The sequence below is a fragment of the Enterobacter sp. UPMP701 genome (genome assembly GCF_053709515.1).
The window spans coordinates 1-57,671 of the sequence record NZ_JBSKJN010000014.1 but is presented as its reverse complement, the minus strand read 5'-3'; the positions used below and the strand labels follow the sequence as shown (position 1 = coordinate 57,671).

Genomic DNA, 57,671 nt, shown 5'->3' with positions numbered 1-57,671 from the left:
GCTCAGTTGGTAGAGCCCTGGATTGTGATTCCAGTTGTCGTGGGTTCGAATCCCATTAGCCACCCCATTATTGAAAGAGTTGTGAATTGCGAAGGTGGCGGAATTGGTAGACGCGCTAGCTTCAGGTGTTAGTGTCCTTAGGATGTGGGGGTTCGAGTCCCCCCCCTCGCACCACGACTTTTTAAATGAATTGAACTAAAAATTCAAAAAGCAGTACATCGGCGAGTAGCGCAGCTTGGTAGCGCAACTGGTTTGGGACCAGTGGGTCGGAGGTTCGAATCCTCTCTCGCCGACCAATTTTGAACCCCGCTTCGGCGGGGTTTTTTGTTTTCTGCACTTTTTATCTCCGTAGTGATCCCCCGACAGCGCTATTTCTCATTGTTGCGATTCAGCGACATGTAATCATCTGAAAACAAACAACTTTCCGTTTATTTGCTTTTTAGCGTCTCCTCCAGGCAACATATTACTGCCTCGGGCAATACGTTATAGGGCTTCAGACCATTCTTAACAGAATAATTTCCTTTTATCTTAAAATGTTGCGCCACGTAAAAGTTCTGCGTGTAAATCTGGCACGTTACGTGCAATAATATACGCGTAGATGCTCATTCCATCTCTTATGTTCGCCTTAGTGCCTCATAAACTCCGGAATGACGCAGAGCCATTTACGGTGCTTATCGTCCACTGACAGATGTCGCTTCGGCCTCATCAGACACCATGGACATAACGTTGAGTGAAGCACCAAATATGTTGTCTTACAGACCTGTTTTAACGCCTGCTTTTATAGCAGGCGTTTTTTTATGCCTTATTCCCTATACCTGCGCATGATCAGGGCGACCAACAGTAGGGCGGCTGACGAGACCGTATAGAGCGCCTGCACTGAGCCAAACTCAACTGCCACCATTGCTGCAATGCCGGTGAAAAGCGAGGCGCTGAGCGTTTGCCAGCGCCAGGCTTTACCGCTGGCTGAAGCGGTTTGCGTGAAATGAAAACTACTGAGTACGCCAAACGTGCCCGCTGCGAAGAGAACATTCGAGGCCAGATGCGCGATAAAGATCATGCCCAGCGCACATGCCGTCCACCCGGACAAAAACGGCAGCACACCATAACCGGTCAGAAAGATGCCGAGACAAAAGATGATTCGCGGCGTATGAGCGGCAAAGCGCGTCAGGCTCTCTTTTTTTAGCAGCATGGGGCCGCAAAGTTGTCCCATGCTCCTCGCGAAAAGCAGAGGCAAAGCAAGGCCCGCCGCATCCTGAGGATGGAGTTGCTGCGCCAGTGCCGGAAGAAGTGCCATGGCAGGTGAGCCGACGGCTGCCAGCGCCGGTAAAATGAGCAAGCTGCGTTTTTGCCGAACGGTCAACGTCCGCCAGCGTAGTGGCGCGGGGGCTTCCTCTTCACCGGGGAGCGGTAGCAATGGCGCAGAAAACCGGCGTCCAGCCAGCCATAGCAGTAACAGTGACCCGAAAAAGCTCGCTGCATCAATAGTCAGCAAGGTAAACACGGAGGTCTGCTGGAACAGCACCACGCCGAGTCCGGTACCTAATAACACCTGAGAAGCAAAAATTACATTTTCCAGACAGGTCGCAGCAGGCAGCTCTGCTTCGCTAAGTCCGCGCTTAAAGAGCAATGTCAGCGCGGGCCAACTCATCCCGCTGAGCAGCGCTTCGATGGATTGCACAGCGAGTAATGCGGCAACGCTGTGGTAACCCACGCCAAGCAGGGGAAAGAGCAGGGCGAGCAGGCCTAGTCCCTCGGTCAGTATCAGCAGTGATATCGGAGAACAGCGTGAGCACAGCTTTTCACCGATCGTGCTGCCGATGAATCCGGGTACCGTAGCGAAAAGAAAAGCGAGAGTGAGCAGAGCGGGCGGGGTTGACCATGCTAACAGCAAACCGAAGACCACAACCTGGGTTAGACCATTCCCCAGTGAAGAAAAGATAAAAGCACAGGCAAGCAGGCGTAGCCAGCGGTGGCAGCGCAGCGCCTGGATAAGCGCATACAAAAGCGAGTTCATTGAGATTTCCTTTCAAAAACGATTTAGTCCACGCTGCAAAATGTGCGCGTGTGTGAAAAAAGGTTAATGAAAAGACATCGTTACATTGGCGGATTCGTTTGCGGATGTAGGTGTAAAGAATGTAGCAGCAGAAAGACGATAAAAAAAGGAGGCCATCTGGCCTCCTTTTTAATTACTGCTGCGTTCCGTTATTTTGCAGCGTCAATAGCAGCCCATCACGCCGCATTGCGGCGGCTTCTTCTGGCTTATGCTGCTTGTCCAGCGCATCGGCAAGCCACGCGTAATCAAACGCGTCAGGACGCTGTTTCAGCGCCGCACGGAAGGCGAGGCTCGCCTCCTGCCACTCGCCGTGCTTCATCAGCGATTGACCCAGCGTGCTCCACAGCAGCGGACGGTCACCCACGGTTTTAATCTGCTGGCGCAGCACTTTTTCGACCTGCTCAGGATTATTGGTTTTCAGGCGTGGGATCACCATCACCAGCCGATCGTCATACTGGCGCTTGAGCCCGTCCAGGAGAATCTCCTGCGCGGTGTCATGATCGTCACATTCAATCAGATGTTCCGCCATCGCCACCTGCAGTGGGATCTGCTGACGCGTTTTACGGCTCTGATTCTTCCACCAGGTTTTCAGACCGTCGCTGCCCAGGTCGGCGCGCGCCTGATCCATCAGCCCAATCCACGCCAGACGCTGAAGCTCATCACGATGCTCATCATCACCCACATCGGCTTTGGCCATCGATGGAATAATGTCCAGCAGCGAGCCCCACGCGCCGGTACGAATATAAGCCTGTTCAGCAAGACGCAGCACTTCCGGGTGACGTGGCGCAATCTCCAGCAGACGGTCAATGCCGTGGCGCGCCGCGTGGTTCTCATTGCGTGCCAGCTGCAGGCGGACGCGGGTAATTTCCACCGGGATCGGGTCGCCAGACGCCAGTTCTGATGCACGTTCCAGATGCTGGTTAGCGCGGGCTTCATCACCGCGCAGCTGGGCCGCTTCGGCAGCCAGAAGATAGTTCACTACCGGCTGTTCTGCGTGGTCGGCATTTTTCGACATCAGCTTTTCAACCTGCTGATAATCGCCTTCGGCCAGCTTCAGCAGCGCTTGTTCCGTTTGCTTACGGGCGCGGCGACGCTTTCGGCCAACGAACCAGCCGCGCGTATGGGCACCGGTGCGGAAAATACGGCGCAGGATCCATTCAACAGCAAGCAGGACCACGACGCCGAGGATCAGAACGATCGCCAGCCCCGTTACGCTGGTTTCAATGTTGTAATTGTCGGTCTGGATCAGGACGTATCCCTGATGGCCGGCAAGCATCGGCCCCAGGACGATCCCGGCGATCAGCAGGATGAAGAGTAAAAGGACTTTTAGCATCATTACTCTCCCTGTGGCGCGCTTTCAGGCGCTGGTGCTGCCGCCGCTGTGCCTGCCTGCTCGGCTGGAACGCCCGGCTGTGCCAGCAGATTACGCACGCGCGTTTGCATCAGCTTCTCCAGAATCGGCTGGCTTGCCAGCTTATCCGGCACGTTCATGGTGATGTTCTGCTGGCTCAGCTTGTCGATATCTTCGAGGAACGCAATTGTCGTCGCGTCATCGGTATTGTAATACGCACGTACCCACGTCGAGACGTTATCCAGCGCCTGTTTGTAGGTCTCTTCCTGATGACGCGGCACGGCCTGCGCCGCCACCAGCAGGCGGGAACGGATGTTTTCGCGCAGGTAGATATCCTGGTTCGGCGCCAGCAGCGGCACGGCGGTTTCATCGCGGCGACGGATGGTAATGAAGCTGTCCATAAAGTTCTGCCAGCTTTTCTGCAGGTTTATGCGCCATTCACTCAGGGAGCTGGACAGCTCGGTACCGTCGGAATCCATCGGGGAATCGTCGTCGTTGTTATCCGCCAGTTGCAGGTTATCAATTTGATTCGAAAGCTGGTTCACCTTGAGGATGATGCCGTCGTAATCCACCTGCGAAACGGCGGAGAGGCTGGCGATATCTTCGGTAATCGCGCGGCGTGCGGTTATGAGGCTCGGGTCGTTCATGTCGGCCAGGCTCGCATCGGCGCTTTTCAGCAGCGCGGCGGCGGTGGTCACGTCCTGATCGCTCCACAGCTTACGCCCGGCGAGTTTGACGAGGAAATCGGCCTGCGAGAGCAGCCAGGTTTTGGCATCGGTACCGGATATCGTGGCGACTTTCTGCTGTACTTCGCCCAGCTGTTTGGTCAGCTCTTCCTGTTTGCTGTTCGCCTCGGCAAGCGCGTCAGCCTGCTGCTTAATCACCGCTTCCAGCTCGGTTTTCTGCGTTTCCTGGGCTTTTTGCAGGGCGGTGAGCTGATTCACCAGCGCATCGCTGGTGGCCGTCTGGTTAGAGCCCTGTTGCTTCACCAGACCATACAGGCCAACGCCTGCGGCCAGCGCAATGGCGATGGCAATCGCGCTCAGCGCGAGGCTGGTTTTGTTGCTGCCGTTTTTCTTCTCAGCGGTTTTCTCAGTCGTCTCTGGCTGTGGCGTCGTGTCCACAGTCTCCCTGGTCTCTTCAACCACGGCGGAGGATTTTTCGTGTTCCGTCATTATGGCTTCCCATTTGAGAGTTATTGTAATGCGCGCAGCAGCGCATCGTTGTCGGCGTTATCAGCGATCCGAATATCCTGCCAGCCCAGTTCCCGGGCGAGGTTCGCCAGACGCTCACTGACGACCAGAAGCCGACAGCGGAGTAACCAGTTTTCGCGATACCAACGCGGTATCAGCGACCAAAGCTGTTGTAACATTTCACCGCTGGTAACCACCAGCGTATTAATGCCGCGCGCGTGCCAGCGCATCGCCTCTTCTGCGCCGTCGTAGTGTTTCGCACAGCGCTGGTAGCACTCAACAAACGTGACGTTAGCCCCGCGTTCGCGCAGCGTTTCGCCCAGCAGTTCGCGGCCACCGTTGCCGCGCAAAATAAGCGCGCGCTTTCCGGCAATGGTTTGTAATTCAGGTAATTGTAGCAAGACTTCGCTGATTTCCCGATCCAACGGGTAGCGAACGTCTGTTCCACTCACGGTATGTAAGGCCAGCGCGGTGGTTCTGCCGATAGCGAAATAGCGCGGAGCGGTCGGCCAGGTCAAACCCTGTTGTTGCAGCTGCGCGTGGGCAAATTCCACGGCATGCTGCGACAGCGCAAACAGCAGGTCGCCGTCCTGCAGGGTATTCATCTGGTCGGCGAGCACAGAGAGCTCCCGACCGGGGGAGAATTCAATCAGCGGAAAACCCCAGGCCACCTGCCCCAGTGCGCGCAGACGGCTCACTAACTGCTCTCCTGCGGGAGAAGGGCGGGTGACAAGAATACTCATGCAGGGGGTTCTCCGTTATAGACCTCGGCCAGAATTTCACGCGCGCCGTTATTCAGCAGCTCTTCCGCCAGCGATACGCCAAGCTGCTCGGCATCCTGCGGCTTGCCGCGACGTTCGCCGCGCACCATCTGCGAACCGTCCGGCGCGCCAACCAGCGCACGCAGCCACAATTCACCGTTTGTTAATTCAGCATAGCTGCCAATCGGCACCTGACAGCCTCCTTCGAGGCGGGTGTTCATCGCACGCTCGGCTTTTACGCGGGTCGCGGTCTCGTCATGGTTCAGCGGGGCGAGCAGCTCGCGGGTGCGCGTATCGTCCAGACGGCATTCAATGCCGACGGCGCCCTGGCCGACGGCCGGCAGCGACAGCTCTGGCGGCAACGCCACGCGAATGCGTTCCTCAAGCCCCAGGCGTTTCAGGCCCGCAACCGCAAGAATAATGGCATCGTAATCGCCGTTATCCAGCTTGCCCAGACGCGTGCCGACGTTACCGCGCAGCGAGCGAATGATCAGGTCAGGACGACACTCCGCCAGCTGACACTGACGGCGTAAACTGGACGTGCCAACCACGCTACCCTGCGGCAGCGCATCGAGCGAGTCATAGTGGTTGGAGACAAACGCGTCACGCGGATCTTCGCGCTCGCAGATGGTCACCAGCCCCAGCCCTCCCGGGAACTCGACGGGCACGTCCTTCATCGAATGAACGGCGATATCGGCGCGGTTCTCAAGCAATGCCAGTTCCAGCTCTTTGACAAACAGGCCCTTGCCGCCCACTTTCGCCAGTGGCGTATCCAGGATCACGTCACCGCGCGTGACCATCGGCACCAGCTCGACGCGCAATCCACTGTGGCAGGCTTCAAGGCGCTGCTTAACATAATGTGCCTGCCAGAGCGCGAGAGGGCTTTGGCGTGTGGCAATTCTCAAAACATTGTCTAACATGCTTGTTACCGTCATTATCAATCGCTAACCATCCTAACATTGTTGACTCTGGGATGGCAGTTTTACGGTTGATGAAGCGTGAGAGGGACAAGGCGGCGTATTCGTCAGCCGTAGCCGTATTCAGGAATTTACACGTACAGAACGGTGCTACACTTGTATGTAGCGCATCTTTCTTTACGGTCAACCGGCAAGGTGTTAAATTGATCACGTTTTAGACCATTTTTTCGTCGGTACCACCATAATGATAAGGGCGAAAAAAGGGTAACGGTTATCTTTTTGAAATACTGCGGGCTCGCAGTTGTTCGTATTTTGAATAGCTTGCAACGCCCGGAAACATCAGGCGATACGTCTTGTACCTCTATATTGAGACTCTTAAACAGAGACTGGATGCCATAAATCAACTGCGTGTGGATCGCGCGCTTGCTGCCATGGGCCCTGCTTTCCAGCAGGTATACAGTCTGCTGCCGACATTATTGCACTATCACCATCCGCTAATGCCGGGCTACCTCGATGGTAACGTTCCCCAGGGCATTTGCCTCTTCACGCCTGATGAAACCCAACAGCATTATCTGAACGAACTGGAACTCTACCGCGGCATGCCGCCGCAGGAATCCCCGAAAGGTGAGCTGCCGATTACCGGCGTTTACTCGATGGGGAGCACCTCATCGGTAGGGCAGAGCTGTTCTTCGGACCTGGATATCTGGGTCTGTCACCAGTCCTGGCTCGATAACGAAGAGCGCCAGCTGCTGCAGCGTAAATGTAGCCTGCTGGAGAGCTGGGCGGCGTCGCTCGGCGTGGAAGTGAGTTTCTTCCTGATTGATGAAAACCGCTTCCGCCACAACGAAAGCGGCAGTCTGGGTGGTGAAGACTGCGGCTCAACTCAGCACATTTTATTGCTGGATGAATTCTACCGCACGGCCGTTCGCCTCGCCGGGAAGCGTATTCTGTGGAATATGGTGCCGTGCGACGAAGAAGAGAATTATGACGACTACGTCATGTCACTTTACTCGCAGGGTGTTCTGACGCCAAACGAGTGGCTGGACCTGGGCGGCCTCAGCTCCCTGTCTGCCGAAGAGTACTTTGGCGCAAGCCTCTGGCAGCTCTATAAGAGCATCGACTCACCGTATAAAGCGGTGCTGAAAACGTTGCTGCTGGAAGCCTACTCCTGGGAATACCCTACGCCGCGTCTGCTGGCGAAAGATATCAAGCAGCGTCTGCACGACGGGGAAATTGTCTCCTACGGGCTCGACGCCTACTGCATGATGCTGGAGCGCGTTACTGAATACCTGAAAGCCATTGATGATTCCACGCGTCTTGACCTGGTGCGTCGATGTTTCTATCTCAAAGTCTGTGAAAAGCTGAGCCGCGAGCGCGCCTGCGTGGGCTGGCGCCGTGAAGTGGTCAGTCAGTTAGTGAAAGAGTGGGGATGGGACGAAGCGCGTCTGTCCATGCTCGATAACCGCGCCAACTGGAAAATCGATCAGGTGCGTGAAGCGCACAACGAACTGCTCGACGCGATGATGCAGAGCTACCGTAACCTGATCCGCTTTGCGCGCCGCAACAACCTCAGCGTGTCCGCCAGCCCGCAGGATATCGGTGTATTGACCCGTAAGCTGTACGCCGCGTTTGAAGCGCTGCCGGGTAAAGTCACTCTGGTTAACCCGCAGATTTCGCCTGACCTGTCAGAGCCGAACCTGACCTTTATCTACGTACCGCCGGGCCGCGCAAACCGCACCGGGTGGTATCTGTACAACCGTGCGCCAAGCATGGATTCGATCATCAGCCATCAGCCGCTGGAATATAACCGCTACCTGAACAAGCTGGTGGCGTGGGCCTGGTTTAACGGCCTGCTGACCTCGCGCACGCGCCTGTTTATCAAGGGCAACGAGGTCGTCGATTTAGCTAAGCTGCAGGAGATGGTTGCCGATGTTTCGCACCACTTCCCGCTGCGTCTGCCTGCGCCGACGCCAAAAGCGCTCTACAGCCCGTGCGAGATCCGCCATCTGGCGATTATCGTCAACCTGGAATACGACCCGACGGCGGCCTTCCGCAATCAGGTGGTTCACTTTGACTTCCGCAAGCTGGACGTCTTCAGCTTTGGTGAGCAGCAAAACTGCCTGGTGGGCAGCGTAGACCTGCTGTACCGCAACTCGTGGAACGAAGTGCGTACCCTGCACTTTAACGGCGAGCAGGCAATGATCGAAGCGCTGAAAACCATCCTCGGCAAGATGCACCAGGACGCCGCGCCGCCTGACAGCGTCGACGTGTTCTGCTACAGCCAGCACCTGCGCGGCCTGATTCGTACCCGCGTGCAGCAGCTGGTCTCCGAGTGTATTGAGCTGCGTCTCTCCAGTACCCGTCAGGAAACCGGGCGCTTTAAAGCGCTGCGCGTCTCCGGTCAGACCTGGGGCCTGTTCTTCGAGCGTCTGAACGTGTCGGTCCAGAAGCTGGAAAACGCCATTGAGTTCTACGGCGCGATTTCGCACAACAAGCTGCACGGCCTCTCAGTCCAGGTGGAAACTAACCACGTCAAGCTGCCGCAGGTGGTTGATGGTTTTGCGAGCGAAGGGATTATTCAGTTCTTCTTTGAAGAGTCGGGCGACGATGCCGGGTTCAACATCTATATTCTGGATGAAACCAACCGCGCCGAGGTGTATCACCACTGTGAAGGCAGCAAAGAGGAGCTGGTGCGCGACGTCAGCCGCTTCTACTCTTCCTCGCACGATCGCTTCACCTACGGGTCCAGCTTTATCAACTTCAACCTGCCGCAGTTCTACCAGATTGTGAACGTGGATGGGCGAGCGCAGGTGATCCCGTTCCGTACGCAGGCAATTACCCCGGCAGTGCCCGCGAACCAGGATACCGCGCCGCTGTTGCAGCAGTATTTCTCCTGAGGCTTTTCGCCCGGTGGCAGCTACGCCTTACCGGGCAACAAAACTACCTGAAACTCACATCCTCACCCGCCTGCGCCGTCGCCGCCTGCTCCAGCAGATCCCAGAACGTTTCGCCGCTGCGGTCACACACCCATTCGTCACCTTTCAGATCGAAGTGATAGCCGCCCTGTTTAGCTGCCAGCCACACCTGGTGAAGCGGCTCCTGGCGGTTAATAATAATTTTGCTGCCGTTTTCGAAGCTCAGGGTCAGAATGCCGCCGTTGATTTCACAATCGATATCACTGTCGCCGTCCCAGTCGTCGATACGCTCTTCGATGGTCATCCACAGGGTGTCGGCAAGGCGATGGAATTCACTGTCGTTCATGGTTTTGTTCCTGTTTTTCGTGATGGCGGCAGTATAACGCTAAATAATTCCCGTTGCAGGAAAGCGGCAAACTCTTGCTTTTGTGTCTTCTCCTGCGATGATAGAAACAGATTTGAACTTACGAGCAACTTTATAATGAAAAACGTCTTCCGAACGCTTGCCGTTCTCATCACGCTGTTTAGCCTGACTGGCTGTGGACTTAAGGGACCCCTGTACTTCCCGCCAGCGGATAAAACCGCACCGCCGCCGACAAAACCGGTGAATAGCGGCATTGAGTCTTCCACGCCAAAGACTAACGATCGTGGCGACAACGGTGGCCCGACTCAGGTAAATCTCTGACGACAACGTTCTGTACCCGCGCAATGGAGCAAATGATGCAGTTCTCTAAAATGCATGGCCTTGGCAACGATTTTATGGTCGTCGACGCGGTAACGCAGAATGTGTTTTTCTCCCCGGAACTGATCCGTCGCCTGGCGGATCGGCACGTGGGCGTGGGGTTCGATCAGCTGCTGGTGGTAGAGCCGCCTTACGATCCCGACCTTGATTTCCACTACCGTATTTTTAACGCGGACGGCAGCGAGGTTAACCAGTGCGGCAACGGCGCGCGCTGTTTTGCCCGCTTTGTTCGCCTGAAAGGGCTGACTAACAAGCGCGATATCCGCGTCAGTACCGCGAATGGTCGTATGGTGCTCAGCGTCACTGACGACGAGCTGGTGCGCGTGAACATGGGCGAGCCTAACTTCGAGCCTTCCGCCGTGCCGTTTCGCGCAAACAAAGCGGAAAAGACCTATATTATGCGTGCGGCCGAGCAGACAGTATTGTGCGGCGTCGTCTCAATGGGTAATCCGCACTGCGTGATTCAGGTGGATGATGTGGAAACCGCCGCGGTCGAAACGCTCGGTCCGGTGCTGGAAAGCCACGAGCGTTTCCCGGAGCGCGCGAACATCGGCTTTATGCAGGTGGTGAAGCGTGAACACATCCGCCTGCGGGTGTACGAGCGCGGCGCGGGCGAGACTCAGGCCTGCGGAAGCGGCGCCTGTGCGGCTGTCGCCGTCGGCATCTCTCAGGGGTTACTGGCGGAAGAGGTTCGCGTGGAGTTACCGGGCGGTCGGCTTGATATCGCCTGGAAAGGACCGGGTCATCCACTGTATATGACGGGCCCGGCGACACATGTTTATGACGGGTTTATCCATCTATGAAACAACCAGGGGAAGAACTGCAGGAAACAGTGACGGAACTGGACGACAGCGCTGTTGTGGATTATCTGCTGAACAATCCTGAGTTTTTTATTCGCAATGCACGCGTCGTCGAACAGATGCGCGTGCCGCATCCGGTTCGTGGGACCGTGTCGCTGGTCGAATGGCATATGGCGCGCTCGCGTAACCACATCAACCAGCTTGAAGAGAACATGACGCTGCTGATGGAGCAGGCCAGCACCAACGAAAGCCTGTTCTATCGCCTGCTGCACCTGCAGGCGCGTCTGGCCTCGGCGCACAGCCTTGACGAGTTCCTCAGCCGCTTTCACCGCTGGGCGCGCGAGCTGGGGCTGGCGGGCGCAACAATTCGTCTGTTCCCTGACCGCTGGCGCATTGGCGCACCGTCGGGGTTCACCCATCTGGCGCTCAGCCGTCAGGCGTTTGAGCCGCTGCGCATTCAGCGTCTGGGCCATGAGCACCATTATCTGGGGCCGCTGAACGGACCGGAGCTGCTGGTCGTGTTGCCGGAAGCCAAAGCGATTGGCTCGGTGGCGATGTCGCTGATGGGGCGCGATGGCGACCTGGGGGTAATATTATTTACCAGCCGCGACGCGCACCACTATGAGCAGGGGCAAGCCACGCACCTGCTGCAGGAGATCGCCCTGATGCTGCCGGAGCTGCTGGAGCGCTGGATTGAACGCGTATGACGGACGGACTGCTCGCCACTGACGTCTCGCGCTTTCTGCGCTATCTGGGCGTTGAGCGCCAGCTCAGCCCCATTACCCTGCTCAATTACCAGCGTCAGCTTGATGCCATCATGCAGATTGCCGACGAAATCGGCCTGAAAAGCTGGCAACAATGTGATGCTGCCACGGTACGCGGGTTCGTTGTGCGTAGCCGTAAAAAAAATCTCAGTCCGGCAAGCCTGGCGCTCCGGCTCTCTGCGCTGCGCAGTTTCTTCGACTGGCTGGTCAGCCAGGGCGGCCTGAAAGCCAACCCGGCGAAAGGGATCGCCACGCCGAAAGCCCCGCGCCATCTGCCGAAAAATATCGACGTCGACGATGTAAACCGCCTGCTGGATATCGATCTTAACGATCCGCTCGCCGTGCGCGACCGCGCGATGCTGGAGGTGATGTACGGCGCAGGCCTGCGTCTGTCTGAACTGGTGAACCTCGACTTAAAACACCTCGACCTGGATACCGGCGAAGTGTGGGTGATGGGTAAGGGCAGCAAAGAGCGCCGCCTGCCGATTGGCCGCAACGCGGTCTCCTGGATTGAGCATTGGCTGGATCTGCGAGGGCTGTTTGGCGCGGAAGAGGATGCACTGTTTTTATCGAAGCTCGGCAAGCGAATCTCGGCGCGTAACGTGCAGAAGCGCTTTGCGGAGTGGGGCATTAAGCAGGGACTGAACAGCCACGTTCACCCGCACAAGCTACGCCACTCCTTTGCGACACACATGCTGGAATCGAGCGGCGATCTGCGCGGCGTGCAGGAACTGCTTGGCCACGCGAATCTGTCGACCACTCAAATCTACACCCACTTAGACTTCCAACACCTTGCCTCGGTGTATGACGCGGCGCATCCACGCGCCAAACGGGGGAAATAATGCGTTTTTACCGCCCACTCGGTCAGATCTCAGCCCTGACGTTTGACCTTGATGACACCCTTTATGACAACCGCGAGGTGATCCTGCGTACCGAGCAGGAGTCGCTGGCGTTTGTACAGAACTACCATCCCGCGCTGAAAGCGATGCAGAACAAGGATTTCCAGAAGCTGCGCCAGTCCCTGCGGGAGACCGAGCCGGAGATTTACCACGACGTGACCGAATGGCGTCGCCGTGCGGTTGAGCAGGCGATGCTCAACGCTGGCCTGAGCGCGCAGGATGCCGCCATTGGGGCGGAAGCGGCCATGGAAAACTTCGCCAAATGGCGCAGCCGGATCGACGTGCCGCAGGAAACCCACGACACGCTGGCGAAGCTCGCTGAAAAGTGGCCGCTGGTGGCCATCACCAACGGCAACGCCCAGCCTGAACTGTTTGGCCTCGGGGATTACTTTGAGTTTGTGTTGCGCGCGGGGCCGCACGGGCGCTCGAAGCCGTTCAGCGACATGTATCACCTGGCAGCGGAAAAACTGAATCTGCCGCTCGGTAACATTCTTCATGTGGGCGACGACCTGACCACCGACGTGGCGGGGGCCATCCGCTGCGGCATGCAGGCCTGCTGGATTAAGCCAGAAAATGCGGAGCTGATGACCGCAACTGACAGCCGTCTTCTGCCGCATGTGGAAATTTCGCGGTTGGCATCCCTCACGACGCTGATATAATCATCAATTGTTCTGTATAAATTAACAGGGTTTTGGCGAGTGGAAACATTTGCCTGCCCGACATAACGTGACGGTGCCAATGGACGTTTCTTACCTGCTCGACAGCCTTAATGACAAACAGCGTGACGCGGTTGCCGCCTCGCGCACCAACCTGCTGGTGCTGGCTGGAGCGGGCAGTGGTAAGACGCGCGTGCTGGTTCACCGTATCGCCTGGCTGCAGAGCGTGGAGAACTGCTCGCCGTACTCCATCATGGCGGTGACGTTTACCAACAAGGCGGCGGCAGAGATGCGCCACCGTATCGCTCAGCTGATGGGCACCAGCCAGGGCGGCATGTGGGTTGGCACCTTCCACGGCCTGGCGCATCGCCTGCTGCGCGCGCACCATATGGACGCCAACCTGCCGCAGGATTTCCAGATCCTCGACAGCGAAGACCAGCTCCGTCTGCTGAAACGCCTGATCAAGGCGATGAACCTCGACGAGAAGCAGTGGCCGCCGCGTCAGGCGATGTGGTACATCAACGGCCAGAAAGACGAAGGGCTGCGTCCGCATCACATCCAGAGCTTCGGCAACCCGGTCGAGCAGACCTGGCAGAACGTCTATAAGGCCTATCAGGAAGCGTGCGATCGCGCCGGCCTGGTGGATTTCGCCGAGCTGCTGCTGCGCGCCCACGAACTGTGGCTCAACAAGCCGCACATTCTGCAGCACTACCGCGAACGCTTCACCAACATCCTGGTGGACGAATTCCAGGATACCAACAACATCCAGTACGCGTGGATCCGCCTGCTGGCCGGTGATACCGGCAAGGTAATGATCGTGGGCGATGACGATCAGTCTATCTACGGCTGGCGCGGCGCGCAGGTGGAGAACATCCAGCGCTTCCTCAACGATTTCCCCGGCGCGCAAACCATCCGTCTGGAGCAGAACTACCGCTCAACCAGCAACATCCTGAGTGCGGCCAACGCCCTGATTGAAAACAACAACGGGCGTCTGGGGAAAAAGCTGTGGACCGACGGCGTCGACGGCGAACCGATTTCGATTTACTGCGCCTTCAACGAGCTCGACGAAGCCCGCTTTGTGGTGAACCGCATCAAAACCTGGCAGGACAACGGCGGCGCGCTGGAGCAGTGCGCCATTCTCTACCGCAGCAACGCCCAGTCGCGCGTGCTGGAAGAGGCGCTGCTGCAGGTGAGCATGCCGTACCGCATTTATGGCGGTATGCGATTCTTCGAACGTCAGGAAATCAAAGATGCGCTCTCGTATCTGCGCCTGATCGCCAACCGTAACGACGACGCGGCGTTTGAGCGCGTGGTGAACACGCCGACCCGCGGGATTGGCGACCGTACGCTGGACGTGGTGCGTCAGGCCTCGCGCGATCGTCAGCTCACGCTGTGGCAGGCGTGCCGCGAGCTGTTACAGGAAAAAGCCCTCGCCGGACGCGCCGCCAGCGCATTGCAGCGCTTCCTGGAGTTAATCGACGCCCTGGCGCAGGAAACGGCCGACATGCCGCTGCACGTCCAGACCGACCGGGTGATCAAAGACTCCGGCCTGCGCACCATGTACGAGCAGGAAAAAGGCGAGAAAGGCCAGACCCGTATTGAGAACTTAGAGGAACTGGTGACGGCAACGCGCCAGTTCAGCTACAACGAAGAAGACGAAGACCTGATGCCGTTGCAGGCGTTCCTCTCTCACGCCGCGCTGGAAGCGGGTGAAGGGCAGGCGGACACCTGGCAGGACGCGGTTCAACTGATGACCCTGCACTCCGCTAAAGGTCTGGAGTTCCCGCAGGTGTTTATCGTCGGGATGGAAGAGGGGATGTTCCCGAGCCAGATGTCGCTGGATGAAGGCGGACGTCTGGAAGAGGAGCGTCGTCTGGCCTACGTTGGCGTCACCCGCGCCATGCAAAAGCTGACGCTGACCTACGCCGAAACCCGACGTTTGTACGGTAAAGAGGTTTATCACCGTCCGTCGCGTTTTATCGGCGAACTGCCGGAAGAGTGCGTGGAAGAGGTGCGTCTGCGTGCCAGCATCAGCCGTCCGGTCAGCCATCAGCGCATGGGATCGCCGATTGCTGAAACCGACACCGGCTACAAGCTGGGCCAGCGCGTGCGTCACTCGAAGTTTGGTGAAGGCACCATTGTGAATCTGGAAGGCAGCGGCGAGCACAGCCGACTGCAGGTCGCGTTCCAGGGCCAGGGGATCAAATGGCTGGTGGCCGCTTACGCGAAGCTGGAAACAGTGTAACTTTCAGAAAAATATCATTATTTTGTAATAATCTGCTAGCCTTATACGTTGAAGGTCAATTAATGCCCTTCAGCGTTCCGTTGCGTGTTGACGCCGCAGTTACTGCTGGCGTAACATGCGCGCACGATTACGCTAAGAGGACATTCGCCTTGGACACACCCAGTAGATACTGGCTCAATTCCCTGTCATCCAGGAACAACTCCTAAGGCTATCTCCTCTTGCTGATGGCCTTAGTGGTTGTCAGCGACTGCATTATTCCCGTCGCGCTGAGTCAGGCTGTTTAATGGTCTGAAACCCAATTTGTTTCTGTGTGCCCACCGAACTGTCCGATATTTTTTGCATTGGGAGTCCCGGTCATGTTGAGCGCATTTCAACTCGAAAATAACCGACTGACTCGGCTTGAAGCCGAAGAGTCACAGCCCCTCGTTGATGCCGTATGGGTGGATCTGGTCGAGCCGGACGACGATGAGCGCCTTCGCGTACAATCTGAGCTGGGGCAAAGCCTGGCAACCCGTCCGGAACTGGAAGACATCGAAGCCTCTGCGCGTTTCTTTGAAGATGAAGACGGCCTGCACATTCACTCCTTCTTCTTCTTTGAAGATGCGGAAGATCACGCGGGTAACTCCACCGTGGCGTTCACCATTCGCGACGGCCGTCTGTTTACCCTGCGCGAGCGCGAACTACCGGCATTTCGTCTCTACCGCATGCGCGCCCGCAGCCAGGCGATGGTGGACGGCAACGCCTACGAGCTGCTGCTCGATCTGTTCGAAACCAAAATTGAACAGCTGGCGGACGAAATTGAAAACATCTACAGCGACCTGGAAAAGCTGAGCCGCGTGATCATGGAAGGCCATCAGGGTGATGAGTACGACGAAGCGCTCTCCACGCTGGCGGAGCTGGAAGATATTGGCTGGAAGGTGCGTTTGTGTCTGATGGATACCCAGCGCGCGTTGAACTTCCTGGTGCGTAAGGCGCGTCTGCCGGGCGGTCAGCTGGAGCAGGCGCGTGAAATCTTACGCGACATCGAATCCCTGCTGCCGCACAACGAATCCCTGTTTCAGAAGGTGAACTTCCTGATGCAGGCGGCGATGGGCTTTATCAACATCGAGCAGAACCGCATCATCAAGATCTTCTCGGTGGTGTCCGTGGTGTTCCTGCCGCCAACGCTGGTGGCATCCAGCTATGGGATGAACTTTGAGTTTATGCCGGAGCTAAAGTGGAGCTTTGGCTACCCGGGAGCGATTATCTTTATGATCCTCGCGGGGCTGGCGCCGTATCTCTATTTCAAACGCCGGAACTGGCTATAAAAATCTGGCGGGTGGCGCTCGCTTACCCGCCCTACAAAACACCTACATTCCTCTGCGGGTCCTGCGCTGGGTATAAATCGCATCGGCGACGAAAATCGCCAGCGCCACCCAGATAAAGGCGAAGGTCACCATCTTATCCGCACCCGGCACTTCGCCGTAAAACACCACTGCCAGCAGGAACATCAGCGTCGGGCCAATGTACTGGAAGAAGCCCAGCGTGGAGAGTCGCAGGCGCGTTGCTGCACCGGTGAAGCACAGCAGAGGAATGGTGGTCACCACGCCTGCCGCCATCAGCATCAGGTTCAGCGACCATGGGTTACTGCCCATATGGCTGGTCGCGCTGTCGGCAATGCCAAACAGGTAAATCGCCGCCACCGGCAGCAGCCACAGGGTTTCAAACAGCATCCCGGTCTGCGCTTCTACCGCAATTTTCTTACGTACCAGACCGTAGAATGCAAAGCTGAACGCCAGACCGAGGGCAATAATCGGCAGCGAGCCGAAGGTCCAGAGCTGCACCAGCACGCCGCAGAAGGCCAGAATCACCGCCACCCACTGCATCCGGCGGAAGCGCTCACCGAGGAAAATCATCCCCAGCACGATATTCACCAGCGGGTTAATAAAGTAGCCGAGGCTGGCTTCGAGCATGTGGTGGTTATTCACCGCCCAGATGAACAGCAGCCAGTTGCCGCCGATCAGCACCGCAGAGAGCGCCAGCAGGAAAACCTTTTTAGGGGTTTTTAGCAGCGTTTTGACGCCTGACCACTGACGGCTGATGCTCATCAGCGCGATCATAAAGAAAAACGACCAGATGACGCGGTGGGTGAGGATCTCATCGGCCGGTACATAAGCGATAAATTTGAAGTACGCCGGTGCGATACCCCAAATAAAATAAGCGGCAAGGGCGAGTAAAACGCCCTGCCGCGTCTGTTTAGCATCCATCGGGAAAATCCGTTACATAAAAGTGAATCAATTTTACCCGATTTTGCCGCCTCAACCCACCATATAAGTGGCGGTTGCGCTGGCGATATAAACCTGTTCTTCGTTGTGCAGCTCAACGCGCGCCACGGCAACTTTATTCCCGGCGCGCAGCAGGCTGCTTGTACAGGTAAAGCGATTTCCGCGCCCCGGGCGAAGATAGTCGACGCGTAAATCAATGGTGCCCATGCGCGCCAGGCGCTGGCGGAGTTCGTCTTCGTTGATGGTGTCATGCCGCGTCAGCGTACTGCCCACGCAAACCAGACCCGCCGCCACGTCCAGCGCGGAGGCAATCACCCCGCCGTGCAAAATACTTTGCGCCCAGTTACCCACCATCATTGGCTGATTGTTGAAACTCAGCTGAGCAAACTCTTTTTCGTAACGCTCCAGCTCCAGTCCCAGCGCACGGTTAAACGGCATATGGTAAACAAAAATCTCGCCCACGAGTTTTAACACTTCTTCGGCGGTAAGCATGGCTGACATGAGGCATCACATCCTTATTGTTAATGAAATGTTGATTTTATGCCTCAGCAATAAGGAATTCCACTTTCAGAAACGAGGATGCAGCAGTTATCGCAGAAGTCTGTAGAATGTTCGCCTCATAACTATTCAGGTAATCTTACTCTTTGCAGGAGAACACCACCGATGCGGACGTATCTGGCCTGGTTACTGGCGGCGGTTGCGCTGCCCCTCACAGCATATGCGCAGGAAGCGACGATTAAAGAAGTCCATGATAAACCTGCCGTTAAGGGCAGCATCATCGCCAATATGCTACAGGAGCATGACAATCCGTTCACGCTCTACCCGTACGACACCAACTACGTGATTTACACCCAGACCAGCGACCTCAACAAAGAGGCGATAAGTTCCTATAACTGGTCCGATAATGCGCGTAAAGATGAGGTGAAGTACCAGCTCAGCCTCGCCTTCCCGTTCTGGCGCGGCATTCTGGGGCCGAACTCGGTGTTCGGTGCGTCTTATACGCAGAAATCCTGGTGGCAGCTCTCAAACAGCGGAGAATCTTCACCCTTCCGCGAAACCAACTATGAACCGCAGCTGTTCCTCGGCTTCGCAACGGACTACGAATTTGCTGGCTGGACGTTGCGCGACGTCGAAGTCGGCTTTAATCACGATTCTAACGGTCGTTCTGACCCAACCTCACGCAGCTGGAACCGTGCCTACACGCGCCTGATGGCGCAGAACGGCAATTTGATGGTGGAAGTGAAGCCGTGGTTTGTTGTGGGTGACACCGATGACAACCCGGATATCACCAAATACATGGGCTACTATCAGCTTAAAGTGGGCTATCAGTTAGGTGATGCCGTGCTGAGCGCCAAAGGCCAGTACAACTGGAACACCGGGTACGGCGGCGCAGAGCTTGGCCTGAGCTACCCGGTAACGAAACACGTTCGTCTCTACACGCAGGTATACAGCGGTTACGGCGAGTCGCTGATCGACTACAATTTCAACCAGACCCGCGTGGGTGTGGGCGTCATGCTGAACGATATTTTCTAAGCTGCTCGAATGTTTTTGCGTTAAACGTTGAAGTTTCTCTCTCAGGCGCTGAAAATAGCGCCTGTTTCATTTCTGGCATATGGGGTTAACGTGGCGCAGGCGGAAGTATTGAATCAGGAGTCGCTGGCTAAACAGGTTTTGCATGAAACCTTTGGCTACCAGCAGTTCCGCCCCGGCCAGGAAACCATCATTGAAACCGTGCTGGAAGGTCGGGACTGTCTGGTGGTGATGCCGACCGGCGGCGGGAAATCCCTCTGTTACCAGGTGCCTGCGCTGGTGCTGAACGGCCTGACGGTCGTGGTATCTCCCCTTATTTCGCTGATGAAAGACCAGGTGGATCAGCTGCTTGCCAACGGCGTGGCGGCCGCCTGCCTTAACTCGACGCAAACCCGGGAGCAGCAGCAAGAGGTGATGGCCGGGTGCCGCACCGGGCAGATCCGCCTGCTGTATATCGCCCCCGAGCGCCTGATGCTGGATAACTTCCTCGATCATCTGGCGCACTGGAATCCGGTCCTGCTGGCGGTGGATGAAGCACACTGTATCTCCCAGTGGGGGCACGATTTCCGCCCGGAATATGCCGCTCTTGGCCAGCTGCGTCAGCGCTTCCCCGAGCTGCCGTTTATGGCGCTTACCGCCACGGCGGATGACACCACGCGTCAGGATATCGTTCGCCTGCTTGGTCTGAACGACCCGTATATTCAGGTCAGCAGCTTCGACCGCCCGAACATCCGCTATATGCTGATGGAAAAGTTCAAGCCGCTGGATCAGCTCCTGCGCTACGTTCAGGAGCAGCGCGGCAAGTCCGGCATCATCTACTGCAATAGCCGCGCAAAGGTGGAAGACACCGCCGCGCGTCTGCAAAACCGCGGCTTTAGCGCCGCCGCGTATCACGCCGGGTTAGAGAACCACATCCGCGCCGACGTGCAGGAGAAATTCCAGCGCGACGACCTGCAAATCGTCGTCGCGACGGTGGCGTTCGGGATGGGGATCAACAAGCCCAACGTGCGCTTTGTGGTGCACTTCGACATTCCGCGCAATATCGAATCCTACTATCAGGAAACCGGCCGTGCCGGGCGTGACGGGCTGCCTGCGGAAGCGATGCTGTTTTACGATCCGGCCGATATGGCGTGGCTGCGCCGCTGTCTGGAAGAGAAGCCGCAGGGGCAGTTGCAGGACATCGAACGCCACAAGCTTAACGCCATGGGTGCCTTCGCTGAAGCGCAAACCTGTCGCCGTCTGGTGCTGCTCAACTACTTTGGTGAAGGGCGTCAGGAGCCGTGCGGCAACTGCGATATCTGCCTGGATCCGCCGAAGCAGTACGATGGCCTGATGGACGCGCGCAAAGCGCTCTCGACTATCGGACGCGTGAACCAGCGCTTTGGGATGGGCTACGTGGTGGAAGTGCTGCGCGGGGCTAATAACCAGCGTATCCGCGATATGGGTCACGACAAGCTGCCGGTCTACGGCATCGGTAAAGATCAGAGCCACGAGCACTGGGTGAGCATCATTCGCCAGCTGATCCACCTCGGCTTCGCCACGCAGAACATTGCCCAGCACTCCGCGCTTCAGCTTACCGAGGCGGCGCGACCGGTCCTGCGTGGCGAGGTTGAACTCAAGCTCGCCGTGCCGCGCGTCATTGCCCTCAAGCCGCGCGTGATGCAGAAATCCTACGGCGGCAACTACGACCGCAAGCTGTTCGCCAAGCTGCGCAAGCTGCGTAAAGCCATTGCCGATGAAGAGAACATCCCGCCTTACGTGGTGTTCAACGACGCGACGCTTATCGAGATGGCCGAGCAGATGCCGCTCAGCGCAAGCGAAATGCTCAGCGTTAACGGCGTGGGAACGCGCAAGCTAGAGCGCTTCGGTAAAGAGTTTATGGCGCTCATTCGCTCTCACGCCGATGGTGATGACGAGGAGTAGTCAGCTGGCCAAAAAAGTGCCAGGATGATGACTCACTACATTATTTCCCCGCGAGCTAATTATGTTAATGCTATTTCTCACCGTGGCATTAGTGCACATCGTTGCGCTGATGAGCCCTGGCCCTGACTTTTTCTTCGTGTCGCAAACCGCCGTCAGCCGCTCCCGCAAAGAGGCGATGATGGGCGTACTCGGTATTACCATGGGCGTTATGGTCTGGGCGGCGGTCGCGCTGCTCGGTCTGAACCTGATCCTGGCAAAGATGGCCTGGCTGCATAACATCATTATGGTTGGTGGCGGGCTGTACCTGTGCTGGATGGGCTACCAGATGCTGCGCGGGGCATTGAAGAAAGAAGAGAAAAAACCGGAAGAGCCAAAGGTTGAGCTGGCAACGGGCGGCCGCAGCTTTGTGAAGGGGCTGCTGACTAACCTGGCGAACCCGAAAGCGATTATTTACTTCGGCTCGGTATTCTCGCTGTTTGTCGGTGATAGCGTCGGCGCAGGCGCGCGCTGGGGGATCTTCCTGCTGATCGTCGTCGAGACGTTCGCCTGGTTTACCATCGTGGCCAGCCTGTTTGCCTTACCGGCGATGCGTCGCGGCTACCAGCGCATCGCGAAGTGGATCGACGGCTTCGCTGGCGCGCTGTTCGCCGGTTTTGGCATTCATCTCATCATCTCTCGCTAGGCATGACGCGCTGACGCAAGCAGCGCGCCCACCAGCATAAACAGCGAACCAAAGACTTTGTTCAGGGCCTTCATCTGCTTAGGCCCTTTAATCCACGCCGCAATCCGCTGCGCCAGCGTCGCGTAACCAATCATCACGATGATATCGACGATAATGGTGGTCGCGCCCAGCAGCACGTACTGCATCACCTGCGGCTGATGCGGGACGATAAACTGCGGGAACAGCGCGGCGAGGAACACAATGCTTTTCGGGTTCGTCAGGTTCACGAATACCGCGCGCTTAAACAAATGACCGCGATTTTGCGTCTGAGCGAGCGTATTCAGGTTAATGGAGCCTGCCGCGCGCCACTGCTGAATACCCAGCCAGATCAGATACGCTGCACCGGCCCATTTCAGCACCTCAAAGGCCAGCACTGAACGGGAGAAAAGGGTCCCCAGGCCAATCCCTACCAGCACAATATGAATGCCCAGCCCGGTCTGCAATCCGGTAATCGACGCCGCCGCACCGCGGTAGCCGTGGTTGATGGAGGTGGTCATGGTGTTAATCGCTCCCGAGCCGGGTGAAAGGCTGAGGATTATGGATGTCAGCAGGTAGGCGAACCACCACTCGAAGGTCATTTGAAACTCCCGAACCGTCTATTTTTATGCCACAATACGCTATTATTGCGTCATTTTGTGACCGGTGACGAAAAAAACGATATTCCCTGGATTACGTGAGTGGATACCCAATGTTTCAGCAGAAAAAGGACTGGGAAACACGAGAAAACGCTTTTGCTGCTTTCTCTATGGGGCCGCTGACCGATTTCTGGCGGCAGCGTGAGGAAGATGAGTTTACGGGCGTCGGGGGCATCCCGGTGCGCTTCGTTCGTTTCCGCAATGAAAAAAATGACCGGGTGATTGTCGTCTGCCCCGGACGTATCGAAAGCTACGTTAAATATGCCGAACTGGCCTACGACCTGGTCCATTTGGGCTTCGACGTGCTGATCATCGACCACCGTGGACAGGGGTTGTCCGGTCGTATGCTGCCGGATACGCACCGTGGACACGTGGATCACTTCAGCGATTACGTCGACGATTTTGCCGCGTTCTGGCAGCAGGAAGTGCAGCCTGGCCCCTGGCGCAAGCGGTACATCCTTGCGCACTCCATGGGCGGCGCCATTTCGACGCTGTTTTTGCAGCGGTATGAGCACCAGTGCGACGCCATTGCGCTGACCGCGCCGATGTACGGTATTGTCATTCGTTTTCCCGACTGGATGGTGCGCCATCTTCTCGACTGGGCTGAGGGCCATCAGCGCATCCGTGAAGGCTATGCCATCGGAACCGGACGCTGGCGCGCATTGCCGTTCGCCATCAACGTTCTGACCCACAGTCGGCAGCGCTATCGCCGCAACCTGCGCTTTTATGCCGATGAACCGCGCTTGCGCGTCGGCGGCCCGACCTGGCACTGGGTGCGGGAGGGCATTCTGGCCGGAGAGCAGGTGCTGGCGGGCGTAGGCGATGATGACACGCCGACGCTTCTGATTCAGGCGGAGGAAGAGCGTGTGGTGGATAACCGCATGCATGACCGCTATTGTGAACTGCGCGCTGCAGCCGGTCACCCTTGTGAAGGGGGTAAACCGCTGGTCATCAACGGCGCGTACCATGAGATCCTTTTTGAAAAGGACGCTATGCGCTCAGTCGCGCTCAACGCCATTGTTGAATTTTTCAACAGGCATAATTGATTATTGTTTTCCACCAGAGGTTGAAATCCCTATGTACCAGGTTGTTGCATCTGATTTAGATGGCACGCTGCTTTCCCCTGACCACACCCTGTCGCCTTACGCGAAAGAGACCTTAAAACTCCTCACTGCCCGTGGCGTGAACTTTGTGTTCGCCACCGGCCGCCACCACGTGGACGTGGGGCAGATCCGCGATAATCTGGAGATCAAGTCGTACATGATCACCTCCAACGGTGCACGCGTTCACGACACGGATGGCAACCTGATCTTCACCCACAACCTGGATCGCGATATTGCCGCCGATCTCTTCGGCGTGGTGCATAACAACCCGGCTATCGTCACCAACGTATACCGCGACGACGAATGGTTTATGAACCGCCACCGCCCGGAAGAGATGCGCTTCTTCAAGGAAGCCGTATTCCAGTACTCACTGTACGAGCCGGGTCTGCTGGAGCCGGAAGGGATCAGTAAGGTGTTCTTCACCTGTGTCAATCATGAGGAATTGCTGCCGCTGGAGCAGGCGATTAACGCCCGCTGGGGCGACCGCGTGAATGTGAGCTTCTCCACGCTGACCTGTCTGGAAGTGATGGCGGGCGGCGTCTCCAAAGGTCATGCGCTGGAAGCGGTAGCAAAACGTCTGGGCTTTGAGTTGAAAGACTGCATCGCCTTCGGCGACGGCATGAACGATGCCGAGATGCTCTCCATGGCGGGCAAAGGCTGCATCATGGAAAACGCACACCAGCGCCTGAAGGATCTGCACCCGGAGCTGGAAGTGATCGGCACCAACGCAGACAACGCGGTACCGAAGTATCTGCGCAAACTGTTCCTTGAATAATCTTCATTCGATTATTTATTGCTCAGTTGTCAACTGAAGAGTTCGCTACAATGCCTCTCCTTCTTTCTGAGAGACAAGCATTGTGGCGCTACTCATTATCACCACTATCCTGTGGGCCTTCTCCTTTAGCCTGATTGGCGAATACCTTGCCGGTGCGGTCGACAGCTACTTCTCGGTGCTGATGCGCGTGGGGCTGGCGGCGCTGGTGTTCCTGCCGTTTCTGCGCGCGCGCGGGCAATCGCTGAAAACGATCCTGCTGTATATGCTGGTAGGCGCGATGCAGCTCGGCATCATGTATCTGTTCAGCTTCCGGGCTTACGTCTACTTGTCCGTCTCGGAATTTCTGCTGTTCACCGTGCTGACGCCGCTCTACATCACGCTGATTTACGACCTGCTCAGCAAGCGCCGTCTGCGCTGGGGATACCTGCTGAGTGCCGCGCTGGCGGTGGTGGGGGCGGCGATCATTCGCTACGACAAGGTGAGCGATCACTTCTGGACCGGGCTGATGTTCGTCCAGCTTGCCAACATCAGTTTCGCCATCGGCATGGTGGGCTACAAGCGCCTGATGGAAACCCGCCCGATGCCGCAACACAACGCGTTTGCGTGGTTCTACATGGGGGCCGCGATTGTCGCGGTGGCGGCGTGGTTTATGCTCGGCAACCCGCAAAAGCTGCCGACCACCTCTGTACAGTGGGGCGTTCTGGTGTGGCTGGGCGTGGTGGCGTCAGGGCTGGGCTACTTTATGTGGAACTACGGCGCTACGCAGGTAGACGCCGGGACGCTGGGGATCATGAACAACGTGCATGTACCGGCGGGGTTGCTGGTGAACCTCGCCATCTGGCAGGAACAGCCGCACTGGCCGAGCTTCCTTATTGGGGGAGCGGTGATCCTGGCTTCACTGTGGGTCCATCGCCGCTGGGTCGCTCCGCGCTCCGCACAAACGGAAGATGGTCGCACGCGTGATTCCGCGCTGAGCGAATAAACGCTTCCGTAATCGGCTGACGCTGCTCGCCATCGCGCACGGCAGCGTACAGTCGGCTCCACAGTCCTTCCCCCAGGGTTTTGGTGACGACCAGGCCCTGGCGCTCAAAACTTTCCACCACCCAGTGCGGCAGCGCAGCAATACCCATACTGGCCGCCACCATCTGAATCAACAGCAGGGTGTTATCCACGCTTTTCAGCTGCGGGCTAATGCCTGCTGGTTGCAGGAAGTGACGCCAGATATCCAGGCGGCTGCGCTGGACCGGGTAAATCAGCAGTGTTTCCGTCGCCAGGTCTTCCGGCGTGATGCGCGTTTTGGCGGCCAGCGGATGATCCGGCGCCAGCACCAGGCGCACTTCAAAATCAAACATCGGCGAATAGTGCAGGCCGCTGCGTGGCAGTATGTCAGAGGTCATCACCAGATCCAGCTCGCCCTGCTGCAGCGACGGCTGCGGGTCAAAGGTCACGCCGGATTTGAAGTCCATCTCCACCTGCGGCCACTTCTGGCGAAAGTTCTCAAGCGCGGGGGTCAGCCACTGAATACAGCTGTGGCACTCAATGGCGATGCGCAGTTTCGTCTGCTGCGGCTCGTTACAGGACTGCAGCGCGCTGGCGATCTGCGGCAGTACCTGATTCGCCAGCTGCAGCAGAATTTCCCCCTGCGGCGTAAAGCGCAGAGGCTGGCTCTTACGCACAAAAAGACGGAAGCCGAGGCGTTGCTCCAGATCGCTGAACTGGTGAGAAAGGGCGGACTGCGTCTGGTGCAGCGTGGCCGCAGCCGCCGCGAGCGAACCGCAGTTCCGCAACGCTTGTAGCGTTTTCAGGTGTTTAATCTCGATCATGAAAGTCCTTCACTTCGCCATGAACATTTTGCGCTTGAGGAATATACAGTACCTGCCAATTATAGAAGTGTAAACATCTGGACGTCTAAATAACGAATTTCTATAAGGGGTATGCCATGACAATCCGCACTCACACTCTCGGTTTTCCTCGTGTTGGTCTGCGTCGCGAGCTGAAAAAAGCGCAAGAAAGCTACTGGGCGGGTAACGCCACCCGTGAAGAGCTGCTGGCGGTAGGGCGCGAGTTGCGTGCCCGTCACTGGGAGCAGCAAAAGCAGGCGGGCATTGACCTGCTGCCGGTGGGCGATTTCGCCTGGTACGACCATGTTCTGACGACCAGCCTGCTGCTGGGCAACGTGCCGGCTCGTCATCAGAACAAAGATGGATCGGTAGATATCGATACCCTGTTCCGCATCGGCCGTGGCCGTGCGCCAACGGGTGAGCCAGCGGCAGCGGCGGAAATGACCAAGTGGTTTAACACTAACTATCATTATATGGTGCCGGAGTTCGTGAAAGGTCAGCAGTTTACGCTGACCTGGACGCAGCTACTGGATGAGGTGGACGAAGCGCTGGCGCTGGGCCACCAGGTGAAGCCCGTATTGCTGGGGCCGGTAACCTACCTGTGGTTGGGTAAAGTGAAGGGCGAGCAGTTCGACCGCCTCAGCCTGCTGAACGATATTCTGCCGGTCTACAAACAGGTGCTGATTGAGCTGGGCAAGCGCGGCATTCAGTGGGTACAAATCGACGAACCCGCGCTGGTGCTGGAGCTGCCCCAGGTTTGGCTCGATGCCTTTAAACCGGCGTATGACGCGCTTACCGGTCAGGTGAAGCTGCTGCTGACCACCTATTTTGAAGGCGTGACGCCGAACCTGAAGACCATTACCGCGCTGCCGGTTCAGGGCCTGCACGTTGACCTGGTTCACGGTAAGGATGATGTGGCGGAGCTGCACAAGCGCCTGCCTGCAGACTGGCTGCTTTCTGCCGGACTGGTCAACGGCCGTAACGTCTGGCGTGCCGATCTCACCGAGAAATACGCACAAATCAAGGATATCGTCGGCAAACGTGAACTGTGGGTGGCCTCTTCCTGCTCGCTGCTGCACAGTCCGATCGATCTCAGCGTGGAGACCCGCCTCGACCCTGAAGTGAAAAGCTGGTTTGCCTTCGCCCTGCAAAAATGTGAAGAGCTGACGCTGCTGTGCGACGCGCTGAACAGCGGCGACACGGCGGCGATTACCGAATGGAGTGCCCCGATCCAGGCGCGTCGGCACTCGGCTCGCGTGCACAACCCGGCGGTAGAAAAACGTCTGGCGGCCATCACCGACCAGGACAGCCAGCGCCAGAGCCCGTATGAAGTGCGCGCCGAAGCGCAGCGCGCCCGCTTTAACCTGCCCGCATGGCCGACCACGACGATCGGCTCTTTCCCGCAGACGACGGAGATCCGCGGCCTGCGGCTGGACTTCAAAAAGGGCAATCTGGATGCGAATCACTACCGCACCGGTATCGCGGAACACATCAAGCAGGCGATTATCGAGCAGGAACGCCTGGGGCTGGACGTGCTGGTGCACGGCGAGGCCGAGCGTAACGACATGGTGGAATACTTTGGTGAGCACCTGGACGGCTTTGTCTTTACTCAGAACGGCTGGGTGCAGAGCTATGGCTCCCGCTGCGTGAAGCCGCCGGTGGTCATTGGCGACGTCAGCCGTCCGGAACCGATCACGGTTGAGTGGGCGAAGTATGCCCAGTCCCTGACCGACAAGCCGGTAAAAGGCATGCTGACCGGCCCGGTGACCATTCTTTGCTGGTCGTTCCCGCGTGAAGACGTGACCCGCGAGACCATTGCCAAACAGATTGCGCTGGCGCTGCGTGATGAAGTGGCGGATCTGGAAGCGGCGGGCATTGGTATTATCCAGATTGATGAACCGGCGCTGCGCGAGGGGTTGCCGCTGCGCCGCAGCGACTGGGATGCCTACCTGCAGTGGGGCGTGGAAGCGTTCCGCATCAACGCCGCGGTGGCGAAGGACGACACGCAGATCCACACCCACATGTGTTACTGCGAATTTAACGACATCATGGATTCGATTGCCGCGCTGGATGCTGACGTGATCACCATCGAGACCTCACGTTCAGACATGGAGCTGCTGGAGTCGTTCGAAGAGTTCGACTATCCGAACGAAATTGGGCCGGGCGTGTATGACATTCACTCTCCGAACGTCCCGAGCGTGGAGTGGATTGAATCGCTGTTGCAAAAAGCGGCCCAGCGCATCCCGGCGGAACGCCTGTGGGTGAACCCGGACTGCGGACTCAAAACCCGCGGCTGGCCGGAGACGCGCGCGGCGCTGGCGAATATGGTGAAGGCGGCGCAGAACTTGCGACAGGGATAAGTTTGCGCGTTTCTTGCCGCCTGATATTGCGCTCAGGCGGCATTTTCCGACAATGTTATCCGCTGACCTGCCGCGTCAAAGAGATGCAGATGAGCCTCCTGCACGGTGAGCGTAATGCGCTGTTGCGGGGGCAGACTCAATTGCTGGAAGGATTTCAGACACACGGCGTGCCCTGCTACGTCCAGCCACACCAGAGTGGAATCCCCTTGCAGTTCGCATAGCCGCGTTTTTCCGGCCAGACTAAAATCCCCCGGCTGCTGATAACGCAGGTGTTCAGGGCGGATTGCGACAAACACCTGCTCCCCCTCCTGAATGCCTGCGGGCTGCCGCGAAAGCGGAAAAACGGTATCAGAGTCGATATGCAATGCGCCCTGCTGCCAGACGGCGGGTAACATATTGATTTTTGGCGTCCCGATAAATTCAGCCACAAAGCGGTTCGCCGGGGCGTTGTATAACTCAAGCGGCGTACCCGTCTGCTCAATATTGCCTTTACACATCACCACGATACGGTCAGCCAGCGTCATCGCTTCGACCTGATCGTGCGTGACGTAAATCATGGTGTTTTTCAGGGTATTGTGGAGCTGCTGGATCTCCTGGCGCATTTCAACCCGCAGAGCGGCGTCCAGATTGGAGAGCGGTTCGTCAAAGAGGAATAGCGCGGGCTGCTGGACGATAGAACGACCTATCGCCACGCGCTGGCGCTGGCCGCCGGATAGCTGTTGCGGAAGCCTGTCGAGCAGCTCGTCCAGCCTGAGCATGGCGGCGGCATGAGAGATGCGCTGCGCAATGCAGGCCTCCGGGGTACGGATATTATGCAAGCCAAAAGCGAGGTTTTCCCGCACGGTCATATGCGGATAAAGGGCGTAGGACTGGAAAACCATCGACAGGCTTCGCTTACCCGCCGCCAGATGGGTGACATTCTCATCGCCCATCATCAGCATGCCGCTGTCGGGCGTCTCTAAACCCGCAATCATGCGCAGCAGCGTCGATTTCCCACACCCGGAGGGGCCAACGAGAACGATAAATTCTCCCGAGGCTATCTCCAGTGACAGATCCGCCACGATGACGTTTTTATCGTACTTTTTATGAATATGCCGTAATGACAGAGAGGTCATAACGTCTCCTTAGCCGCTTGCAGGGCAGAAATCAGCATCAAAACTTCATGGGTTTTATGGACAAGCAGGGCGGCATCTCCCCGCGCTTCAACGTTCAGGCGAACCAGCGGCTCGGTATTAGAGGCGCGCAGGTTAAAACGCCACTCTGCGAAGGCCAGGCTCAGGCCGTCACAGTCGTCGCGTCCGGCTGCGACGGGGGCATAGTGCGCGGCGACGTCATGGAGGAGGGCTACCGGGTCGTTGACGGTCAGGTTGATCTCGCCAGACACCGGATAGCGGGCCTGCGCGTGGCGCATCCATTGAGAGAGCGGCTGCGCGGCCGCGCCCAGGATCTGGAGCATCAGGATCAGCGGGATCATGCCGCTATCGCAGTAGTTAAAATCGCGAAAATAGTGATGACCACTCATCTCACCACCATAAATGGCGTCTTCCTTGCGCATCCGGGCTTTGATGAAGGCATGCCCGGTCTTACTGACGATTGCGGTACCGCCGCAGCGTGCGACCACGTCGAGCGAGTTCCAGATTAAGCGGGGGTCCAGAATGACGCGGCTGCCGGGATAGCGCCGCAGAAAATGTTCAGCAAACAGCCCCACCAGGTAATAGTTCTCAACGTAATTTCCGCACTCGTCGAAGAAAAAGCAGCGATCGAAATCTCCGTCCCAGGCGATGCCAGCATCAGCGTGATGTTCGATGACGGCCAGCCGGGTACTTTGTCGGTTTTCCGCCAGCATGGGGTTAGGTACGCCAGCGGGAAAGCGGCCATCTGGCTGGTGATGTATACGGATAAACTCGACCGGCACGCCCGCACGCTTCAGGCCCTCATCAAGGGCATCCAGCGCCGGACCGGCGGTGCCGTGCCCGGCGTTGACCACCAGGCGTAACATGCGTTTCGGGGGCGTAGTGAGAAATCGCAGCAGACAGTTCACCCAGGACGGGCGATTGTCGAAGGGAAAAACACTCCCACGGCGCACGCATGGTGGAAAGCGGTTTTGCTCTGCCAGCGCTTTGATCTCCAGCAGACCGTTGTCATTACTGATTGGGCGCGCCTCCAGACCGACCAGCTTAAAGCCGTTGTAATTCGCGGGATTGTGGCTTGCCGTCACCTGGATCCCTCCGTCTGCCCTCAATTCCCGGGTGGCGAAATAGACCTCTTCCGTACCGGTCATGCCCAGGTCGATGATATCGGCGCCGCCTGCGGTAAGCCCGTCGATCAGGGCCGTTTTTAGCGCCTCTGAACTGAGACGGACATCAGCCCCTACCACCACGCGCCGGGGATGCAGCCAGGCGGCATACGCCCGCCCGATGCGACGCGCAATGTCGGGCGTGAGATTGACGTCAACGTCGCCACGAATGTCATAAGTCTTAAAACACGTTAGTTCATCCATAGTTCACTCTTATCATAAGCAGGGTTATCTCATGCCGTATCACGCTCGATAAGCTGGTGTTCCAGCACAACGTGGGTGACAGGGCCATTGTTCATAAGCAGATCAACCGCAATTTCACCTTTACGCTCAGCGTTCTGCGCCACGGTGGTAAGACCCGGCCCGTTGAGCTGCCGGGCGGTATTGTCGAACCCGGTAATGGCGACCCGGCCGGGTATAGCAAGACGCTGCCGCTGGCAATAATTCACCGCACCGATGGCAAAACGATCGGATAAGCAGATCAGCGCCGTGATGTCCGGGTGTGCCGTCAGCAACGCTTCTGCTGCCTGTTCACCGTGAGGCTCATCGTGATGGGTCTCGCACAGCCAGCAGTTGCTGAGCGCGATACCGTACTGTTGAAACGCGTCACGGCAGGCATTCACGCGGGTCAGCATGAGGTGGTTATCGCCCGTTACGGGGTGCGTCAGAGGGCGTATCCCGCGCGCGTTCGGGTGAGAAGGGAAGGCAATAATGCCGAAATGGCGATGACCTTTTTGGATCAGACAGGTGGCGATATCACGCATGGCGCGCGTGTTATCCACCGACACGCTGCTGAACTGCGGAAGCTGAAAATCGAGCGTCACTACCGGCAGATTGCGGGCCAATGTCTGCTGAATAATGGCGGCGCTGTTATGCGTGGCGTTGAGAATATACCCGTCCACCAGGGTGGTGAGCGATGACGGCCCCTTTTGAAGCGGGATGAGAACCAGATTAATATTACGATCTTCGCAGCGGGTCGCGACGCCGCGCATCAGGCTGACGTCATGCGGATCGATAAAGACATAACTCATGGCATCGTTAAAGATGACGCCGATCGCGCCGGATTTTCCGGTGCGTAATGCCCGGGCGAGTTTATCCGGCCCCTGAAATCCCACCTGACGGGCGTGCCCGAGTATCCTTTCACGTAATTCAGCAGAGAGCTTTTCGGGGTTATTCCACGCGTTTGACACGGTGGTATGTGAAATACCCATCTCCGCTGCCAGCGATTTAATCGTCACCTTTTTATTATTTATTTTGCTAAATGATTTGGGCATTTAATATTCACGTAAATTATTTATGGGGCGTAATTAAAGAAATAATAGCGGCTGAGTTTATCGTTAAATATAAATAGTTTTGTGATTTGTTTAACGTTAAACATAAAAAAGGGGTGTTAGCTTACGCACCATTCACAGAGGGCAGCAGTAAGCGATTAACACTTATCGACATCAGGGAGATATAACGTGAGAGTTGCAGAAGCAGCGAAATTAATAGCATCGGTAATATTCCTCTTTTTTCTTACCGGCTGCGGGCCTGATGATAAAAAAGAGACGCAATCCGGGGCGCGCGAAAAAATCAAAATGTGGGTCACGCCCACCGTCAACGAAGAAGCATTCTGGAGTAAAATTGTTGCCGAATGGAATAAAGATCCCGCCCATATGCCCGTCGAATTTACCGCTATTCCTGCGGCAAACAGTTCAGAAGAAGCAATAATGAACGCGCTGGCATCCGGTACTGAGCCGGATATTTCTACCAATATATTTATTGGCTTTGCCAGCCAGCTTGTGGATGTCGGGCAGATAGAAGATTTATCCAAAATGCCGGGTTTTCAGGAAACGATTCAAAAACGGCAAATGGCTTCTCTGCTGCCCGCATGGGAATTAAACGGTAAACAAACGGTACTGCCGGTATATATCAACCCGGTTGTCTGGTGGTGGCGCGGTGATTTATTGAAGCGTTACGGCTTTGATCGGGTACCGGTTAGCTACGATGAGCTTTACGCGCTGGCGAAGCGTCGTGCGGCAGATAATCACGGCTACGTAATACAGCTTACGGCAGGTAAAAACTGGTGGGAGCGCTGGTTCGACTTCATCCCGCTGTTTTACGCCCAGAGCCAGGGCAAGCCGTATCTTATCGACAAAAAACCTGCGCTGACTACGCCTGCTGGCGAGGCTGTACTGACCTTCATGGCTAACGTGTTTAACAATAAGTGGAGCAGCTACGACTTCACCTCCGCCGAGGATCCGCTTGCCACGGGGCAGGTTATCGCCTCTGCGCGCGGGCCGTGGGATTTAGCCCGCTATCGCAAGCAGTATCCGGATATTTTAAAAACGATTCAGATCGGCCCGATGCTGACCGAGAAGGGCATTGAACACCCCTATACGTTCGGCGACAGTAAAGGTCTGGTGATCTTCAGTTCCAGCAAGCGGAAGGAGCAGGCCTGGCAGTTTATGAAGTGGGTCTTTAGCAACCCGGAGCATGACCGCCTGTGGCTTGAGTTGACGGGGATGCCGCCCGCGCGCGCGGATCTCATGAGTAATCCGATCTTTGTCAGTTACTTCAAACAAAATCCGCTTGAGAAACAGATTGCCTCCTGGGTGGACGTCGCTCTTCCGCCTGCGGCAACAAACCAGACGACAGAAGTCCAGCGCAGCATGACGCAGATGCTTGAGCGCGTGATCTTCAAAACCAGTACACCTGCCGACGCGCTGAAACAATCTCAGCAGGAAATCAACGCGCTTGCGGGCCAGTAGGGGGCATAATGGCTGGATATGAATCCCGAACCGGAGGCCTTCTGGCCTCCACCTGGATTGGCTATTCGCTGCTGTTCTGGTTTTACCCGCTTGCCTGGCTGGTGGTACTGAGCGTGACCCGCTGGCAGTTTATTGGCATGCCGCAATTTACGGGGTTGCAGAATATTATTGGCGTACTGCACGATTCGCTATTCTGGACATCCATGTGGAACATCTGCCGCTTTTTAATGTGGTATATCCCGATCGTATTTATTACCGCCCTGCTTTTTGCCGCCGGGTTACGCAGAATTAACTATGGCAGAGGGTTTATCGCTTTAAGTTTTTTGCTGGCAAATATCTCGTCTGGGGTGGCGTACTCGATTGTCTTTTCCCGCCTGTTTAATGAGTATGGCCCGATCAACCGCTTATTGTCGTCGTGGTTTGGGATTTCCGTGCCGTGGTTTACCAACCCTGACTGCGCGATGCTCTCTATTGCGCTTATTGTGACCTGGAAATTTGTCGGCTATTACGGGTTAATTCTCTATTCCGGCATGCAGGCTATCCCGGCAGATATTTACAGTGCGGCCATTCTCGATAAAACCGGGCGTTTTCAGAAAGGGTGGGCAATAACGCTACCGATGATGAATCCGCAAATTGTGATGGTTATGGTACTGGCTATTACGGTGGCGTTCAGTATTTTTACAGAGCCATATTTAATCACCGGCGGTGGGCCACTGAACAGTACCACCAGCCCCATGGTGGTGATGTACGAAGCCGCGTTTCAAAATATGAAGCCCACCTGGGCGGCTGCCATGTCGATTATTGTCGCTGCCTGTAGTTTTCTGATGATTTGGCTATTTCGTCGGTTATTCGAAAAGCACATTGAGATTGTCTGAATGAAAAAACTCACGCCCCTGAGCCTGCTAATTCATGCGCTGATGTTTATTCTGGCGTTAAGCTGGCTCTATCCGTTCGTCTGGATGGTGGTGTCATCCCTGAAGCCCACGGCGCAGATTTACACCACGGATCTCTTTTCGGGCACGCTGACGCTCGAAAATTACACCTTCCTTTTCGATAACAGCAACCGGGCAGATAAACCCTTTCTGCGCACGCTGTTTAACTCGCTTTTCGTCTCCGTCACCGTGACCGCGAGCGTGACTGTCACCTCCATGCTGGTGGGCTATGCGCTGGCAAAAACGGAATTCAGGGGCAAAAACGCTTTCCGTAATCTGTTGATTGTGCAGATGGTTTTCCCGGTGTTTATGTTCATCATTCCGCAGTTTGTGCTGATGCGTGAGCTAGGGCTGATCAACCGCTACAGTGCCATGATCCTGCCTTATGCGATGAGCGCCTGGGGGATCTTTATGGTATCCCAGAGCTTTAAGGGCACGCCCAACGATTACCTGTACGCCGCGCGTCTGGATCATGCCAGCCTGTGGGCCATTCTGCGTCACGTCATGATGCCGCTGAACAAGTCCATTCTGGCGATCGTGGCGTTATTTACCTTCTCAAGCTCATGGGACAACTTCCTCTGGCCGCTGATTGTCATGCGCGATGCCGACAAAATGCCGTTTTCGGTACTGCTGGCTACCTTCAGTAAATCCTACGGCGTTTATCTGGGGCCTGTGATGGCGGGGGCCGTGGTGCAAATGCTACCGGTCATCGTGCTGTTTATCCTGTTCCGGAAATATTTCCTTCAGGGCATGTCGTTATCACTGAAATAAGGAACGTACGGTGAATAAGCAACCCTGGTGGCAGGCCTGCACCTGCTACCAAATTTATCTGCCCTCGTTTTGCGATGGCAATGGCGACGGGCTGGGTGATTTCCCCGGCCTGCTTTCAAAAGTGGATTACCTGGGCGCGTTAGGTATCGGTGCCATCTGGATCACCCCGTTTTATCCCTCTCCTCTGGTGGATAACGGGTATGACATCAGCGATTACTGCGCCGTTGATCCACGGTTTGGCACGCTGGACGATTTTCGCGACGTCGTTCATCGCTGCCATGAAAAGGGGATCCGCGTCATTATCGATCTGGTGCTTAATCATGTCTCTTCGCAGCATCCGTGGTTTCAGGATGCCTGGAATAATCCCGCAAGCCGCTATCGGGACTATTTCATTTTCAGCGCCCATCCTAACAACTGGGAGTCCTTTTTTTCCGGCAGCGCCTGGAGCCCGGAGCCGGACACCGGCAGGTTCTACTACCATAAATTCGCGCCAGAGCAGGTGGATTTAAACTGGGCGAACCCCGCGGTAGAGCAGGAAATGTTTCAGGTGATTGATTTCTGGCAGGGGCTGGGCGTCGATGGCTTCCGCTTCGACGTGATTAACTTCCTCAGCACTCGCGGCATCGGGCCTGATAACCCGGAGAAAGCTGGCGTACAACAGCATGAACATGACGTGAATCAGCCAGGGCTTATCGGCACGCTGCAACGCCTGTGCCAGCATGCCAGGCAGCAATGTGATGTTTTCCTGATCGGCGAAATTGGCAGCGAGGAGAGGGAGATCCTGGCGCGTTATCAGGCTCCGTCGCTGATGGACGTGGTCTTTAACTTCAATATTGGCAGTCAGAAAACCTTCGATGCGGCACGCCTGTGCGACGAGATTAACGCCACGCTGGCGCGGCAGTCTGGTCTGCCGACGCTGTTCTTTTCCAGCCACGATATGCCGCGCATGATTAGCCGCTTCGGCGAAGGCCCGCACGACACCGCCCGGGCGTTGGCTGTCCTGGCGCTACAGCTAACCGTGCGCGGCGTGCCGTTTATTTTTCAGGGCGAGGAGTTGGGGATGCCTGACTACGTGCCGCAGACGGTCGCACAGATTTTTGATATTCAGGGAAAAACCTACTACGACACGGCCATGCGGCAGGGATGCAGTGCCGCCGACGCGCTGGCGCAGGCGATTGAGCATTCCCGGGATGGGTCCCGCGGCCCGTTCCTCTGGCGCGACGCCCCGTTTGCGGGTTTTTCCACCCGCACGCCGTGGATGCCCGTCAGCCAGGACTATCCCTTCCTCAATGCCGAACATCAGATATCGACGCCCGGATCGTTATGGCGTGAGTACCAGACCTTCATTGCGCTTCGTGCCGCCATCGGGGCGCTACAGCATGGAGAGTGCAGCCCACTGACACGCCATAAGGAGTGCGTCTGGTTCACCCGAACCACGCCGCAGGAGCAGGTCTGGGTGGCCGTGAATTTTGGCCAGCCGGTACAAAACCCCTTGTGGGCCATTGAAGCGGATGTCCTGTACGGGCAAAACGCGCCGCAGCTGGACAAAAATCAAATTCTGATAAAAAGGAGTGTATATGAAGAGACACGGTAATAATCCGTTGATCATCCCGAGCGACGTGGTGCCTTCTCTGCCAGGACGGAAAGTGGAGTGCGTCTTTAACGCCGGGGTAACGGAACATCATGGGGAGATTATCCTGCTGCTTCGGGTTGCCGAGAGCGTGATAAATGATGACCCACAGAAGATCGTCGTTCCGCTTCTGGTGCAGCAGCCTGGCGGCTGGCAGCCGGCGACAAAAACGTTTGACCGCAACGACCCGCGCTATGATTTTAGCGACCCGCGTACCATCGTGCTGAAAAGCGACCCGGCTCAGGTCTGGCTGACGTCGATGTCCCACCTGCGCCTGGCACGAAGCCGGGACGGAGTGAATTTCACTATTGATGAAACGCCTTTCATCACTGCCGACAGCCGCTATGAGGAGTTTGGCTGTGAAGATGCGCGCATTACCCTGATTGACGATGTCTGGTACATCAATTACTCCGCCGTGTCATCGTTGGGTATCTCCACCGCTCTGGCGACCACCGTTGATTTTGTCTCCGTCGAGAAGAAAGGGCTGATTTTCTGCCCTGATAACCGCGACGTCTGTTTCTTCCCGGAGAAGGTTGGCGGAACCTACCGGGCGCTTACCCGGCCTGCGCCCTGCCATTTCGGCCACCCGGAAATATGGATCTGCGAGTCACCCGATATGCTGCACTGGGGAAACCATCAGCATCTGTTGGGACGCTCGGGGGACGAATGGGATGCGCTTAAATCTGGTGGCGGTGCGCCGCTGATCAAGACCGCGCGCGGCTGGCTGGAAATTTATCACGGCGTGGACGCCAGCCTGCGTTACTGCCTGGGCGCTCTGCTTCTGGATCCTGAAGACCCGCTCACCCTCGTTGCCAAATCGACTGTGCCGCTGCTGGAGCCGAGTGCGCCCTATGAGCGTGAAGGCTTTTTCGGTAACGTCGTCTTTACCTGCGGGGCGCTGGTGCGTAATGACACGCTGCATATCTGGTATGGCGCGGCGGATGAGTGTATCGCGCTGGCCACGCTGCCGATGGACGATCTGTGGAAACATCTCGGCCTGAATTAAGGCCTGACGCAGCCCCGACGCTTGCCGGGGCTGCAATGCATTTATTTCTTCCCGCCGTACTGGCTAAACCACGCCAGCATTCTCTGCCAGCCATCTTTCGCCGACTCCGCGTGGTAGCTCGGACGATAATCGGCGTTAAACGCGTGTCTGGCATCCGGGTAAACCACAATCTCCGCCTTCGCATTCGCCGCGCGTAGCGCGTGGCGCATCGTCTCGACGGTATCAAGCGGAATGCCGGTGTCCTGGCCGCCATAAAGCCCTAACACCGGGGCATTTAAATCCGTTGCGATATCAACCGGATGTTTCGGCGAGTTCAGGGTCTTTTCGCCCACCAGTTTGCCGTACCAGGCCACGGCAGCTTTCAGCTGCGGGTTATGCGCGGCATAAAGCCAGCTGATGCGTCCGCCCCAGCAGAAGCCGGTCACCATTAAGCGATGCGGGTCACCGCCGTTGCGCGCCGCCCAGCTGGCAACATGGTCGAGATCGGCCAGCACCTGCGCATCTGGCACTTTGCTCACCAGGTTACTGAACAGCGTCGGGATATCGCTGTAGTCATTGGGATCGCCCTGACGGAAGTAGAGCTCTGGCGCAACGGCCAGATAACCTTCCAGCGCCAGGCGCCGGCAGATATCGCGAATATGTTCGTGAACGCCGAAAATCTCCTGAACCACAATCACGATGGGCAGCGGGCCGTCTTCCGTCCTGGGGCGTGCGTGATAAGCAGGCATATTTTCCCCCTGCGAGGGAATGGAGGTCTCGCCCGCCGTAATGGCGTCTTCTGAGGTTGAGACGATGGTTGAAGCATGCGGAGCCGCAGCAGGTGCAAATCCGGTTTTTTCAGTCATGGCATTCTCCGTACCAATGAGTTAGCGCAAAGGTAAATATAGACACCAGGTTAACAACCCACAGTGCCTTAAACGGTCTATCTTTTGTGCAGCACCCGACGATATAACTTGTTAATGTGATGTAAATCACTTTTTGATGGAAATTCAATGCAATCATTTTCATTCATGGTGAGGTGTGTCACGAAATTATGCTTACCGCTTCTGTAAAGTACCGTTTTACTTCTTCTGACTAACCGACCCACAGAGGAGTCACCTATGTCTAAGTCTGATGTTTTTCATCTCGGCCTCACTAAAAACGATTTACAAGGGGCTACGCTCGCTATCGTCCCTGGCGATCCGGAGCGTGTGGAAAAGATCGCCGCGCTGATGGATAAGCCGGTCAAGCTGGCTGCCCATCGTGAATTCACCACCTGGCGCGCAGAGCTGGATGGCAAAGCGGTGATTGTGTGCTCTACCGGTATCGGTGGTCCGTCTACCTCTATTGCGGTTGAAGAGCTGGCGCAGCTGGGCATTCGTACCTTCCTGCGTATCGGTACGACCGGCGCGATCCAGCCGCACATTAACGTGGGCGACGTGCTGGTTACGACCGCATCCGTCCGTCTGGACGGGGCAAGCCTGCACTTTGCACCGATGGAATTCCCGGCAGTGGCAGATTTCGAATGCACCACCGCGCTGGTTGAAGCCGCGAAATCCGTGGGCGCAACCACCCACGTGGGCGTAACGGCCTCTTCAGATACCTTCTACCCTGGCCAGGAGCGTTACGACACCTTCTCTGGTCGCGTGGTGAGCCGCTTCAAAGGCTCTATGGAAGAGTGGCAGTCCATGGGCGTGATGAACTACGAGATGGAATCCGCAACGCTGCTGACCATGTGCGCAAGCCAGGGTCTGCGTGCCGGTATGGTGGCGGGCGTTATCGTCAACCGCACCCAGCAGGAGATCCCGAACGCCGAAACCATGAAGCAAACCGAAAGTCATGCGGTAAAAATCGTGGTGGAAGCGGCTCGCCGTCTGATCTAGTCCTCCTCTCAGAGATAAAAGGCCGACACGTTCGGCCTTTATTTTTTGCGTAACGCCTCGCAGGAAAACCCTTTCAAACTGGACGTTTATACAGCACAATCTTATTTTGTGCAGGTAATACGTTGATGCAGGGGGCATTGTGGATATCTCAGTCCTGATTTATGCGGTGATTGCGCTGGCGGGCGTGGGGATAGGCTGGCTGATTTCCAGCTACCAGCACGCGCAGCAGAAAGCCGAGCAACTGGCAGAGCGCGAAGAGATCGTCGCTGACCTCAGCGCAGCAAAGCAACAGCTTGCGCTGAGCGACCACTGGCGCGACGAGTGCGAGCTGCTCAATAATGAGCTGCGCAATCTGCGTGATATCAACACCTCGCTGGAGGCCGATCTCCGCGAAGTGACCACCCGCCTTGAATCCACCCAACTGCATGCGGAAGACAAAATCCGCCAGATGATCAACAGCGAGCAGCGCCTCAGCGAGCAGTTTGAGAACCTCGCCAACCGAATTTTTGAGCACAGCAACCGCCGCGTCGACGAGCAAAACCGCCAGAGCCTGAACAGCCTGCTGACGCCGCTGCGCGAACAGCTGGACGGCTTTCGTCGTCAGGTGCAGGACAGCTTTGGCCAGGAAGCCCGCGAACGCCACACGCTGGCGCATGAGATCCGTAATCTTCAGCAGCTGAATGCCCAGATGGCGCAGGAGGCGGTCAACCTGACGCGCGCACTTAAAGGCGATAACAAAACCCAGGGGAACTGGGGAGAAGTGGTGCTGACGCGCGTGCTGGAGGCCTCCGGCCTGCGCGAAGGATATGAATATGAAACGCAGGTCAGCATTGAGAACGATGCCCGCTCACGCATGCAGCCGGATGTCATTGTGCGGCTGCCGCAGGGTAAAGATGTGGTAATTGACGCCAAAATGACGCTGGTGGCCTATGAGCGCTACTTCAACGCGGAAGATGACTACACCCGCGAATCGGCGCTGCAGGAGCACATTGCCTCCGTGCGTAACCACATTCGCCTGCTCGGCAGAAAAGACTACCAGCAGCTGCCGGGTCTCCGCTCGCTGGACTATGTCCTGATGTTTATCCCGGTTGAGCCCGCGTTTTTGCTGGCGCTAGACAGACAGCCTGAACTGATCACCGAAGCGCTCAAAAATAACATTATGCTGGTCAGCCCCACCACGCTGCTGGTGGCGTTACGTACTATTGCCAACCTGTGGCGCTATGAGCACCAGAGCCGCAACGCGCAGCAGATTGCCGATCGTGCCAGCAAGCTGTACGACAAAATGCGCCTCTTCGTGGACGACATGTCATCAGTCGGGCAGAGCCTGGATCGCGCGCAGGATAACTACCGCCAGGCGATGAAAAAGCTCGCCTCCGGACGTGGCAACCTGCTGGCGCAGGCCGAAGCGTTTCGCAGTTTGGGGGTCGAAGTTAAACGCGAGATTAATCCGGATTTGGCTGAACAGGCGACAGCGCAGGACGAAGAGTTTCGACTGCGTGAAGGCATAGATGAACAAAATACCCCCAGCCAGGACAACGATTTAGCGGTGGATTTATCGCCAGGTGAGCCGCCTGTGCGTTTCTTTCGCGGTGGTTGAATCGTAGGGCAATTGCGCCCAATCTGTTACACTTCACGAACATTTGACTGATTAGCAGGCTCTGAGATGGTTGACGATTCACAAGACACGACGCACTTTGGCTTTCAGACTGTAGCCAAAGCACAGAAAGCGGACATGGTGGCCCACGTATTTCATTCCGTGGCGGCGAAGTACGATGTGATGAATGACTTGATGTCGTTCGGCATTCATCGCTTGTGGAAGCGCTTCACCATCGACTGTAGCGGTGTGCGTCGTGGACAAACGGTTCTCGATCTGGCTGGCGGTACGGGCGATCTGACGGCGAAATTCTCCCGTCTGGTGGGCGAAACCGGTCGCGTTGTACTGGCTGATATTAATGATTCCATGCTGAAAATGGGGCGCGAGAAGCTGCGTAACATCGGCGTGGTGGGGAACGTGGAATACGTGCAGGCCAACGCCGAAGCGCTGCCGTTCCCGGACAATACCTTTGACTGCATCACCATCTCTTTCGGCCTGCGTAACGTGACCGATAAAGACAAAGCGCTGCGCTCCATGTACCGCGTGCTGAAGCCCGGTGGACGCCTGCTGGTGCTCGAGTTCTCTAAACCGATTATCGACCCGCTGAGCAAAGCCTACGATGCCTACTCATTCCACGTTCTGCCGCGTATTGGCGAACTGGTGGCAAACGACGCAGAAAGCTATCGCTATCTGGCGGAGTCAATTCGTATGCATCCGGATCAGGACACCTTAAAAGCCATGATGCAGGATGCGGAATTTGAGAACGTTGAATACTTCAACATGACGGCCGGTGTCGTCGCGCTGCATCGCGGTTACAAATTCTGAGTGGAGGTGTCCCGTGCCCTTTAAACCCTTAGTCACCGCAGGCATCGAGAATGTGCTGAATGCCTTCCTGTATCGCGCTCCGGCGCTGAAAGCTGCACGTCAGCGGCTAAACGGGAAGGTTTTGCGCATTGTGTTAAAAGAGTTCTCGACGCCGCTCGTGCTGGTCTTCAGCGAACGCCAGCTTGACGTTCTGGGTGAGTGGGAAGGTGAAGCGGATTGCTCGGTCATCACTCATATGAGCGTGCTGCCAAAACTGCGCGATCGCCAGCAATTAACGGCGCTTATCCGCAGCGGTGAGCTGGAAGTGGAAGGCGACATTCAGGTCGTGCAGAACTTCGTTGCGCTCAGCGATCTGGCTGAGTTCGACCCGGCAGAGCTGCTTGCGCCCTTTATTGGTGATATCGCGGCTGAAGGGATCGGGAAAGTGATTCATGGCGGTACGGCGTTCCTGCGCAAAAATCTGCAACGCCAACAGCGCTATGCCGCAGAAGTGCTGACCGAAGAGTGGCGCATGGCGCCCGGGCCACTGGAAGTGGCGTGGTTCGCGGAAGAAACGGCCGCGGTTGAACGCGCGGTTGATGCCTTAAGCAAACGGCTGGAAAAACTGGAGGGCAAATGACGCCTGGTGAAATTCGGCGCCTCTATTTTATCATCCACACCTTTTTGAGTTACGGGCTCGACGAGCTTATCCCCAAAATGCGTATCACGCTGCCGCTCAGGATCTGGCGGCGGACGCTGTTCTGGATGCCAAATCGCCATAAAGATCAGCCGCTGGGTGAACGCCTGCGTCTGGCACTACAGGAGCTCGGTCCGGTATGGATTAAGTTCGGGCAGATGCTCTCAACCCGCCGCGATCTCTTCCCGCCGCACATTGCCGATGAACTGGCGATGCTGCAGGACCGTGTCGCCCCGTTTGATGGGGTAAGAGCGAAGAAACAGATCGAAGAGGCGATGGGTAACCTTCCCGTTGAAGCCTGGTTTGATGATTTCGAAATAGAACCGCTGGCGTCGGCTTCTATCGCTCAGGTGCACACTGCGCGTCTGAAAGAGAACGGTAAAGAGGTGGTGATCAAGGTGATCCGTCCGGATATCCTGCCGATCATCAAAGCCGACATGAAGCTAATTTATCGCCTGGCGCGCTGGGTTCCGCGTCTGCTGCCGGACGGCCGTCGACTGCGTCCAATGGAAGTGGTGCGGGAATATGAAAAGACGCTGATTGATGAGCTTAATCTGCTGCGCGAATCGGCAAACGCCATTCAGCTACGCCGCAATTTTGAAAACAGCCCGATGCTCTATGTGCCTGAAGTCTATTCTGACTACTGCAGCCAGAACATGATGGTCATGGAGCGCATCTACGGTATTCCGGTTTCGGATGTGGTGGCACTGGAGAAGCAGGGAACGAACATGAAGCTGCTGGCCGAACGTGGCGTGCAGGTCTTCTTTACCCAGGTTTTCCGCGACAGCTTTTTCCACGCGGATATGCATCCCGGCAATATCTTCGTGAGCTATGAGCACCCTGAGGACCCGAAGTACATCGGTATCGACTGTGGGATTGTGGGCTCGCTGAACAAAGAAGATAAGCGTTATCTTGCTGAGAACTTCATCGCGTTCTTCAACCGCGATTACCGTAAGGTGGCCGAGCTGCATGTGGATTCCGGCTGGGTTCCGCCGGACACCAACGTCGAAGAGTTTGAGTTTGCTATCCGTACCGTCTGCGAACCGATTTTTGAAAAACCGCTGGCAGAGATCTCTTTCGGGCACGTGCTGTTAAACCTGTTTAATACGGCCCGCCGTTTTAATATGGAAGTTCAGCCACAGCTAGTTTTACTTCAGAAAACATTACTTTACGTTGAAGGTGTAGGTCGACAACTCTATCCTCAGTTAGACTTGTGGAAGACGGCTAAACCTTTCCTGGAATCCTGGATTAAGGATCAGGTTGGCCTTCCGGCGCTGGTGCGCTCGCTGAAAGAGAAAGGCCCGTTCTGGATTGAAAAAATGCCTGAAATTCCTGAACTGGTTTACGACAGTTTGCGTCAAAGCAAGAACCTTCAGCACAGCATGGATAAAATCGCCCGCGAGCTTCAGTCCAGCCGCGTTCGCCAGGGGCAGTCACGCTACCTCTTTGGCATTGGGGCTACGCTGTTGCTGAGCGGTACGTTGCTGCTGATTAACCGTCCGGACTGGCAAATGATGCCCGCCTGGCTGATGGCGGGTGGGGCTGTCGTCTGGCTCGCTGGCTGGAGAAAAACGCGCTGAGTTTGCGTCGCTATCATCAGGTTGCATACGTATAATGCGATCTGACCAATTAATCATCTATCCCTGAGGAATATGTATGGGTGGTATCAGTATCTGGCAATTAGTCATTATTGCCGTCATCGTTGTACTGCTGTTCGGCACCAAAAAGCTCGGTTCTATTGGTTCCGATCTGGGCGCGTCTATCAAAGGCTTCAAGAAAGCAATGAGCGATGATGAGAATAAGCAGGATAAAACCAGCCAGGATGCTGACTTTACTGCTAAATCCATCTCCGATAAGCAAGAAGATGCCAAAAAGGAAGACGCTAAAAGCCACGACAAAGAGCAGGTGTAAGCCGTGTTCGACATTGGTTTTAGTGAGCTGCTGCTGGTCTTTGTGATTGGCCTGATTGTGCTGGGGCCGCAGCGTCTTCCCGTGGCGGTGAAAACCGTCGTGGGCTGGGTTCGCGCGCTGAGATCGCTGGCATCGACCGTTCAGAACGAGCTGGCGCAAGAGCTTAAGCTGCAGGAGTTTCAGGAAAGCCTGAAAAAGGTTGAGAAGGCGAGCATGGATAACCTGACGCCGGAACTGAAAGCCTCAATGGATGAGCTGCGCGAAGCGGCGGAATCCATGAAGCGCTCCTACAGCGTTAACGATCCTGAAAAAGCGAGCGATGAAGCGAACACCATTCATAACCCGGTGGTGAAGGACAGTGAAGCGCAGCGCGAGGGCGTGACGCCAGCGAGTGCGGAGCACCAGGCCGCAGCGCCTGAACAAACGCCGCAGGAACCTGAACTGAAAAAACAGGTGCAGCCGGAAGAGCCAGTGGCAAAAGCGGCTGACGTTAAGCCCGCCGCACCCGTTTCCGAATCATCCCCCTCGTCGAGTGATAAAGCGTAACCATGGCAGTAGATGATACTCAACCGCTTATTGCGCACCTGATTGAGCTGCGTAAGCGCCTGTTAAACTGCATTATTGCGGTATTCCTCATATTCCTGTGCCTGGTCTATTTCGCCAACGATATCTATCAGGTGGTTTCTGCTCCGCTGATCAAGCAGATGCCGCTGGGGGCAACAATGATAGCAACAGACGTTGCATCTCCGTTCTTCACCCCGATTAAGCTCACCTTCTGGGTGTCGTTGATTGCGTCTGCTCCCGTCATCCTTTATCAGGTATGGGCATTTGTGGCACCCGCACTGTACAGGCACGAACGTAAACTGGTGATCCCGCTGCTGGTCTCCAGCTCGTTGCTGTTCTATATCGGCATGGCGTTTGCCTACTTCGTTGTCTTCCCGCTGGCCTTTGGCTTCCTGACGCATACCGCGCCGGAAGGGGTCCAGGTATCGACGGACATCGCCAGCTACCTCAGCTTTGTGATGGCGTTGTTTATGGCGTTCGGCGTGGCATTCGAGGTGCCGGTGGCCATTGTGCTGCTCTGCTGGGTAGGGGTAACCACCCCAGATGACCTGCGTAAGAAGCGTCCCTATATTCTGGTGGGCGCCTTCGTGGTTGGCATGCTGTTGACGCCGCCGGACGTCTTCTCACAAACGCTACTGGCAATACCGATGTACTGTCTGTTTGAGGTCGGTGTATTCTTCTCGCGTTTCTACGTGGGTAAAGGACGCCGGTCGGACGACGAAGACGATGCGTCCGAAAAGACCACTGAAGAGTAAAACCAACCGCCCGTCAGGGCGGTTGTTCTATGGGGAATTGCATGTTTGATATCGGGCTCAACCTGACCAGCTCGCAGTTTGCAAAAGATCGTGATGAGGTAGTTGCTCGGGCTATTGACGCTGGCGTAAAAGGGCTGCTCCTGACCGGAACCAACCTGCATGAGAGTGAGCAGGCGCAGCTGCTGGCGCAACGCTACGATCGCTGCTGGTCAACCGCCGGCGTCCACCCTCATGACAGCAGCCAGTGGACAGCCGAGAGCGCAGAAAATCTGTACGCGCTGGCAAAAACAGCGCAAGTCGTCGCCATTGGCGAATGCGGGCTCGACTTCAACCGCAACTTCTCGACGCCTGATGAACAGGAAAAGGCTTTCACCGCCCAGCTTGCTCTGGCGGCAGAGCTTGAAATGCCCGTCTTTATGCACTGTCGCGACGCGCATGAGCGTTTTCTCGCACTGCTGGACCCATGGCTGGATAAACTGCCGGGTGCAGTGCTGCACTGTTTTACCGGGTCGCATCAGGAAGCGCTGGATTGCCTGAAACGCGGTTTGTATTTAGGTATCACCGGTTGGGTGTGTGATGAGCGCCGCGGGCTTGAGCTTCGCGAGCTGCTGCCGGCGATCCCGGCAGACCGTTTGCTTTTTGAAACTGATGCGCCATACCTGCTGCCGCGAGATATGAAGCCCAAACCGGCATCGCGACGAAATGAGCCCGCCTGGCTGGGGCACATTGTCGAGCGCGTAGCGCAGTGGCGCGGAGAGGAGCCGCACTGGCTTTCCGCGCAGACGGATGACAACGTGCGCAACCTGTTCGGGATTAGCTTTTAGACTTTGCGGAAGTCGGTGTTTTTAACGCTCTGCAGCACCTGCTTGTTCAGCAGATTGAGCAACAGCATGGAGCGCGCTTCACCGTCCGGCTCGGCGAAAATCGCCTGCAGGCCTTCGAATGCGCCTTCCGTAATGACGACGCTATCGCCCGCGTAAGGGGTTTCCGGGTCGGTGATCCCTTCAGGCTGTTGATAAATCGACAGCTGATGGATAACCGTCGACGGAACCGTGGCCGGGTGGGCGCCAAAACGCACGAAGTGACTGACGCCGCGCGTTGCACTGATGGTGGTGGTGTGGATCACCTCAGGGTCGAACTCTACGAACAGATAGTTCGGGAATAAAGGCTCACTGACAGTTGTGCGCTTCCCGCGCTGCATTTTTTCAAGCGTGATCACGGGTGTCAGACAATTTACAGACTGACGTTCAAGATGTTCCTGCGCGCGCTGAAGCTGCCCGCGTTTGCAATACAGTAAATACCAGGCCTGCATAATCACTCTTTCCCTTAGTTCGGGGCGCAAGCATATCAAAACCCTGGAGGGATCGCTAAGTTGATTATAATGGGGGAAATTCGAACACAACGGATAAGTTCACGCTAATTTAACAAAATTACAGCATCGAGCAGGCTTACGCCGTATAATGAAGCGCTTACAGAGAGGCCATGACTAACTGCATGAAATACCACGATCTCCGCGACTTCCTGACGCTGCTGGAACAGCAGGGTGAACTGAAACGCATTACACTTCCTGTTGATCCTTATCTGGAAATGACAGAAATTGCTGACCGCACCCTGCGTGCCGGTGGCCCCGCATTACTGTTTGAAAATCCCAAAGGTTACTCCATGCCGGTGCTGTGCAACCTGTTTGGCACTCCGCGCCGTGTTGCGCTGGGAATGGGGCAGGAAGACGTAACCGCGCTGCGTGAAGTGGGCAAGCTGCTGGCATTTCTGAAAGAGCCGGAGCCACCAAAAGGCTTCCGCGACCTGTTCGACAAGCTGCCGCAGTTTAAGCAGGTGCTGAACATGCCCACCAAACGCCTGCGCGGCGCGCCGTGCCAGCAGAAAGTACTGGAAGGCGATGCGGTGGATCTCACCAAAATTCCGATCATGCAGTGCTGGCCTGAAGATGCTGCGCCGCTGATTACCTGGGGCCTCACCGTGACGCGTGGGCCGCATAAAGAGCGGCAAAACCTCGGTATTTATCGCCAGCAGCTGATTGGCAAAAATAAGCTCATCATGCGCTGGCTTTCGCATCGCGGCGGCGCACTGGATTTTCAGGAGTGGTGCGCTGCGCATCCGGGTGAACGTTTCCCGGTTTCTGTGGCGTTAGGTGCCGATCCGGCCACCATTCTGGGAGCGGTAACGCCCGTCCCGGATACGCTCTCTGAATATGCGTTTGCTGGCCTGCTGCGCGGGACCAAAACTGAAGTCGTGAAGTGTATCTCTAACGATCTTGAAGTACCGGCCAGCGCCGAAATTGTGCTGGAAGGTTACATTGAGCAGGGTGAAATGGCGCCAGAAGGCCCTTACGGCGACCACACCGGCTATTACAATGAAGTGGATAACTTCCCGGTGTTTACCGTTACGCACATTACCCAGCGTGAAGATGCGATTTATCACTCCACCTATACTGGCCGTCCACCGGATGAACCGGCGGTGCTGGGCGTGGCGCTGAACGAAGTATTTGTGCCGATCCTGCAAAAGCAATTCCCGGAAATCGTGGATTTCTATCTGCCGCCTGAAGGATGCTCGTATCGCCTGGCGGTGGTCACGATGAAGAAGCAGTATCCAGGTCATGCTAAACGCGTGATGATGGGCGTTTGGTCTTTCCTGCGCCAGTTTATGTATACCAAATTTGTTATTGTCTGCGATGATGACGTTAACGCCCGCGACTGGAATGACGTTATCTGGGCGATTACCACGCGAATGGATCCTGCGCGTGATACGGTGTTAGTCGAAAATACGCCGATAGATTATCTGGATTTTGCCTCGCCGGTTTCCGGTCTTGGCTCAAAGATGGGACTGGATGCCACAAATAAATGGCCTGGCGAAACCGACCGTGAATGGGGTCGCCCGATCAAAAAAGATCCTGCTGTGACCGCGCGAATTGACGCGATCTGGGACGAACTGGCCATAATGAATAACGGTAAACCCTGAGCTGACCGTTAAGCCCTATAGACTTCCCGACAGAGAGAGCGAATGACAACCTTAAGCTGTAAAGTGACGTCGGTAGATGCTATTACCGACACCGTATATCGCGTCCGTTTGGTTCCTGAAGCGGCATTCTCATTCCGTGCCGGCCAGTACCTGATGGTGGTGATGGATGAGCGTGATAAGCGTCCTTTCTCTATGGCCTCTACGCCAGCAGAGCAGGAATTTATTGAGCTTCATATTGGTGCGTCTGAGCTTAACCTGTACGCGATGGCCGTTATGGACCGCATCCTGAAAGAGCGTGAGATTGTGGTCGACATTCCTCACGGCGACGCATGGTTGCGTGATGACGAAGACCGTCCGCTGATTCTGATCGCGGGCGGTACGGGCTTCTCCTATGTGCGCTCAATCCTGCTGACCGCGCTGGCGCGTAATCCAGACCGTGACATCACTATCTACTGGGGCGGCCGCGAAGAGAAACACCTGTACGACCTGTCTGAACTTGAAGCGCTGAGCGTTAACCATCCTAATCTGCGTATTGAGCCAGTGGTCGAGCAGCCGGAAGAGGGCTGGCGTGGGCGTAGCGGGACGGTGCTGACGGCGGTGCTGCAGGATCACGGTACGCTGGCGGGACATGATATCTACATTGCAGGCCGTTTCGAGATGGCAAAAATTGCCCGCGACCTGTTCTGTAACGAACGTGATGCGCGTGAAGATCGCCTGTTTGGCGATGCGTTTGCGTTTATCTAAATAAAAAGCCCGCCCCTGACAGGCGGGAAGAACGGCAACTAAACTGTCTCTCTTCGCCAATGACGCCATAACTGCGTTGGCTGCGCTCGTTCACCCGAATCACTTACTCATGTAAGCTCATCGGGATTCGCTCGCTTGCCGCCTTGTTCTGACGTCATTGGCTTTGAGATATTTGTCCTTACTTACACTCTCTCAAACACCGTCGCGATACCCTGACCCAGCCCAATACACATCGTTGCCAGACCAAACTGGGCATCTTTGCGTTCCATCAGGTTAATCAGCGTTGTGCTGATACGCGCCCCGGAACAGCCCAGCGGGTGGCCGAGGGCGATCGCGCCGCCGTTGAGGTTAATCTTCTCGTCGATCTGCTCCATCAGCCCCAGATCTTTAATGCACGGCAGGATCTGCGCGGCAAAGGCTTCGTTCATCTCAAACAGGTCGATATCGCTGGCGGTTAAGCCCGCTTTTTTCAGCGCCAGCTTCGAGGCCGGAACCGGGCCGTAACCCATGATAGAAGGATCGCAGCCCACGACCGCCATCGAACGCACGCGGGCGCGAGGGGTTAACCCCAGCTCGCGGGCGCGGCTTTCGCTCATCACCAGCATCGCGGCGGCACCGTCTGACAGCGCCGACGACGTCCCTGCCGTTACCGTGCCGGTGACCGGATCAAACGCAGGGCGCAGTGTGGAAAGCGCTTCTACGGTGGTTTCCGGGCGGATGACTTCGTCGTAATTAAACTGCTTCAGTACGCCGTCTGCGTCGTGACCGCCGGTCGGGATGATCTCATTCTTAAAGGCACCGGACTGCGTGGCGGCCCAGGCGCGAGCGTGAGAGCGCGCGGCAAAGGCATCCTGCATTTCACGGCTGATGCCGTGCAGACGAGAGAGCATCTCCGCGGTCAGGCCCATCATCCCCGCGGCTTTCGCCACGTTACGGCTCATGCCCGGATGGAAATCGACTCCGTGGCTCATCGGTACGTGACCCATATGCTCCACGCCGCCCACCAGGCAGGCCTGCGCATCACCGGTCATGATCATGCGCGCCGCATCGTGCAGTGCCTGCATCGACGAACCGCACAGGCGGTTGACGGTGACAGCCGGAACCGAGTGTGGGATCTCCGCCAGCAGCGACGCGTTGCGGGCGATGTTGAAACCCTGCTCAAGGGTCTGCTGCACGCAGCCCCAGTAGATATCATCCAGCGCTGCTGGGTCCAGTGCCGGGTTGCGCGCCAGCAGGCTACGCATCAGGTGCGCGGAGAGGTCTTCCGCACGCACGTTACGGAACGCGCCGCCTTTTGAACGGCCCATCGGGGTGCGAATCGCATCAACAATGACAACCTTTTCCATTGTGACTCCTTAAGCCGTTTTCAGCGCGCCAACCGGACGGGCTGGCTCAACTGCTGGATAGTAGGGTTCGTTATGGCGTGCTTTGCTACGCAGACCTTCCGGCACCTCATACAGCGGGCCGAGGTGCTGGTACTGCTGCGCCATATCGAGATAGCGGGCGCTGCCGAGCGTGTCCAGCCAGCGGAACGCGCCGCCGTGGAACGGAGGGAAGCCGAGGCCGTATACCAGCGCCATGTCGGCTTCTGCCGGGCTGGCGATGATGCCTTCTTCCAGACAACGCACCACCTCGTTGATCATTGGAATCATCATCCGGGCGATAATTTCGTCGTCGGTGAAGTCGCGTTTTGACTGGCATACGTCGGCCAGCAGGCCATCCACCGCCGCATCTTCTTCTTTCTTCGGTTTGCCTTTGCTGTCTTCTTTATAACGCCAGAAGCCCAGGCCGTTTTTCTGACCGAAGCGGTTGGCGTCGAACAGGGCGTCAATCGCATCGCGATAATCTTTCTGCATACGCTGCGGGAAGCCCGCCGCCATGACGGCCTGCGCGTGGTGGGCGGTATCAATGCCGACCACGTCCAGCAGATACGCCGGGCCCATCGGCCAGCCGAACTGTTTTTCCATCACTTTGTCGATTTTGCGGAAGTCCGCACCGTCGCGCAGCAGCTGGCTGAAACCAGCGAAGTACGGGAATAGCACGCGGTTAACGAAGAAGCCCGGACAGTCATTAACGACGATCGGCGTTTTGCCCATCTTGCTTGCCCACGCCACCACTTTAGCAATGGTTTCGTCAGAGGTTTTTTCCCCACGGATCACTTCGACCAGCGGCATACGGTGTACCGGGTTGAAGAAGTGCATGCCGCAGAAGTTTTCCGGGCGCTTCAGCACGCTCGCCAGTTCGCCAATCGGAATAGTGGAGGTGTTAGAGGCCAGCACGGTGCCTGGACGAACCTTGTCTTCCGTTTCTGCCAGCACCGCTTTTTTCACTTTCGGGTTCTCAACGACCGCTTCAACGACCACATCCACACGGTCGAAACCGCTGTATTCCAGCACAGGCTGAATGGTGGAGATCACACCTGCAAGCTTCAGTCCGTCAATTTTGCCGCGTTCCAGCTGTTTATTCAGCAGCTTAGCGGCTTCGGTCATGCCCAGCGTCAGGGATTTCTCGTTGATATCTTTCATTACCACTGGCACGCCTTTCCAGGCCGACTGATAAGCGATACCGCCACCCATAATGCCAGCGCCAAGTACCGCCGCGTGTTTTGGCGTCTCAACGTTTTTGGTCAGCTGTTTGGCTTTACCTTTCACGAATTGATCGTTGAGGAAGATGCCTACCAGCGCGCGGGCTTCATTGGTGTGCGCCAGCGGAACAAAGCTTTGATTTTCCAGCTTCAGCGCTTCGTCGCGGCCAAAGCGGGCTGCGGCTTCAATGGTTTTCACCGCCGTGATCGGCGCCGGGTAGTGTTTACCTGCCGTCTGCATCACCATACCTTTGGCGATGGTGAAGCTCATGGTGGCTTCAATCTTGCTGAGCTTTAATGGCTCCAGCTTCGGCTGACGTTTGGCCTTCCAGTCGAGGTCGCCGTTAATCGCCTGACGCAGAATGGCGAGGGCGCCTTCAACCAGCTTCTCTGGTTTCACGATGCCGTCGACCAGACCGATTTTCTGCGCCTGGTCCGCGCCTACGTCTTTACCGGCGGCAATAATTTCCAGGGCACTGTCGGCGCCCAGCATGCGTGGCAGACGGACGGAACCGCCAAAGCCCGGCATGATGCCCAGTTTGGTTTCAGGCAGGCCGATGCGCAGGTCTGGCGTGGCCAGTCGGTAGTCGGTCGCGAGTACGCACTCACACCCGCCGCCCAGCGCGTAGCCATTTACGGCAGAGATCGTTGGAACAGGCAGATCTTCCAGACGGTTAAAGACGCTGTTGGCAAAGTGCAGCCACTGACTCAGCTGTTCTTCCGGAACCTGGAACAGCGAAAGGAATTCGGTGATATCGGCACCGACAATAAAGGCCGCTTTGTTCGAACGCAGCAGCAGCCCTTTTAATTCAGATTGCTTTTCAAGTACTTCCAGCGCCTGGCCAAGACTGGCCACCGTCGCGGTATCAAGCTTGTTCACTGAGCCGGGGGCATCGAACACCAGTTCGGCAATGCCATCTTCCAGCCAGTTGAGGTACAGGGTGTCGCCTTTGTAAAGCATGTCAGTCTCCTGAATCCAGCAAGTGGATCTGGTCATACCAGATGAAACGGAGTGTGGAATTTATGTTAATAAAATGCAAATTACTCATTAAGAAATTGCTGCGCTGATCACGGTCGGTGGAAATCACGCAGCCGGAGTGAGGTGTGCTAAGATGCGATGACTTGAGGTCAAAAAAACGAAAGGAATAATGATGGACTCACTGGCTTCGCTTTATAAAAATCATATCGTTACCCTACAGGAACGTACCCGCGATGTACTGGCCCGCTTCAAGCTGGATGCCCTGCTGATCCACTCCGGCGAGCTGATGAACACTTTTCTTGATGACCACGCCTACCCGTTTAAGGTCAACCCACAGTTTAAAGCCTGGGTGCCGGTGACACAGGTTCCAAATTGCTGGCTGCTGGTGGACGGCGTGAACAAGCCGAAACTGTGGTTCTACCTGCCGGTGGATTACTGGCACAACGTCGAACCGCTGCCGACCTCTTTCTGGACCGAAGAGATTGACGTGATTGCGCTCCCGAAAGCGGATGGTATTGGCAGCCAGCTGCCTGCTGCGCGCGGCAACATCGGCTACATTGGCCCTGTACCTGAACGCGCGCTCGGTCTGGATATTCCAGCAGACAAGCTCAATCCGAAAGGGGTGCTGGATTACCTGCACTATTACCGCGCGTATAAAACCGACTATGAACTCTATTGCATGCGTGAAGCGCAAAAAACGGCGGTAAATGGTCACCGTGCCGCGCACGAAGCGTTCCAGTCAGGCATGAGCGAGTTCGACATCAACCTGGCCTACCTGACCGCAACCGGTCACCGTGACACCGACGTTCCGTACAGTAATATCGTCGCGCTGAACGAGCATGCGTCTGTTCTTCACTACACCAAACTGGATCACCAGGTTCCGTCTGAGATGCGCAGCTTCCTGCTGGACGCAGGGGCAGAGTATAACGGCTACGCGGCCGACCTGACCCGTACCTGGGCGGCGAATGGGGATACCGATTTTGCGCAGCTGATCAAAGACGTAAACGACGAACAGCTGGCGCTGATTGGCACCATGAAAGCCGGAACCAGCTACGTGGATTACCACATCCAGTTCCATCAGCGCATTGCCAAACTGCTGCGTAAACATCAGATTGTGAAAGACATGAGCGAAGAGGCGATGGTCGAGAACGATCTGACCGGGCCATTCATGCCGCACGGTATCGGCCACCCGCTGGGCCTGCAGGTTCACGACGTTGCGGGCTTTATGCAGGATGATACCGGCACGCACCTGGCGGCACCGTCTAAATATCCTTACCTGCGCTGCACCCGTATTCTTGAGCCGCGCATGGTGCTGACGATTGAACCGGGGATCTACTTTATCGAATCCCTGCTGGCGCCGTGGCGTGAAGGCCAGTTCAGCAAACACTTCAACTGGGAAAAAATTGACGCGCTGAAACCGTTTGGCGGTATTCGCATCGAAGATAACGTGGTGGTTCACGAAAACGGTATCGAGAATATGACGCGAGACCTGAAGCTGGCCTGATGGAAAGCTGGCTGATACCGGCTGAACCGGTCACCTTTGTTGAGGAAATCAAGAAAAGCCGCTTTATTACGCTACTGGCGCACACTGACGGCGTAGAGGCGGCGAAAGCGTTTGTCGAGTCCGTTAGGGCTGAGCATCCTGATGCACGCCACCACTGCGTGGCGTGGGTGGCAGGGCCGCCGGATGATTCGCAACAGCTCGGTTTTTCCGACGACGGTGAACCGGCGGGCACAGCCGGTAAACCTATGCTTTCTCAGCTGATGGGCAGCGGCGTGGGTGAAATTACCGCCGTGGTAGTACGTTACTACGGCGGCATTCTGTTAGGCACCGGCGGGCTGGTTAAAGCCTATGGCGGTGGCGTCCAGCAGGCACTGAATATGCTGATGACCATCCGCAAAACGCCGCTCACCGAATATACTCTATTGTGCGATTACGCCCAGTTATCCGGTATTGAAGCGTTGCTGCGGCAGTTTAACGGCGTCATCGCGCACAGTGACTATCAGGCGATGGTGCAATTACGCGTGGCGCTTCCTCAGGCTGAACTGGCTGCTTTTTCAGCAAAACTGGCTGATTTTAGTCGTGGTTCGTTGCAATTGCTGCCGATTGAAGAATAATCCCCACCTCACTTTTGAATACCAAAGGAAGCGGCAGAGATGCATTTTCGTGCCATAACCCGAATCGTTGGACTGCTGGTCATACTCTTTTCCGGGACGATGATTCTCCCTGGACTGGTGGCGCTTATCTACCGGGACGGCGCGGGGCGGGCATTTACCCAGACCTTCTTTGTCGCGCTGGCGATTGGCTCGCTGCTGTGGTGGCCAAACCGTCGTCAGAAAGGTGAGCTGAAATCGCGCGAAGGCTTTTTGATTGTGGTTCTGTTCTGGACGGTACTGGGAAGCGTCGGTTCGCTGCCCTTTATTTTCTCTGAACAGCCCAATCTCAGCATCACGGACGCCTTTTTTGAATCGTTCTCCGGTTTAACGACCACCGGAGCGACGACGCTGGTGGGGCTGGATTCGTTACCCCACGCGATTCTCTTTTATCGCCAGATGCTGCAATGGTTCGGGGGGATGGGGATCATCGTCCTGGCGGTGGCTATTCTGCCGATTCTGGGCGTCGGGGGAATGCAGCTCTATCGCGCCGAAATGCCGGGGCCCCTGAAAGATAACAAGATGCGCCCGCGTATTGCCGAGACGGCGAAAACCCTCTGGCTTATCTATGTATTGCTGACGGTGGCCTGTGCGCTGGCGCTCTGGTTCGCCGGGATGCCTGCCTTCGATGCCATCGGACACAGCTTCGCGACGATTGCGATTGGCGGGTTCTCCACTCACGATGCCAGCGTGGGCTACTTCGACAGCCCAACGATTAACACCATCATTGCGATTTTCCTGCTGATCTCCGGCTGTAACTACGGTCTGCACTTCTCTTTACTGAGCGGGCGCAGCCTGAAGGTGTACTGGCGCGATCCTGAGTTCCGCATGTTTATTGGCGTCCAGCTTACGCTGGTCGTCATCTGCACTCTGGTGCTGTGGTTCCACGATGTTTATAACTCGGCGCTGACCACGCTAAACCAGGCCTTCTTCCAGGTGGTATCGATGGCGACGACCGCCGGGTTTACCACGGACAGCATCGCGCGCTGGCCGCTGTTCCTGCCGGTGCTGCTTTTATGCTCTGCATTTATCGGGGGCTGTGCGGGGTCTACGGGTGGTGGCCTGAAGGTGATTCGTATTCTGCTGCTGTTTAAGCAGGGGAACCGCGAGCTGAAACGTCTGGTTCACCCGAACGCGGTCTACAGCATCAAGCTGGGTAACCGCGCGCTGCCGGAGCGTATCCTCGAAGCGGTGTGGGGGTTCTTCTCGGCGTATGCGCTGGTCTTTATCGTCAGTATGCTGGCGATCATCGCGACGGGGGTGGATGATTTCTCCGCTTTTGCGTCCGTCGTCGCAACACTGAACAACCTCGGGCCTGGTCTGGGGGTGGTGGCGGATAACTTTGCCAGCATGAACCCGGTTGCGAAATGGATCCTCATCGCCAATATGCTGTTTGGGCGTCTTGAGGTCTTTACGCTGCTGGTGCTGTTCACTCCAACATTCTGGCGCGAATAAGGAGCCATTGATGAAAACACTGATTCTTTTCTCAACGCGAGACGGACAAACGCGTGAGATTGCCGCGTATCTGGCGTCGGAATTAAAAGAAGTGGGTATTTACTCGGATGTGGTGAACCTGAATCGCGCGGAGCAGATCGCCTGGCAGGAGTACGATCGTGTGGTGATTGGCGCCTCCATTCGTTACGGGCATTTCCATCCGGCGCTGGATCGCTTTGTGAAAAAGCATACTGCGGTACTCAACACATTGCCGGGCGCGTTTTACTCGGTCAATCTGGTTGCCCGTAAAGCTGAGAAGCGTACGCCGCAGACCAACAGCTACACGCGTAAGTTTTTACTCAGCTCGCCGTGGCAGCCAGACCTGTGTGCCGTTTTTGCCGGTGCGCTGCGCTATCCTCGCTACCGCTGGTATGACCGCTTCATGATCCGCCTGATTATGAAGATGACGGGTGGTGAAACCGATACACGTAAAGAAGTGGTTTATACCGACTGGTCGCAGGTAGCCAGTTTTGCGCGTGAAATTGCGCACTTAGCGGGCAATTCGCGGGTTAAATAAGCGTTGAGTTTGAAAAGTGAGCGAACAAAAAGTTTTTTGTATTTTGTGCTTGTCACTTCAGAATAACTCCCTATAATGCGCCTCCACTGACACGGAACAACGGCACACACGCCGCCGGGTCAGCAAAGAAAAGCAAAACAAACGCTTGACTCTGAAGCGGGAAAGCGTAATATGCACACCCCGCGCCGCAGCGAAAACGAAGC

The 57,671-nt window shown here is 56.5% G+C and carries 53 protein-coding genes and 3 tRNA genes (1 of these 56 running past the window's edge); 39 read left to right on the top strand and 17 right to left on the bottom strand.

The features are described from left to right. The 3 genes from ACWKXT_RS21090 to ACWKXT_RS21080 form a co-directional block, all read left to right on the top strand. A tRNA-His gene (locus ACWKXT_RS21090) sits at positions 1–67 on the top strand; it begins 9 nt to the left of the window's first position. 21 nt (positions 68–88) lie between these two features. Beyond that, positions 89–174, top strand: a tRNA-Leu gene (locus ACWKXT_RS21085). 45 nt (positions 175–219) lie between these two features. Then, positions 220–296, top strand: a tRNA-Pro gene (locus tag ACWKXT_RS21080). A gap of 506 nt (positions 297–802) precedes the next feature. Here the strand turns inward: ACWKXT_RS21080 and ACWKXT_RS21075 are convergent. From ACWKXT_RS21075 to hemC, 5 genes are all read right to left on the bottom strand, one after another. Continuing rightward, on the bottom strand, positions 803–2,014 hold the full coding sequence (locus ACWKXT_RS21075) for an MFS transporter (RefSeq protein WP_454529438.1): 1,212 nt from the start codon (positions 2,012–2,014) through the stop codon (positions 803–805). A gap of 172 nt (positions 2,015–2,186) precedes the next feature. Further along, positions 2,187–3,386 carry a protoheme IX biogenesis protein HemY gene (hemY, locus tag ACWKXT_RS21070; RefSeq protein ID WP_454533351.1) on the bottom strand — a complete coding sequence of 400 codons (1,200 nt, stop codon included), beginning with the start codon at positions 3,384–3,386 and terminating at the stop codon, positions 2,187–2,189. Between the two features lie 2 nt (positions 3,387–3,388). Next, the gene (gene hemX, locus ACWKXT_RS21065) at positions 3,389–4,579 is read right to left on the bottom strand and encodes a uroporphyrinogen-III C-methyltransferase (RefSeq protein WP_454529437.1); all 1,191 of its coding nucleotides are present in this window, start codon (positions 4,577–4,579) and stop codon (positions 3,389–3,391) included. A 20-nt stretch (positions 4,580–4,599) separates the two neighbouring features. After that, positions 4,600–5,340 (bottom strand): uroporphyrinogen-III synthase, encoded by a 741-nt coding sequence (gene hemD, locus ACWKXT_RS21060; RefSeq protein WP_454529436.1) that lies wholly within the window; start codon positions 5,338–5,340, stop codon positions 4,600–4,602. Continuing rightward, positions 5,337–6,278 carry a hydroxymethylbilane synthase gene (gene hemC / locus ACWKXT_RS21055; RefSeq protein WP_454533340.1) on the bottom strand — a complete coding sequence of 314 codons (942 nt, stop codon included), beginning with the start codon at positions 6,276–6,278 and terminating at the stop codon, positions 5,337–5,339. Before hemC ends, hemD begins: the two co-directional genes overlap by 4 nt. 350 nt (positions 6,279–6,628) lie before the next feature. Here hemC and cyaA point away from each other — a divergent pair, with 350 nt between their 5' ends. After that, positions 6,629–9,172, top strand: coding sequence for a class I adenylate cyclase (cyaA, locus tag ACWKXT_RS21050; protein WP_454529434.1), 2,544 nt, complete (start codon positions 6,629–6,631; stop codon positions 9,170–9,172). A 43-nt stretch (positions 9,173–9,215) separates the two neighbouring features. On the opposite strand, the gene cyaY is transcribed toward cyaA, so the two are convergent. Continuing rightward, complete coding sequence (gene cyaY / locus ACWKXT_RS21045; protein WP_003860816.1) at positions 9,216–9,536, bottom strand: iron donor protein CyaY; 321 nt, start codon at positions 9,534–9,536, stop codon at positions 9,216–9,218. A gap of 135 nt (positions 9,537–9,671) precedes the next feature. Between cyaY and lptM the strand changes: the two genes are divergently transcribed. The 8 genes from lptM (at position 9,672) to corA (ending at position 16,603) form a co-directional block, all read left to right on the top strand. Continuing rightward, entirely contained in the window at positions 9,672–9,875 is a 204-nt protein-coding gene (gene lptM, locus ACWKXT_RS21040; RefSeq protein WP_080330375.1) for an LPS translocon maturation chaperone LptM, read from the top strand. A gap of 35 nt (positions 9,876–9,910) precedes the next feature. Beyond that, positions 9,911–10,735, top strand: coding sequence for a diaminopimelate epimerase (gene dapF / locus ACWKXT_RS21035; protein WP_061096761.1), 825 nt, complete (start codon positions 9,911–9,913; stop codon positions 10,733–10,735). Further along, positions 10,732–11,439 (top strand): DUF484 domain-containing protein, encoded by a 708-nt coding sequence (locus ACWKXT_RS21030; RefSeq protein ID WP_163330938.1) that lies wholly within the window; start codon positions 10,732–10,734, stop codon positions 11,437–11,439. The genes dapF and ACWKXT_RS21030 overlap by 4 nt, the downstream gene beginning before the upstream one ends. Next, positions 11,436–12,338, top strand: a complete 903-nt coding sequence (gene xerC, locus ACWKXT_RS21025; protein WP_454533339.1) for a tyrosine recombinase XerC — start codon at positions 11,436–11,438, stop codon at positions 12,336–12,338. The genes ACWKXT_RS21030 and xerC overlap by 4 nt, the downstream gene beginning before the upstream one ends. Then, on the top strand, positions 12,338–13,054 hold the full coding sequence (gene yigB, locus ACWKXT_RS21020; RefSeq protein ID WP_454529431.1) for a 5-amino-6-(5-phospho-D-ribitylamino)uracil phosphatase YigB: 717 nt from the start codon (positions 12,338–12,340) through the stop codon (positions 13,052–13,054). The genes xerC and yigB overlap by 1 nt, the downstream gene beginning before the upstream one ends. 79 nt (positions 13,055–13,133) lie before the next feature. Further along, positions 13,134–15,296 carry a DNA helicase II gene (gene uvrD / locus ACWKXT_RS21015; protein ID WP_023333805.1) on the top strand — a complete coding sequence of 721 codons (2,163 nt, stop codon included), beginning with the start codon at positions 13,134–13,136 and terminating at the stop codon, positions 15,294–15,296. A 149-nt stretch (positions 15,297–15,445) separates the two neighbouring features. Beyond that, positions 15,446–15,502: a YsgD/CorL family protein gene (ysgD, locus tag ACWKXT_RS21010; protein WP_212743980.1), complete on the top strand. Its 57-nt coding sequence runs from the start codon at positions 15,446–15,448 to the stop codon at positions 15,500–15,502. A gap of 150 nt (positions 15,503–15,652) precedes the next feature. Further along, on the top strand, positions 15,653–16,603 hold the full coding sequence (gene corA, locus ACWKXT_RS21005) for a magnesium/cobalt transporter CorA (protein WP_080330379.1): 951 nt from the start codon (positions 15,653–15,655) through the stop codon (positions 16,601–16,603). A 42-nt stretch (positions 16,604–16,645) separates the two neighbouring features. Here corA and rarD read toward each other — a convergent pair whose 3' ends face one another. Together rarD and yigI are read right to left on the bottom strand one after the other, a co-directional pair. Next, complete coding sequence (rarD, locus tag ACWKXT_RS21000; RefSeq protein ID WP_454529430.1) at positions 16,646–17,542, bottom strand: EamA family transporter RarD; 897 nt, start codon at positions 17,540–17,542, stop codon at positions 16,646–16,648. A gap of 51 nt (positions 17,543–17,593) precedes the next feature. Beyond that, positions 17,594–18,061 carry an acyl-CoA thioesterase YigI gene (gene yigI, locus ACWKXT_RS20995; protein ID WP_028014789.1) on the bottom strand — a complete coding sequence of 156 codons (468 nt, stop codon included), beginning with the start codon at positions 18,059–18,061 and terminating at the stop codon, positions 17,594–17,596. Between the two features lie 162 nt (positions 18,062–18,223). Here yigI and pldA point away from each other — a divergent pair, with 162 nt between their 5' ends. From pldA to rhtC, 3 genes are all read left to right on the top strand, one after another. Continuing rightward, on the top strand, positions 18,224–19,093 hold the full coding sequence (gene pldA, locus ACWKXT_RS20990) for a phospholipase A (protein ID WP_454529429.1): 870 nt from the start codon (positions 18,224–18,226) through the stop codon (positions 19,091–19,093). A gap of 90 nt (positions 19,094–19,183) precedes the next feature. Continuing rightward, positions 19,184–21,013: an ATP-dependent DNA helicase RecQ gene (recQ, locus tag ACWKXT_RS20985; RefSeq protein ID WP_454529428.1), complete on the top strand. Its 1,830-nt coding sequence runs from the start codon at positions 19,184–19,186 to the stop codon at positions 21,011–21,013. Between the two features lie 61 nt (positions 21,014–21,074). Further along, complete coding sequence (rhtC, locus tag ACWKXT_RS20980; RefSeq protein ID WP_010426287.1) at positions 21,075–21,695, top strand: threonine export protein RhtC; 621 nt, start codon at positions 21,075–21,077, stop codon at positions 21,693–21,695. Here rhtC and rhtB read toward each other — a convergent pair. Continuing rightward, positions 21,692–22,312: a homoserine/homoserine lactone efflux protein gene (rhtB, locus tag ACWKXT_RS20975; protein ID WP_454533338.1), complete on the bottom strand. Its 621-nt coding sequence runs from the start codon at positions 22,310–22,312 to the stop codon at positions 21,692–21,694. The two genes, rhtC and rhtB, sit on opposite strands and share 4 nt — an antisense overlap. A gap of 110 nt (positions 22,313–22,422) precedes the next feature. On the opposite strand from rhtB, the gene pldB reads away from it, so the two are divergent. The 3 genes from pldB to ACWKXT_RS20960 all read left to right on the top strand — a co-directional run bounded on the left by pldB (position 22,423) and on the right by ACWKXT_RS20960 (position 25,229). Next, entirely contained in the window at positions 22,423–23,415 is a 993-nt protein-coding gene (gene pldB, locus ACWKXT_RS20970) for a lysophospholipase L2 (protein ID WP_454529425.1), read from the top strand. A 31-nt stretch (positions 23,416–23,446) separates the two neighbouring features. Next, positions 23,447–24,247 (top strand): sugar/pyridoxal phosphate phosphatase YigL, encoded by an 801-nt coding sequence (yigL, locus tag ACWKXT_RS20965; protein ID WP_454529424.1) that lies wholly within the window; start codon positions 23,447–23,449, stop codon positions 24,245–24,247. Positions 24,248–24,329: 82 nt separating this feature from the next. Beyond that, entirely contained in the window at positions 24,330–25,229 is a 900-nt protein-coding gene (locus ACWKXT_RS20960; protein ID WP_454529423.1) for a carboxylate/amino acid/amine transporter, read from the top strand. On the opposite strand, the gene metR is transcribed toward ACWKXT_RS20960, so the two are convergent. Next, on the bottom strand, positions 25,117–26,070 hold the full coding sequence (gene metR / locus ACWKXT_RS20955) for an HTH-type transcriptional regulator MetR (RefSeq protein ID WP_454533337.1): 954 nt from the start codon (positions 26,068–26,070) through the stop codon (positions 25,117–25,119). The genes ACWKXT_RS20960 and metR overlap by 113 nt on opposite strands. Positions 26,071–26,186: 116 nt before the next feature. On the opposite strand from metR, the gene metE reads away from it, so the two are divergent. Continuing rightward, the gene (gene metE, locus ACWKXT_RS20950; RefSeq protein ID WP_454533336.1) at positions 26,187–28,448 is read left to right on the top strand and encodes a 5-methyltetrahydropteroyltriglutamate--homocysteine S-methyltransferase; all 2,262 of its coding nucleotides are present in this window, start codon (positions 26,187–26,189) and stop codon (positions 28,446–28,448) included. Between the two features lie 32 nt (positions 28,449–28,480). Here metE and ACWKXT_RS20945 read toward each other — a convergent pair whose 3' ends face one another. From ACWKXT_RS20945 to ACWKXT_RS20935, 3 genes are read right to left on the bottom strand one after another with little or no spacing between them, the layout of a single operon-like run. After that, the gene (locus ACWKXT_RS20945; RefSeq protein WP_454533335.1) at positions 28,481–29,563 is read right to left on the bottom strand and encodes an ABC transporter ATP-binding protein; all 1,083 of its coding nucleotides are present in this window, start codon (positions 29,561–29,563) and stop codon (positions 28,481–28,483) included. Next, on the bottom strand, positions 29,560–30,948 hold the full coding sequence (locus ACWKXT_RS20940) for a phosphomannomutase CpsG (protein WP_454533334.1): 1,389 nt from the start codon (positions 30,946–30,948) through the stop codon (positions 29,560–29,562). Before ACWKXT_RS20940 ends, ACWKXT_RS20945 begins: the two co-directional genes overlap by 4 nt. 29 nt (positions 30,949–30,977) lie before the next feature. Beyond that, positions 30,978–32,018 carry a LacI family DNA-binding transcriptional regulator gene (locus tag ACWKXT_RS20935; RefSeq protein WP_454533333.1) on the bottom strand — a complete coding sequence of 347 codons (1,041 nt, stop codon included), beginning with the start codon at positions 32,016–32,018 and terminating at the stop codon, positions 30,978–30,980. Between the two features lie 186 nt (positions 32,019–32,204). Here ACWKXT_RS20935 and ACWKXT_RS20930 point away from each other — a divergent pair, with 186 nt between their 5' ends. From ACWKXT_RS20930 to ACWKXT_RS20910, 5 genes are read left to right on the top strand one after another with little or no spacing between them, the layout of a single operon-like run. Then, positions 32,205–33,494 carry an ABC transporter substrate-binding protein gene (locus tag ACWKXT_RS20930; protein ID WP_454529417.1) on the top strand — a complete coding sequence of 430 codons (1,290 nt, stop codon included), beginning with the start codon at positions 32,205–32,207 and terminating at the stop codon, positions 33,492–33,494. Positions 33,495–33,502: 8 nt separating this feature from the next. Next, positions 33,503–34,369 (top strand): carbohydrate ABC transporter permease, encoded by an 867-nt coding sequence (locus tag ACWKXT_RS20925; protein WP_454529416.1) that lies wholly within the window; start codon positions 33,503–33,505, stop codon positions 34,367–34,369. Next, the gene (locus tag ACWKXT_RS20920; protein WP_214592351.1) at positions 34,370–35,197 is read left to right on the top strand and encodes a carbohydrate ABC transporter permease; all 828 of its coding nucleotides are present in this window, start codon (positions 34,370–34,372) and stop codon (positions 35,195–35,197) included. Positions 35,198–35,207: 10 nt separating this feature from the next. Continuing rightward, entirely contained in the window at positions 35,208–36,791 is a 1,584-nt protein-coding gene (locus tag ACWKXT_RS20915; RefSeq protein WP_454529415.1) for an alpha-glucosidase, read from the top strand. Then, positions 36,775–37,833: a glycoside hydrolase family 130 protein gene (locus ACWKXT_RS20910; protein ID WP_454533332.1), complete on the top strand. Its 1,059-nt coding sequence runs from the start codon at positions 36,775–36,777 to the stop codon at positions 37,831–37,833. The genes ACWKXT_RS20915 and ACWKXT_RS20910 overlap by 17 nt, the downstream gene beginning before the upstream one ends. Before the next feature lie 41 nt (positions 37,834–37,874). On the opposite strand, the gene ACWKXT_RS20905 is transcribed toward ACWKXT_RS20910, so the two are convergent. Then, positions 37,875–38,678, bottom strand: coding sequence for a dienelactone hydrolase family protein (locus ACWKXT_RS20905; protein ID WP_454533331.1), 804 nt, complete (start codon positions 38,676–38,678; stop codon positions 37,875–37,877). Positions 38,679–38,933: 255 nt separating this feature from the next. Between ACWKXT_RS20905 and udp the strand changes: the two genes are divergently transcribed. The 9 genes from udp (at position 38,934) to tatD (ending at position 46,844) form a co-directional block, all read left to right on the top strand. Beyond that, positions 38,934–39,695: a uridine phosphorylase gene (gene udp / locus ACWKXT_RS20900; protein WP_003860792.1), complete on the top strand. Its 762-nt coding sequence runs from the start codon at positions 38,934–38,936 to the stop codon at positions 39,693–39,695. 139 nt (positions 39,696–39,834) lie between these two features. Continuing rightward, positions 39,835–41,292 carry a DNA recombination protein RmuC gene (rmuC, locus tag ACWKXT_RS20895; protein ID WP_454533330.1) on the top strand — a complete coding sequence of 486 codons (1,458 nt, stop codon included), beginning with the start codon at positions 39,835–39,837 and terminating at the stop codon, positions 41,290–41,292. 66 nt (positions 41,293–41,358) lie between these two features. After that, a complete protein-coding gene (gene ubiE / locus ACWKXT_RS20890; protein WP_003860790.1) occupies positions 41,359–42,114 on the top strand; it encodes a bifunctional demethylmenaquinone methyltransferase/2-methoxy-6-polyprenyl-1,4-benzoquinol methylase UbiE in 756 nt (251 codons plus the stop codon). 13 nt (positions 42,115–42,127) lie between these two features. Beyond that, a complete protein-coding gene (gene ubiJ, locus ACWKXT_RS20885; RefSeq protein ID WP_028014778.1) occupies positions 42,128–42,733 on the top strand; it encodes a ubiquinone biosynthesis protein UbiJ in 606 nt (201 codons plus the stop codon). Continuing rightward, entirely contained in the window at positions 42,730–44,370 is a 1,641-nt protein-coding gene (gene ubiB, locus ACWKXT_RS20880; RefSeq protein WP_454529411.1) for a ubiquinone biosynthesis regulatory protein kinase UbiB, read from the top strand. Before ubiJ ends, ubiB begins: the two co-directional genes overlap by 4 nt. Positions 44,371–44,446: 76 nt before the next feature. After that, positions 44,447–44,701 carry a Sec-independent protein translocase subunit TatA gene (gene tatA, locus ACWKXT_RS20875; RefSeq protein ID WP_454533329.1) on the top strand — a complete coding sequence of 85 codons (255 nt, stop codon included), beginning with the start codon at positions 44,447–44,449 and terminating at the stop codon, positions 44,699–44,701. A gap of 3 nt (positions 44,702–44,704) precedes the next feature. Continuing rightward, complete coding sequence (gene tatB, locus ACWKXT_RS20870; protein ID WP_080330391.1) at positions 44,705–45,247, top strand: Sec-independent protein translocase protein TatB; 543 nt, start codon at positions 44,705–44,707, stop codon at positions 45,245–45,247. 2 nt (positions 45,248–45,249) lie between these two features. Further along, positions 45,250–46,020 (top strand): Sec-independent protein translocase subunit TatC, encoded by a 771-nt coding sequence (gene tatC, locus ACWKXT_RS20865; RefSeq protein WP_126818783.1) that lies wholly within the window; start codon positions 45,250–45,252, stop codon positions 46,018–46,020. 41 nt (positions 46,021–46,061) lie between these two features. Then, positions 46,062–46,844 (top strand): 3'-5' ssDNA/RNA exonuclease TatD, encoded by a 783-nt coding sequence (gene tatD, locus ACWKXT_RS20860; protein ID WP_454529408.1) that lies wholly within the window; start codon positions 46,062–46,064, stop codon positions 46,842–46,844. Here the strand turns inward: tatD and rfaH are convergent. Next, positions 46,841–47,332, bottom strand: a complete 492-nt coding sequence (rfaH, locus tag ACWKXT_RS20855; RefSeq protein ID WP_080330394.1) for a transcription/translation regulatory transformer protein RfaH — start codon at positions 47,330–47,332, stop codon at positions 46,841–46,843. The two genes, tatD and rfaH, sit on opposite strands and share 4 nt — an antisense overlap. 170 nt (positions 47,333–47,502) lie before the next feature. Between rfaH and ubiD the strand changes: the two genes are divergently transcribed. Further along, the gene (gene ubiD / locus ACWKXT_RS20850; RefSeq protein WP_454529407.1) at positions 47,503–48,996 is read left to right on the top strand and encodes a 4-hydroxy-3-polyprenylbenzoate decarboxylase; all 1,494 of its coding nucleotides are present in this window, start codon (positions 47,503–47,505) and stop codon (positions 48,994–48,996) included. A gap of 42 nt (positions 48,997–49,038) precedes the next feature. Next, positions 49,039–49,740 (top strand): NAD(P)H-flavin reductase, encoded by a 702-nt coding sequence (gene fre / locus ACWKXT_RS20845; RefSeq protein ID WP_028014772.1) that lies wholly within the window; start codon positions 49,039–49,041, stop codon positions 49,738–49,740. A gap of 182 nt (positions 49,741–49,922) precedes the next feature. Here fre and fadA read toward each other — a convergent pair whose 3' ends face one another. Together fadA and fadB are read right to left on the bottom strand one after the other, a co-directional pair. Next, positions 49,923–51,086, bottom strand: coding sequence for an acetyl-CoA C-acyltransferase FadA (fadA, locus tag ACWKXT_RS20840; RefSeq protein WP_454529406.1), 1,164 nt, complete (start codon positions 51,084–51,086; stop codon positions 49,923–49,925). 9 nt (positions 51,087–51,095) lie between these two features. Further along, entirely contained in the window at positions 51,096–53,285 is a 2,190-nt protein-coding gene (gene fadB, locus ACWKXT_RS20835) for a fatty acid oxidation complex subunit alpha FadB (RefSeq protein ID WP_454533328.1), read from the bottom strand. A 190-nt stretch (positions 53,286–53,475) separates the two neighbouring features. On the opposite strand from fadB, the gene pepQ reads away from it, so the two are divergent. The 4 genes from pepQ to hemG are packed head-to-tail and all read left to right on the top strand — an operon-like array spanning position 53,476 to position 57,468. After that, complete coding sequence (pepQ, locus tag ACWKXT_RS20830; RefSeq protein ID WP_454533350.1) at positions 53,476–54,807, top strand: Xaa-Pro dipeptidase; 1,332 nt, start codon at positions 53,476–53,478, stop codon at positions 54,805–54,807. Continuing rightward, complete coding sequence (locus ACWKXT_RS20825) at positions 54,807–55,421, top strand: IMPACT family protein (protein WP_454533327.1); 615 nt, start codon at positions 54,807–54,809, stop codon at positions 55,419–55,421. Before pepQ ends, ACWKXT_RS20825 begins: the two co-directional genes overlap by 1 nt. Positions 55,422–55,460: 39 nt before the next feature. Then, positions 55,461–56,912, top strand: a complete 1,452-nt coding sequence (trkH, locus tag ACWKXT_RS20820; protein ID WP_013099227.1) for a Trk system potassium transporter TrkH — start codon at positions 55,461–55,463, stop codon at positions 56,910–56,912. A gap of 10 nt (positions 56,913–56,922) precedes the next feature. Continuing rightward, on the top strand, positions 56,923–57,468 hold the full coding sequence (gene hemG / locus ACWKXT_RS20815; protein ID WP_454533326.1) for a menaquinone-dependent protoporphyrinogen IX dehydrogenase: 546 nt from the start codon (positions 56,923–56,925) through the stop codon (positions 57,466–57,468). Positions 57,469–57,671: the final 203 nt, after the last annotated feature.

Coding starts and splice junctions, on each gene's coding strand:
- ACWKXT_RS21075 (WP_454529438.1), bottom strand. CDS start 2,014: ATGAACTCGCTTTTGTATGCGCTTATCCAGGCGCTGCGCTGCCACCGC.
- hemY (WP_454533351.1), bottom strand. CDS start 3,386: ATGCTAAAAGTCCTTTTACTCTTCATCCTGCTGATCGCCGGGATCGTC.
- hemX (WP_454529437.1), bottom strand. CDS start 4,579: ATGACGGAACACGAAAAATCCTCCGCCGTGGTTGAAGAGACCAGGGAG.
- hemD (WP_454529436.1), bottom strand. CDS start 5,340: ATGAGTATTCTTGTCACCCGCCCTTCTCCCGCAGGAGAGCAGTTAGTG.
- hemC (WP_454533340.1), bottom strand. CDS start 6,278: ATGTTAGACAATGTTTTGAGAATTGCCACACGCCAAAGCCCTCTCGCG.
- cyaY (WP_003860816.1), bottom strand. CDS start 9,536: ATGAACGACAGTGAATTCCATCGCCTTGCCGACACCCTGTGGATGACC.
- lptM (WP_080330375.1), top strand. CDS start 9,672: ATGAAAAACGTCTTCCGAACGCTTGCCGTTCTCATCACGCTGTTTAGC.
- dapF (WP_061096761.1), top strand. CDS start 9,911: ATGCAGTTCTCTAAAATGCATGGCCTTGGCAACGATTTTATGGTCGTC.
- ACWKXT_RS21030 (WP_163330938.1), top strand. CDS start 10,732: ATGAAACAACCAGGGGAAGAACTGCAGGAAACAGTGACGGAACTGGAC.
- xerC (WP_454533339.1), top strand. CDS start 11,436: ATGACGGACGGACTGCTCGCCACTGACGTCTCGCGCTTTCTGCGCTAT.
- yigB (WP_454529431.1), top strand. CDS start 12,338: ATGCGTTTTTACCGCCCACTCGGTCAGATCTCAGCCCTGACGTTTGAC.
- uvrD (WP_023333805.1), top strand. CDS start 13,134: ATGGACGTTTCTTACCTGCTCGACAGCCTTAATGACAAACAGCGTGAC.
- corA (WP_080330379.1), top strand. CDS start 15,653: ATGTTGAGCGCATTTCAACTCGAAAATAACCGACTGACTCGGCTTGAA.
- rarD (WP_454529430.1), bottom strand. CDS start 17,542: ATGGATGCTAAACAGACGCGGCAGGGCGTTTTACTCGCCCTTGCCGCT.
- yigI (WP_028014789.1), bottom strand. CDS start 18,061: ATGTCAGCCATGCTTACCGCCGAAGAAGTGTTAAAACTCGTGGGCGAG.
- pldA (WP_454529429.1), top strand. CDS start 18,224: ATGCGGACGTATCTGGCCTGGTTACTGGCGGCGGTTGCGCTGCCCCTC.
- rhtC (WP_010426287.1), top strand. CDS start 21,075: ATGTTAATGCTATTTCTCACCGTGGCATTAGTGCACATCGTTGCGCTG.
- rhtB (WP_454533338.1), bottom strand. CDS start 22,312: ATGACCTTCGAGTGGTGGTTCGCCTACCTGCTGACATCCATAATCCTC.
- pldB (WP_454529425.1), top strand. CDS start 22,423: ATGTTTCAGCAGAAAAAGGACTGGGAAACACGAGAAAACGCTTTTGCT.
- yigL (WP_454529424.1), top strand. CDS start 23,447: ATGTACCAGGTTGTTGCATCTGATTTAGATGGCACGCTGCTTTCCCCT.
- metR (WP_454533337.1), bottom strand. CDS start 26,070: ATGATCGAGATTAAACACCTGAAAACGCTACAAGCGTTGCGGAACTGC.
- metE (WP_454533336.1), top strand. CDS start 26,187: ATGACAATCCGCACTCACACTCTCGGTTTTCCTCGTGTTGGTCTGCGT.
- ACWKXT_RS20945 (WP_454533335.1), bottom strand. CDS start 29,563: ATGACCTCTCTGTCATTACGGCATATTCATAAAAAGTACGATAAAAAC.
- ACWKXT_RS20940 (WP_454533334.1), bottom strand. CDS start 30,948: ATGGATGAACTAACGTGTTTTAAGACTTATGACATTCGTGGCGACGTT.
- ACWKXT_RS20935 (WP_454533333.1), bottom strand. CDS start 32,018: ATGCCCAAATCATTTAGCAAAATAAATAATAAAAAGGTGACGATTAAA.
- ACWKXT_RS20925 (WP_454529416.1), top strand. CDS start 33,503: ATGGCTGGATATGAATCCCGAACCGGAGGCCTTCTGGCCTCCACCTGG.
- ACWKXT_RS20920 (WP_214592351.1), top strand. CDS start 34,370: ATGAAAAAACTCACGCCCCTGAGCCTGCTAATTCATGCGCTGATGTTT.
- ACWKXT_RS20910 (WP_454533332.1), top strand. CDS start 36,775: ATGAAGAGACACGGTAATAATCCGTTGATCATCCCGAGCGACGTGGTG.
- ACWKXT_RS20905 (WP_454533331.1), bottom strand. CDS start 38,678: ATGACTGAAAAAACCGGATTTGCACCTGCTGCGGCTCCGCATGCTTCA.
- udp (WP_003860792.1), top strand. CDS start 38,934: ATGTCTAAGTCTGATGTTTTTCATCTCGGCCTCACTAAAAACGATTTA.
- ubiE (WP_003860790.1), top strand. CDS start 41,359: ATGGTTGACGATTCACAAGACACGACGCACTTTGGCTTTCAGACTGTA.
- ubiB (WP_454529411.1), top strand. CDS start 42,730: ATGACGCCTGGTGAAATTCGGCGCCTCTATTTTATCATCCACACCTTT.
- tatA (WP_454533329.1), top strand. CDS start 44,447: ATGGGTGGTATCAGTATCTGGCAATTAGTCATTATTGCCGTCATCGTT.
- tatC (WP_126818783.1), top strand. CDS start 45,250: ATGGCAGTAGATGATACTCAACCGCTTATTGCGCACCTGATTGAGCTG.
- tatD (WP_454529408.1), top strand. CDS start 46,062: ATGTTTGATATCGGGCTCAACCTGACCAGCTCGCAGTTTGCAAAAGAT.
- rfaH (WP_080330394.1), bottom strand. CDS start 47,332: ATGCAGGCCTGGTATTTACTGTATTGCAAACGCGGGCAGCTTCAGCGC.
- ubiD (WP_454529407.1), top strand. CDS start 47,503: ATGACTAACTGCATGAAATACCACGATCTCCGCGACTTCCTGACGCTG.
- fre (WP_028014772.1), top strand. CDS start 49,039: ATGACAACCTTAAGCTGTAAAGTGACGTCGGTAGATGCTATTACCGAC.
- fadA (WP_454529406.1), bottom strand. CDS start 51,086: ATGGAAAAGGTTGTCATTGTTGATGCGATTCGCACCCCGATGGGCCGT.
- fadB (WP_454533328.1), bottom strand. CDS start 53,285: ATGCTTTACAAAGGCGACACCCTGTACCTCAACTGGCTGGAAGATGGC.
- pepQ (WP_454533350.1), top strand. CDS start 53,476: ATGGACTCACTGGCTTCGCTTTATAAAAATCATATCGTTACCCTACAG.
- ACWKXT_RS20825 (WP_454533327.1), top strand. CDS start 54,807: ATGGAAAGCTGGCTGATACCGGCTGAACCGGTCACCTTTGTTGAGGAA.
- trkH (WP_013099227.1), top strand. CDS start 55,461: ATGCATTTTCGTGCCATAACCCGAATCGTTGGACTGCTGGTCATACTC.
- hemG (WP_454533326.1), top strand. CDS start 56,923: ATGAAAACACTGATTCTTTTCTCAACGCGAGACGGACAAACGCGTGAG.